This window comes from Priestia sp. YIM B13486 (genome assembly GCF_042787865.1).
Taxonomy (GTDB): Bacteria; Bacillota; Bacilli; order Bacillales; family Bacillaceae_H; genus Priestia; species Priestia megaterium.
Map to the genome: position 1 here is coordinate 221,364 of NZ_JBHZOZ010000003.1, position 54,077 is coordinate 275,440.

Below are 54,077 nucleotides of genomic sequence, written 5' to 3' on the forward strand. Positions count from 1 at the left end.
GATGTGATGGCAAAAAATGATTTGCTGGCCGTAATTTTCTTTGCTATTTTATTCGGTGTTGCCGCTTCAGGAGTCGGTAAAGCATCCGAACCTGCAATGAAATTTTTTGAATCTACAGCTAAAATTATGTTTAAATTAACGCAAATTGTTATGGTCACAGCGCCTCTTGGTGTACTAGCGCTAATGGCTGCATCTGTAGGGCAATACGGCATTGCACTTCTGCTTCCAATGCTAAAGCTAATTGGAACCGTCTTTTTAGGTCTTTTTATTATTTTATTTGTTTTATTTCCGCTTGTTGGGTTTTTGTTCAAATTCAACTACTTTGAAGTATTCAAAATGATTTGGGACTTGTTTCTTATTGCCTTTTCAACAACAAGTACGGAAACGGTGCTGCCACAGCTGATGGAGCGGATGGAAAAGTACGGATGTCCTAAACGAGTTGTGTCGTTCGTTATTCCGTCGGGCCTGTCATTAAACTGTGATGGCTCCACGCTTTATTTATCCGTTTCATGCGTCTTTTTAGCGCAGGCTTTTAACATCGATATGCCATTAACTCAGCAATTATTTATGATGCTTATACTGGTGATGACAAGTAAAGGAATTGCGGCTGTCCCGTCAGGTTCACTTGTTGTTCTTTTAGCAACAGCCAACGCAGTAGGTCTGCCGGCTGAAGGAGTGGCAATTATTGCAGGAGTAGACCGCATCATGGATATGGCCAGAACAGGAGTCAACGTTCCAGGCCACGCGATCGCCTGTATCGTCGTCTCAAAATGGGAAAAAGTATTCCGCACCCAAACGCCGATCCCGCCTGCATCTCACACGGAATCTCTATAAAACCAACCCCCGCTTTAGCTCATAAAGCGGGGGTTTTTTGTTAAATCTCTAAATATTTATTAACGATGTAGACTAAAGTAATTTGTCATATTCAGCCCTATTCAAAAAAAGAGGACGCGCCGCTTAAGTCTAAAAAAATGCCCTGTGACTGTTTTTTGGTCACAGGGCATTTTTTAGATGAATGTTCACAAATTGTTCACTTACGAAGAAGGAAGATAAAAAGCTATACTAAGCCAAGTAAAAAAGATGAAAAGGATGAGGAATGTGCCAACAACTAAAAAAGAGAGTATGTATTTTGGAATGATGATGTGCGGAGGGATGGTGCTTGTAATGACGGTGTATAACATGTTAATGAATGACGTCATCGGGCATATCACCCTTGCAGGAGGTATTTTGAACTTGGTTATCACGTTTGTAGTCGCAATGGCTGTCGAAACTTTTTTCGTTGGTCCCGTAGCAAAAAAAGTAGCATTTTCACTGCCGTTTGATAAGTCTAAACAGTTAAAAGTCGTGTTGATTTTGTCATCATGTATGGTTATTGGAATGGTGCTTTCCATGTCTGTATATGGATTAATTACGATGTCACTTACGAAAGGCCTGCAAGGAGAGCCGCTTCTTTCAAGCTATGCATTTATCGTGATGAAAAACTTTATCGTAGCCTACCCGCTTCAGCTTCTTATTATGGGACCTTTAGTTCGTTTATTGTTTATGAAATTTGTGAAAAAGAATCCGGCAGCGGCTTAAGTCAAAACCCTAAGAACGCCTATTTTCTTAGGGTTTTGTTATGCAAAGCTGTTTGGTAAGAAGAGAAGAAAATTCACGTAAAGCCGCCGATACAAAGGCATCTTTTCGCGTAATAAAAAAAGTGGGAACCTTTCTATATGGCTGCGGCAGCGGCGTTAACGTTAATGAATGGTCGTGATGAGATACAATGGATTTCATCATTACAGCTACGCCCATACCAGCTTTTACACACCCAATAATCGCTTCAATCGTACCAAATTCTAATATCCGTTTTGGAAACACGCCTTCTTTTGTCAACAGCATTTCTAACGTATGTCGATATGCGCATCCGCTGCTGAATGCTAATAAATTCATATCGTTTAGGCTGTAAAGAGAAGGAAGAGGGTGGCGGCTCACAAGTACAAGCTCTTCATCTTGAGTAAATAAAGAGTTTAGATCAGGATGTTCACAGCTGCCTGCAACAAATGCGCCTTCAAGTTTTCGGGTTAAAACCAGGTGAATAAGAACATCGGTTGTATGTGTTTCTAAAATGAAGTCTACATCCGGGTAGGCAGTGCAATAAGTAGAAAGCAAAGGCGGTAGCCGAAGAGCCGCGGTAGATTCAGTTGCACCTATTTTTAAAGGCCCTATCGGCGTGTGCGCACTGCTTTGAACAGTTATAGTGGCTTCATTGGTTAAACGAAGAATTTCTTCAGCATAACGATGCAACAGCTCTCCGCTAGAAGTTAACGTTACGCCTTTACCGCTGCGTTCAAATAGCTGTGTACCGAGTTCAGCTTCTAGCTGCTGAATGCGCATCGTCACATTCGACTGCACGTAGCTTAAACTTTTGGCAGCTTTTGAAATGTTTTTTTCTTCTGCTACCGTTGTAAAAACAAGCAAATCTTTTATATCCATAAAATCTCCTCCTTCAGCTATCATTTTTATTGATGACTTTTATCTTTATTCCTTATTTTACATGATACCATTCCTTCTCTACACTGAAAGTAGAGGTGGAGGAGAGAAAATGAGCAGACAAAAAGCTTCTTATAAGTGGATGATTTTATTTATTGCCACTCTTTCTCAGGCATGTGCCACGTTTGTCACCTACGGAGCGGGGCCATTGGCCGCGTTTTGGCAAAGACTATATGATTTATCGCAGTTTCAAACAGGACTACTCGTATCAGCTATTCAAATTGGTCCGATTTTTTCCATGCTGCTTTTTGGAAACTGGATGGATCGTTATGGAGAAAGGTGGCTTGTAGGAGGAGGATCTATTTTGCTGGGGGTAAGCATGCTTTTTGCCTATAGCGCTGATCATTATTTGTATCTAACAGGCGTACTTCTCGCAGCAGGCGTGTGGTATGGAACAGCACAGCCAGGAGGAAGCAAAGCAGTGGTGAAGTGGTTTCCTTCTCATCATAGAGGCCTTGCCATGGGGATTCGGCAAACGGGGATACCGATTGGAGGCGCTGTCGCTTCAGCAGCATTACCGCTGCTGTTTCATCAATACGGCTGGCATGGGGCTGTTCTCGTACAGGCAGCGGCAGCTATCGGAGGAGGCATTCTTTTTTTTGTATTCTACCGAGAGCAATCATCATCGTCAGAAAAAAAGGAAACATTTACGCTTCGTCATAAAATCAAGCGCATTTCTCAAGATAAAACGCTTTATCCGCTGTTTTTTGTAGGTGTTTCAATGATTTCTCTTCAAATGATTATCGTTGCGCACTTTATTAGCTATTTAACGAAAGCCATAAAGATGGATTTTGCTTCAGCTGGCATTCTGCTGAGCATCACACTGTTAGGCGGAATGGTGGGGAGAATTGTTTTAGCTTGGGTAAGTGATTATGTGTATAACGGAAATCGAAGAACTCCTTTGCAAGTGACGGTTTGGATGGCTGCAGGATTAATAATAGCTATTTCTTATATTGGATTTACTTTGCCTTTTTGGCTACTAACTGCAGTTTGTTTTAGCCTCGGTTTTTTTGCAATTGGCTGGTTTAGTTTGTTTATCGTGCTAATAGCAGAAAAAGCGGATGATCGTTTTATTGGTTTAACGGTAAGCATTGCGTTAACGCTCAATCAATTTGCCATCGTGCTCGCACCGATTTGGTTTGGGCTCCTTGTGGATTGGCTCCGGAGTTACACGTTGGCTTTTAGTACGGTTGCATGCTTCATTGCTTGTGGAGGAATATGGTTAAAAAAAGAGCGAGTTCATGCATTTTTAAATAAAAACGTCACTAAATAAAAAGTGATTTAGGGCTATTTATTTAAGAATAGAGAAGACCTCTTATCCTCTAAAACGTTTCAAAGCCATGCTCCCGGGTACACACAACATTAATGAGGAGGAGATAGTATGGAAGCAAAAGCAAAGAATGTTGTGGGGGTATACGAAACGGAACAAGAAGCAATTCAAGCTGTAGAGAGTTTGAAAAAAGAAGGGTATACATCAGAAGAAATATCTATCATCGGCAAACATAAAAAGACCAAAAAAGTTCAGAAAGAAACGAATACAAAAGCAGAAGGGGCAGCAACTGGAGCACTTACCGGAGGTACGCTAGGGAGCTTGACCGGAATATTAGCAGGTGCCGGGGCTCTTGCCATACCGGGAATAGGTCCAATTGTGGCGGCTGGCCCGATTGTAGCTACATTAACAGGTGCGGCAGCTGGTGCGAGCGTAGGAGGTCTGTCTGGTATTTTAGTAAGTATGGGAATTCCAAAACAGCAGGCCGAACAATATAATGATTCAGTCAAAGAAGGCAGCTTGCTTGTTTTAGTAGACAAAGAAGACTCAGATCATGATGGAAACCCGAAAGCTCCTTTAACCGGAATGATTTTATAGAACGTAAGATACGTAGGAGAAATCTGTCGCAGTGCGGCAGTTTTTTTTTATGCGCTGGTTTTATTTAAGTGAACTTTATTGACAATAATATTCCATAATAGTTAAAAATATCAAAATATGTCATGGTGTATAAAATAATAATATGCCTTAAATTATAATGTAATATTATTGTAACAATAATGTATTTATTGTTTTATTTTGGGATCGAAATCTTGATGAAAGCTTTAATAGAAGGATTTACGTGCAAGTTCCATCCAATAATTAACTGTTAATTATTATACGTAGTAGAATAATTTTCTAATTTATTTTCGGAAATTACTTTTTAGCAAATTATTCATGTTTGAAAGAGGGCTAAAAAGTATATTTCAAAAGTATGTTTACTTAAAAAGTTAAGCAGGTTGATTAGTAGCATCATTCATTTAGTTAAATTTCGAAAGGAGCTGCTAAAATGAGTATTCAAAAAAGTACAGATAGTTCTAGTTTAGCAGAAGTGATTGATCGAATTCTCGACAAAGGAATTGTCATCGATGCTTTTGCCCGAGTATCACTCGTAGGAATTGAAATCTTAACGATTGAAGCACGAGTCGTTATTGCAAGTGTCGATACATGGCTTCGCTACGCAGAAGCCGTCGGGTTATTAACCGACAAAGTAGAGGAAGAAGGGCTGCCTGGCCGAACAGAAGAGCGAGGTGCAGGGCTTAGCTTTTAAGTCTTTTAATCGTAAGAAAATTCATTAAATAAATAATAATTAAGAGAAAAGAGGATGAAACATGTCAACAACTGATAACAATGTGCAAAATGAAAAACAAGAAAATCAGCAGCAGGAAGAAAAAACGCAAAACTCTTTAAATCTTGCTATTTTAGGAGGCGTAGTAGGAGCGGGAATTGGACTTCTTTCAAGTCCTCAAACGAGTAAAAAAGTACTCAGCCGCTTAGGACAATCAGAAATTGTACGTGCGACAGGACAAGAGTTAAGAAGAAACGCACAGGATATTCTAACGCAGCAAGCGATGGGAGCATTAAGACAGACGGCTACAGGCTATCTTGAAAAAGACAATTTAAGCAAGCTGCTGGCACCTAAAAAGAAAAAAGAAGATGCATCAAATGAACAGGGAAATTCGCAGGAAGAAGTCAGCCAAAGCTCAGAAATGGAAACGTCTCAGTACGAAGAGCTAAAAGAAGAAAATAAAAATATGAACGACCAGCTGCAGCGCATTGAAGAGATGCTAAACAAACTCATGGACGCGAAGAAGTAAGATATCCGTCCTTAAGGGGAATTTCATGGATAAAAAAGATGTGGAGAAAGCAGCCTTAAAAGCAGGAAAAAAGATCATCGATCATACGCCTGAACCTGTTAAGGAAAAGGTAGAAGAAAAGGTTAAAAAAAAAGCGAAAGAAAAATTTGTCGAAAAAACTGAAGGGAAACTGCAGGAAAAAGCAAATGAAGCGTCAGAAAAACTGCAGGAAACAAAAGAAAAAAATGCCCAAAAGGTACACGGCAAAGGGGAAGACGCAAAAGAAAAGCTCCAAGACGTCTTACTATCAGTAAAAGATAAGCTTAGCGATGTGAAAGAAGCTGGAGAAAACTTTCAAGAAAAAGTTTCTTCTTCAGACGATAAAGAGAAGTCAAAAAATAAGCGGAAAATAAAAGGCGCAAATCAGATTAAAAAAGCAACGGATATTAAAAGCTCTACTAAGATTAAAAGTTCCAATGATATTAAATCATCTACAGATTTAAAAACAATGGGATCATAAGCGAAAGGAGAAATGAGATATGTCTATTCAAAAAAGTACTAATAGTTCAAGTTTAGCAGAAGTCATTGACCGTATTTTAGATAAAGGAATTGTTATTGATGCTTTTGCAAGAGTTTCTGTTGTAGGAATTGAGATTTTAACGATTGAAGCACGAGTGGTTATTGCCAGTGTTGATACATGGTTACGCTATGCAGAAGCAGTAGGGCTTCTTCGTGACGACGTAGAAGAAAACGGTCTTCCTGAACGTTCAAATTCAAGTGAAGGACAGCCGCGTTTTAGTATTTAATATGAAGTGATATGGAACCTTCCTTTTTTGAGGGTGGTTCCAGCTTTTAGATTTAACTATTGGAGGCTACTAAAAATGGAAATTAAAAAAATTATGCAAGCCGTGAACGACTTTTTCGGTGAACACGTAGCTCCTCCTCATAAAATTACCTCGGTGGAAGCTACTGAAGATGAAGGCTGGAGAGTTATTGTTGAAGTCATTGAAGAACGAGAATACATGAAAAAATACGCCAAAGATGAAATGCTCGGAACGTACGAGTGCTTTTTAAATAAAGAAAAAGAAGTCATTTCATTCAAACGACTCGACGTCAGATATAGAAGCGCCATTGGCATTGAAGCATAGACGATAAGATGGCAGGAGGAACGTAAAAATGACCGTCTTAACAGACAAAAGGAAAAAAGGCAGTGGAGCTTTTATACAAGATGACGAGACAAAAGAGGTTCTTTCAAGAGCGCTGAGCTATTTAAAATCCGGCTATTCCATTCATTTTACAGGTCCTGCCGGCGGAGGCAAAACCTCTTTAGCGCGAGCGCTTGCTAAAAAGAGAAAGCGTCCTGTAATGCTGATGCACGGGAATCACGAGCTCAACAATAAAGATTTAATTGGGGATTTTACGGGATACACGAGCAAAAAAGTAATCGACCAATATGTTCGTTCTGTCTATAAAAAAGATGAACAAGTGAGTGAAAACTGGCAGGATGGCCGATTGCTTGAAGCTGTAAAAAATGGCTATACGCTGATTTACGACGAATTTACTCGGTCTAAGCCTGCAACGAATAATATCTTTCTATCAATATTAGAAGAAGGCGTGCTTCCGCTGTATGGAGTGAAAATGACCGATCCTTTTGTGCGCGTGCATCCCGATTTTCGCGTCATCTTCACAAGCAATCCAGCTGAGTATGCCGGCGTATATGATACGCAAGATGCGCTTCTTGACAGGTTAATTACCATGTTTATTGATTATAAAGACATCGACAGAGAGACAGCGATTTTAACGGAGAAAACGGACGTAGAAGAAGACGAAGCGCGCACAATTGTAACGCTCGTAGCAAACGTGCGAAACCGCTCTGGAGACGAAAACAGCAGCGGACTTAGCCTTCGGGCTTCGCTTATGATCGCTACTCTCGCCACGCAGCAAGACATTGCTATCGATGGAAATGACGAAGATTTTCAAACGTTATGTATCGATATTTTGCATCATCCGCTTACCAAATGTTTGGATGAAGAAAATGCAAAAAGCAAAGCCGAAAAAATCATTTTAGAAGAATGTAAGAATATAGACACGGAAGAAAAGTAAAGGAGCTTGAAAACATGAGTGAAACAAACGAAACAGGTATTTATATTTTTAGCGCCATTCAAACGGATAAAGACGAAGAATTTGGCGCCGTGGAAGTAGAAGGAACAAAAGCTGAAACATTTTTGATTCGCTACAAAGACGCAGCTATGGTAGCAGCTGAAGTACCGATGAAAATTTATCATCCTAATCGCCAAAATTTATTAATGCATCAAAACGCAGTAGCAGCGATTATGGACAAGAACGATACGGTTATTCCAATCAGCTTTGGGAATGTATTCAAATCCAAAGAAGATATAAAAGTTCTTTTGGAAAACCTTTATCCGCAGTTTGAAAAGCTGTTTCCAGCGATCAAAGGAAAAATTGAAGTCGGTTTAAAAGTAATTGGGAAAAAAGAATGGCTTGAGAAAAAAGTAAATGAAAATCCTGAACTTGAAAAAGTATCAGCCTCCGTAAAAGGGAAATCAGAAGCAGCCGGTTATTATGAGCGTATTCAACTTGGGGGAATGGCTCAAAAGATGTTTACTTCCCTGCAAAAAGAAGTCAAGACAGATGTGTTTTCACCGCTTGAAGAAGCAGCGGAAGCAGCAAAAGCAAATGAGCCAACGGGCGAAACGATGCTTTTAAACGCATCTTTCTTAATTAACCGAGAAGATGAAGCGAAGTTTGATGAAAAAGTGAATGAAGCGCATGAAAACTGGAAAGACAAAGCCGATTTTCATTACAGCGGTCCATGGCCTGCTTATAATTTTGTGAACATTCGCCTAAAAGTAGAAGAGAAATAACGTGCTTCACAAATTAGTAACCGCCCCTATTAACCTTGTAGTGAAAATCGGCGAAAAAGTACAGGAAGAAGCTGATAAACAGCTATATGACCTTCCGACGATTCAGCAAAAACTCATTCAGCTTCAAATGATGTTTGAGCTTGGTGAAATTCCCGAAGAAGCGTTTCAAGAAAAAGAAGATGAATTGTTAATGAGGTACGAAATTGCGAAGCGCAGAGAAATTGAACAATGGGAAGAGCTAACAAAAAAAAGAAATGAGGAATCCTAGATGGGAGAATTACTGTATTTATACGGTCTAATTCCAACAAAAGAAGCAGCAGCCATAGAGCCGTTTCCATCTTATAAAGGGTTTGACGGAGAACATTCACTGTACCCAATTGCGTTTGATCAGGTGACGGCTGTAGTTTCTAAACTGGATGCTGACACCTATTCAGAAGAAGTGATTCAAGAAAAAATGGAGCAGGATATGAGCTGGCTGCAGGAAAAAGCATTTCATCATCACGAGACGGTAGCCGCTTTGTACGAAGAATTTACGATCATTCCATTAAAATTTTGTACCATTTATAAAGGTGAAGAAAGTCTGCAGGCAGCTATTGAGATTAACAAAGAAAAGATAGAGAATTCACTGACGCTGCTTCAAGGAAATGAAGAGTGGAACGTGAAGATTTACTGTGATGATACGGAGCTTAAAAAAGGAATCAGCGAAACGAATGAAAGCGTGAAAGCGAAAAAAGAAGAAATTAGTCACTTATCACCAGGAAGACAGTTTTTTGAAAAGAAAAAAATAGATCAGCTGATTGAAAGAGAATTAGAACTTCACAAAAATAAAGTGTGTGAAGAGATACATGACAAGCTTAAAGAGTTATCGCTTTATGACTCTGTTAAAAAGAATTGGAGCAAGGACGTAACGGGCGCAGCTGAACAGATGGCGTGGAACAGCGTGTTTCTTCTCCCGTCTCTGCAGATCACTAAGTTTGTAACCGAAATAGAAGAGCTTCAGCAAAAGCTTGAAAATAAAGGCTGGAAATTTGAAGTGACGGGACCATGGCCGCCCTATCATTTCTCGAGCTTTGCGTAAAGTGAGGAATTAACATTATGTCTCTTAAACAATCCATGGAGAATAAAGATATTGCTCTTATTGATATTTTAGATGTCATTTTAGATAAAGGAGTCGCCATTAAAGGAGACTTAATCATTTCCATAGCCGGCGTCGATTTAGTGTATTTGGATTTGCGGGTGCTTATTTCTTCGGTTGAAACCCTGGTTCAAGCAAAAGAAGGAAATCGCAAACCAATCACTTCTGAACAATTTGATAAACAAAAGGAGGAATTAATGGATGCAACCGGTCAGCCAAGCAAATGGACGAATCCACTTGGATCCTGATCAAGCTGAACAAGGCTTAGCGCAGCTTGTGATGACAGTTATTGAGCTATTGAGGCAAATCGTTGAACGTCATGCCATGAGGCGGGTGGAGGGTGGAACGTTGACGGACGAACAAATTGAAAACTTAGGAATTGCACTAATGAACTTAGAAGAAAAAATGGACGAGTTGAAAGAGGTGTTCGGTCTGGATGCAGAAGATTTAAATATTGATCTTGGACCGCTAGGCAGCCTGCTTTAAGCGGTCAGTAGGAGGAACAGTATGGCAGTCGAACATAATATGCAGTCAAGTACGATTGTAGATGTGCTCGAAAAGATTTTGGATAAAGGAGTCGTCATAGCGGGGGACATCACCGTAGGAATTGCAGATGTCGAGCTATTAACGATAAAGATCCGCTTGATTGTGGCTTCGGTTGATAAAGCAAAAGAAATCGGCATGGACTGGTGGGAAAATGATCCCTATCTCAGTTCAAAAGGAGCCAATAACAAAGCGCTCGAAGAAGAAAATAAAATGCTGCATGAGCGGTTAAAAACGCTTGAAGAAAAAATAGAAACGAAACGTTAAAAACTGTACGCTACTTAAAAAATGGAGGGATTTACAATGGCAACTGAAACAAAATTAGATAACACACAGGCAGAAAACAAGGAAAATAAAAATACGGAAAACGGTTCAAAAGAAAAGAACGGTTCAAAAGCAAGCAAAACAACAAGCAGCGGGCCAATCAAACGAGCGGTAGCAGGAGGCATCATCGGTGCAACGATTGGATATGTATCGACTCCTGAAAATCGAAAAAGTCTCCTTGACCGCATTGATACAGACGAATTAAAAAGCAAAGCATCTGATTTAGGAACAAAGGTAAAAGAAAAATCAAAAAGCAGTGTGGCCAGCCTGAAAACATCTGCGGGAAGCTTGTTTAAAAAAGATAAAGATAAAGATAAATCAAAAGATGATGAAGAAAACGTAAATTCTTCTAGTAGCGAAACAGAAGACGATAACGTTCAAGAGTACGACGAGTTAAAAGAAGAAAATCAAACTCTTCAAGATCGCTTATCACAGCTTGAAGAAAAAATGAACATGCTTGTTGAGCTTAGCCTCAATAAAAATCAAGACGAAGAAGCGGAAGATACAGATTCCGACGAAGAAGAGAACGATGAAAACGAAGAAAACGAGCAGGACGACGAAAACGAAGAAGAAACATCTAAGCCTCGTAAAAAGGATAAAAAAGAAGCTGAGCAAGAAGAGGAAGAAGAAAGTGAAAGTGACGAAGACAGCGAGGAAGAAGAGGAAGATTCTCGCTCAAACAAAAAAAATAAAAAAGTAAAATCAGAAGAAGAAGAAGAAGATGAAAGCGAAGAAGAAAAAAAGGAAGCGAAACCAAAAAAGTCAACAGCTAAAAAATCAAAAAATACAAAAGCAAAGAAAAACACGGACGAAGAAGATGATGAAGCAACATCTCTTTCTAGTGAAGACGATACAACAGCCTAAGACGTAAAGGAGGAAAGAAAGACATGAGTACAGGCCCTTCTTTTTCAACTAAAGACAGTACGCTTGAATACTTTGTGAAAGCTTCTAATAAACACGGCTTTTCACTTGATATTTCATTAAATGTAAACGGCGCTGTGATTTCCGGTACCATGATTTCAGCAAAAGAATACTTTGATTACTTAAGCGAAACGTTTGAAGAAGGCAGTGAAGTGGCTCAGGCGCTAAGCGAACAATTCTCTTTAGCAAGCGAAGCGAGCGAATCAAACGGAGAAGCAGAAGCCCATTTTATTCATTTAAAAAATACAAAGATTTACTGTGGAGACAGTAAATCTACTCCTTCTAAAGGAAAGATCTTTTGGAGAGGGAAAATAGCAGAAGTAGACGGGTTTTTCTTAGGAAAGATTTCTGATGCAAAATCAACGAGTAAAAAGAGTTCATAAAAAACGGCGGGGTGATTGCCCTGCCGTTTTTTAGTGATGTGATGACATGTGCAGCTTCTTTTTTCGATACATGAGGGGAGTCATCTTCATTTCTTTTCGAAACTGATTAATAAAATAGCTTGTACTATTAAACCCTACTTGATAAGCGACGTCCGTCACATTTGCTTCTGCTTGCTGCAGCATAACTAAGCTTTGCTGAATTCGATAGTTTAATACATAGGTCAAAGGCGATTTTTTTAACATTTTCTTAAAATATCGACAGCATTCAGAACGGCTCAATTGTCCGGATTTGGCAATATCATCAAGCGTAATCTTTTCAGCAAAGTGCAAATGAATCCAATTGAGCATTCGCTTCATCCGCTGATTTTTGATCATTTCTTTTTCATTGTATTTCAGCTGCAAACCGTTAAGAATTAAATTTTTCCAAAGTATGCTGAGTTCAGAGGCAATCTCTATTTCATAGTGTTGCGGCTGCTTATGAATCCATGTGTGTATCTTATGTATAGACTCTAACACGTTGTTTCCCCAGGCTTGCTTTGGACTGATGAATAAATGTGATAGATTCGTTGCATGAATGTAGGGATAAACGTAATTTGTAAAAAGCTCTTGCGGCACAAGAAAATGAGGAGAAATATTTAAACAAATGTACACGCAGCCGGATTTGTTTATATCTTCAGTCATATGAAGACATCCGCTGTTAATAAACAGTCCGTAGCCTTGTTTTACAATCACTGTTTTTTCATTTATTTGAAAAGACGCATCACCTTTTATAACCAATACAAATTGAAGTTCATCATGCCAGTGAAGAGGGATGTAGCCGTTTATGTGATCACTGATCGTCGTTTGATAACATGCTACTGGCAGCTCAACGGTGCGATGGGTCGTTAGCTCTTTTAAGTTTTCATCAATTTTAAAATGGGCTGCTGGCATACATGTTCACCTCAATATATTTATATTTTTTAATGCAATATGCGTATTTTCTGCCCCGTTTTTCACTTATTATAACACTATTCTTATAATAAAAGTGAGGGATGGAAGATGAACGATCTCAGCCGGAAAAAAGGGTTCTTCTTTGTAACAACTGGAGCTATATGTTGGGGGATGGGAGGGACGGTTGCTCAAAAGCTTTTTCAAGAATTTGAAATCAGTGTAGACTGGCTTGTTTCAGTACGGCTGCTCATTGCGGGTTTTTTGCTGCTAATGATTTCATGTATAAAAAATAATCATTCTCACGTATTTGGAGTATGGAAGAACCGAAAGGCAGCTCTTCAGCTCGTCGTTTTTGCCATATTTGGTATGCTCGCCGTTCAGTATACATATATGGCTTCTATTAAGCATGGAAATGCAGCAGTAGCTACGCTGCTGCAGTATTTATCACCGGTGATGATTATCATTTATTTGCTTTTGCGCAAGCAGTCTATATTTACGCGACAAGACGTCATCACTGTTTTGCTAGCACTGGGGGGCTGCTTTTTTTTATTAACAAACGGCTCTATTTCTCAGCTGTCTGTTCCTGTATCTGCCGTTGTTTGGGGAGTGCTGTCAGGTGTAGCAGCAGCATTTTATACGCTGTATGCCGTGCCGCTGATCAAAAAGTACAGTTCGCTTGTCATCGTTGGCTGGTCAATGGTAATTGGGGGAAGCGTAATGAGCTTTATTCATCCTCCTTGGGAAGCGTCAAGCTTATCACCAATAACCTGGGGATATATTTTATTTGTCATTATTTTTGGCACGATGCTTGCTTTTTGGTTTTATGTAGAAAGCCTGCAAAGTCTTTTACCTAAAGAAACGAGTTTGCTTGGAAGTTTAGAGCCTTTAGCTGCTGTTATTACAACCGTTGTTTGGCTGAAAGAGCCTTTTGGTTTTTATCAATGGATAGGCACAGCTTGTATTATTGGATTAGTTTTATTACTCACACGAACGAAACAAGCATCTTCTAAGACGACACTTTCAGCATAAATAGAGGCTTGCTAAAAGAAGAAGCAAACCAATGTCACTTTTCCGCCGAATCTGTAGAAACTCGTTTGACTTTTAAAATCTTTACATATTGAATAAACACTCTTTCTTTTGTAGAGACATTTAATTTAGCAAGTCTTGATGCGTCATCTCGGTTTTTAGCAGATTCTATCACAAAAGTTCCTTTGATTTTGGCTTCATCTTTTAGAACGGAATACTGTATTTCAAATCGTTTTGCTTTCGTTTTCTGCATAGTGATTGATAAGCTCCTTTGCCTGGTAAATTGATGTATTGCTATGAAATAAGGTTCGATAAAAAGGAATAAAAGAACGTAACATATACTACTAAATGAAATGCAGAGCGGCAGTGACTTTTATCACACCACAACCTAGTATTTCATCTTTTTACCAAAAAAGATAGGGTGTTTTACCGTCGCTGCTTATAAAAACTTTTATTCTTTCTGCTTGACCTAGAGTTAACTCTATGGTTTATCTTGTAGTAGTATCATTTCAAGGAGGGGCTTTATATGAAGTATCATACAATTGCTAATACTGACTTACACGTATCAAATTTGATTATGGGAAATATGCGTTTAACAGAGCTTTCTTTACAAGAAGCAGAGAAGCTAATCCGCACAGCGATGGAAGAAGAAATTAACTTTTTTGACCATGCTGATATTTACGGTCCTGATTATGTGGGACAATGCGAAGAGTATTTTGCAAACGCTATACAAATGAATTCAAGTCTTCGTGAGAAAATGGTGATTCAAAGTAAATGCGGCATTAACGCAGCGGAAAATTACTATGACTTTTCAAAGAAGCATATCATAGACTCTGTTAACGGCAGCTTAGAGCGCTTAAAAACAGATTACTTAGATCTTTTATTACTTCATCGCCCAGATCCGCTAATGGATCCTGAAGAAGTAGCAGAAGCGTTTAATGAGCTTCAAAGCAGCGGAAAGGTACGTCACTTCGGTGTGTCGAACCACAACCCAGCGCAAATTCAGCTGCTTGAAAAATATATCAACCAAAAGCTTGTCGTAAACCAAGTGCAGTTCAGCATTGCACATACGCCAATTATAGACTCTGGTATTTCTTTAAATATGGGCATCGACCAAGCTGTGAACCGCGACAGCAGCGTGCTTGAATATTGCCGTTTAAATGATATAACGCTTCAAGCGTGGTCGCCATTTCAAAACGGATTTTTCGAAGGACCTTTCTTAGGCGACAAAGAGAAATTTGGAAAGCTAAACGAAGTGATTGATCGCATCGCAAGTAAGTATAGCGTGACGAATACAGCGATTGCCGTTGCGTGGATCACAACTCATCCTGCAAATATTCAAGTGGTGCTTGGTACTACAAATATTCAGCGTATGAAAGATGCAAGTAAAGGTTCAGAAATCAAGTTAACGCGCGAAGAGTGGTACGATATTTATAAAGCCGCTGGCAACATGGTGCCTTAAGCGCTGCAGTTCTTAAAATAAAGCAGGTAACTCCGTTCGAATATGGAACGGAGTTACCTGCGTTTTACGATAAGTAACTACTGGTTAAGCTAGAAAAAGATTTAGCAGCAGCTCAATTATTTTTGTGACGCCAAGACCTAACAAAAAGGCAATAAAACCGCCAATTACAATGGTAAGCATCATGTGAGCAGTATTCATCGTATTCATCCTTTCAGGTTTAAATATATGTTGCTTGCTGCTTGTACAAAAAGTCTGCAGAATAAAGAGCTCAATGAAGAAGACTATAAAAGAATAAATCCTCGAGATAACTAGAGGTCAAGACAAACTCATCATGTTTTTCTGAGAAGTTTAAGGTGTAGGAGGAAGCAGTATGACGTATACCATTTCACAAGTGGCAAAAAAATTGAACGTGACAATTTATACCATTCGCTATTATGATAAAGAAGGGCTTTTTCCATTTTTAGATCGTACAGCGTCAGGGAATCGTATTTTTAAAGAACAAGATATTGAATGGATTGATTTAATCTGCTGTTTAAAAAGCACAGGTATGCAAATCAAGGACATTCGGACGCTTATTGAAAACTGTACGCTTGAAAATGCCGTGCTTGATAAAAGCCTGCAAATGCTGATGGATCATAAAAAAGCGGTACAAAAAGAAATCGAAGAAATCCATCACAAGCTTGAGACGATTGATTATAAAATTAAGCACCTGCCGGAAATGTACGAGCGAATTGTTAACAAGCCTTCAAACTAAATAAAAAAGGAAGCGTAAAAATGATCGAAAAAGTAGTACCTCTCACTGCGGAGAATATGCAGCAGTGCATTAACTTGTATATGAATGTATTTACAAAAACACCTTGGAATGAGCCGTGGACAGAGAAATCTGCTAGAGAAAGGCTGACTGATTTACTGAACACACCTAAATTTATGGGCTATTTATTTTATGACCAAGGAGAGTTGATTGGAATGATTGCAGGTCACGCGAAAAAATCATACAGTAGTATGACCTTTTACGTGGCCGAGCTTTGCGTCAGCGCAAGCGCGCAGGGAAAAGGGTACGGTTCAGCTATCTTAAGCCGGTTTGAGAACGAACTTCAAAAACACGAGATTAACAGCTTGTATCTCTTGACGGCGACTGGAGGAGCTGCACAGGCTTTTTATGAAAGAAACGGCTATAGTGTCAATGATCAGCGCGTTGTCTTGAAAAAAACGTTTGTTTAATGTTTAGCACCTACATAGAGCAGGAAGAGAGTTGCAGAGTGACTCTCTTTTTAATTAATCTTTTTATCTATTAATATGTAGAAGAAAAGGAAGTATGAACAAGAAAAATAAGGTGATGGGAAAAAGCAGACAAGAAACGGCAGATTAAAAAGATCTATTTTTTTTATAATAGTTAGCCTTATTATGACCTGGTTGATAAGCACATTTAAAAACAGTGCCCATTATGTGGACACTGCTTTTTCATAATAAAGTGGAAAGCTAGCTTTTGGTAAAAAAATTAGCGGAAATGAAGCTGTTCATCACTATTTCTAATGATTAGCAACCGCCAAATCCTCCCCAGCAAGCACAGCCGATGATGATTAATAAAATGAATAATACGATGATTAAAGCAAAGCCACTGCCAAATCCGCAGCCGCCACCGCCGTAACCGTAACCGCCATAACCACAGCCACCATAGAAGCCCATATATTTCACCTCCAAGTTCTGAGTACATTTTTAACATATGCCTGAAATGCAAAAATGCTCCAAAAATATCCAACGATTTCAATGAAAATAAAAAAAGATAAGAAAATAAGATGGACACGGTACTTTTTTTCACTTTCTACATAGGATGAATCATCCCAAGATCTCATATATGAGCCCCCATGTTATAACAAAGCAGGCTAATACCACTTCCTCCTTAGCCTGCGTACATAATGAAGGAGAAGCCGAAGAATTTTTTCTTCGGCTTCTTATTTTTTACTATGAAATAAACACGTTAGTACTTTCCCTATACCATTCTAAGTCAGGGTCCGCTTCTTTTTGTATGTATTAGGTACTAAAGAGAAATCAAGCTCATTTTCATATAAACCTAGTAATTTTCTTTTTTTCGTAATTCTTTTCCCTTATTTTCAGCATAACCAAGATATTTGCCCAAGACAGCGAATAGGTAAATGCATATTCATGGGTGAAAGCAAAAACAAAAAACGGAGGTTTCTCTTATGAATTCAGAAATGCATTTTTTTCCTACTATGTATTCTCAAGATCATCATCAATTTCAACACACAGATGAAAGGTTTATTGGCAGACCGTTTGGCTTTGGCAGACCGTTTGGTTTCGGACGCCCGTTTGGCTTTGGCTTTGGCAGACCATTCGGCTTTGGCTTTGGAGGTCCATTTTTAGGAGGGTTAGCAGGAGGGCTAGTAGCAGGTTCACTGTTATCACCATATGGCTTTGGCGGCTACGGTTACGGTGGTTATCCTTATGGTGGCTTTGGCGGTTACGGCTATGGCTTCGGCGGCTGCTGTTAAACGTAAATAAAAGAAAAATCTCAGAAGAAATATTTTTCACATCATTCTTTTCTATAAAGAAATCTGTTTTGGAACGTAAGGCTTTATATCCATCCACAGTTAATCAGAGCGTGCACCCCACTTAATATAAAAAACCATCTGGTGAATTTCCAGGTGGTTTTTGATTTTTACATAGGGAAGAAATAAAAAATAGCGGCAGAAAGAGATAAAGAAAAGATGTTAGAATCGTGCTTTTTGTTCTTTACATTACAGTAAGAAACGCTTACTATGTGAGAAAATGGAAATGTTAATGAAGCATTCTTTTTACATAACTTTCTGTGAGAAGTAAAAGAGGGAGAGACATAACATGATCGAAAGTCATACTATTTATTTACGCCCGTTAACTGTCAGCGATGCGCACGACAGCCTTCGATTGCAAAAGGACAATCGCGGCTTTTTTGAACAGTTTTCTATGATTCGAGAGCATTCTTTTTATACGTTAGAGAGCCAAGTAGAAAAAATTCAGCGTCACGAAGAGAATAGAAAAAACGATGAAGAATACTATTTTGGTCTTTTTCAAAAAGAGAATAATAAGCTGATTGGCACCATTAGTCTTTTTCAAGTGCTGCGCGGATCTTTACAAAGCGCGTTTATCGGCTATTTCCTAGATCAGCATCATAATGGAAAAGGGTACGCAACAGAAGCCGTAAAAGCACTTGTTGACTATGCGTTTGAAGAGCTGCATCTTCACCGCATTGAAGCCGGCGTTATGCCACGTAATTTGCCTTCTCAGCGCGTATTAGAAAAAGCAGGTTTTCATAGGGAAGGAATTGCTAGAAAAAATGTAAATATTAATGGCATATGGGAAGACCATCAAGTCTTGGCTATTCTTAACCCTAATGATGAAATAGAAGAAATAAACGAGTTCTTAAAATTTTGATATACGTTTTTACATTTAAAATTTATAATGAGAATAAGAGAATAGAACAGTCTATATTTAAATAGTAGGTGACTAAGGTAATGGAAGAGAGGAACATCAATGAAAAAGCCGTTTGGGATGTATTGCAGATGGCTAGCGAAGTAGTCGGAAGCAGGACGCTGTTTGTAGGGATTTTCGACGAACAATTTTCAGTTATGAAAGCCTTTAATAAAGAAGGGGGAAGCCTTGTAGAGGATGGACTGACGCTGCCGTTAGAGCTTGCGGTATGCAACTTAGTTACGTGTGATGAACCCCTTGTTATTCCCAATACAAAACGCGATGTTAGAACGTCTAATTTAGCCATCATTGATGGTGCCCGGGTAGGTTCTTATTTAGGAACACCGATTGTGCTAGAAGACGGGAGAATGTTTGGTACCTTATGTGCGGTCGATCCGGATCCTTATCAGTTTAGCGAAAGTGAAATTCAAGGGTTAAACCGGCTGGCTGGTATTTTGTCTCATATTATTTATAAAAATCAAGCGGCTGTTTTGCCGAAAATTGAAGAGAAAATTCTGCAGCTTGATAAACTGGCGCTCGTAGGGCAGCTAGCAGCAGGATTAGCGCATGAGATTCGAAACCCGATGCAGTCGGTGCGTGGCTTTATTCAATTTTTATTTAATGAAAATGAACAGGCAGAGCCTTTTCAAAAAATTGTTCTTGATGAACTGGACCGCATGAATGAACTTATTAACAACTTCTTGCTTGTCACGCAGCCAACAGCGCCTAAAAAAGAAATCGTATCGATTGTAGAAGTTATTCATGATACCGTTGCTTTCTTGAAAAGTGAAGCTGCGCTATATAATGTCGAAATGAACGTAAGAATAGAAGGAGCCATTCCGCTTGTATCAATCGACCCTGCTCAAATGAGACAAGTGTTTATGAACCTTTTGAAAAACGCCATTGAAGCAATGGAGAAAAAGAAACGCGGGGAAGTAAACCTTATTATCAAAGAATGGGAAGATTGGGCTCTTATTGACATTCAAGATACAGGTTCTGGGATTCCGCTATCCATTATTAATAAAGTAGGAAATCCATTTTTCTCAACAAAAGATGGAACAGGCATGGGGTTAGGGCTTTCTATTTGTAAAACGATCATCAACGAGCATAACGGTAAGCTTGCGATTGAAAGTGATGAGAACGGGACAGTGGTGACGGTTAAGCTGCCTTTGACGCTTTAAGATAAAACAAAAAAGAAAGGAGAGCAAGCACTCATCCTTTCTTTTTTGCTGACCTTTTTAATATGCTGAACTGTCTTCAATCCAGTATTCATAGTCTTCCGCATCTTTTTTATTTAACTTTTTGCCGTTGATGTAAATTTTGTCCCACTCGTAAATTTGTTTATCCAAATAAACGTTAAATACAATGCGTATGTGCTCTTTTTCTGTATAATCGTAGCCGGTAAATTGTACAACGTGATGACGGCCTTCTTGCTTGATGTAGGTCCATTTTGGATGATCGTTGTACGTTTCAAGCGTAATTGCTTCGTCGCCGTAGCGAACTACATCTTTAATATTCGTTTTTGTTGGTAAAAGTGATAATCCCGCTCCGACTCCAAAAGTAATCACAAGCGCTAAGATGCTTAAACCAATAGCAATTCCGATGTGAGTGCCGCCTTTTATTTGCAGATAAGCTTCTTTCCGCTGCTCCGGCTGAGCTCCGGCTCGAGCTAACACGTTTTTAACGTGCTTATAATACCAGCGGTTGGCACATAGCCCTGTAATAAGTGAAGCACCGCCAAACACAATTGCATCGGACCACTCTGGTATGTCTACAAAGCACAAAAGGGAAAACCAAATTACCTCAATAAACGTTAAAATAAAAAAGTGCTTATACATTTTTCGGTATGCAAACCAAGCGCTTGTCAGAAAAAAGGCTGCCCAGTTCCACGTGTTGTTTTTAGCTGGATTAGCTGTTTTTCCCCACTTCAAATCATAATAGGACGTATTTGTTCGAACTACTTTATGCTCTTCTTCAANCCTCAATAAACGTTAAAATAAAAAAGTGCTTATACATTTTTCGGTATGCAAACCAAGCGCTTGTCAGAAAAAAGGCTGCCCAGTTCCACGTGTTGTTTTTAGCTGGATTAGCTGTTTTTCCCCACTTCAAATCATAATAGGACGTATTTGTTCGAACTACTTTATGCTCTTCTTCAAAAGACATGAGTTCATCTACTGCTTGTTCTTCCATTTAAAACACCTTTCATTGGTTATAATCTATCATCTAAAATGACTCTATTATTATACATTATTTCTAGTATTTTTCTATTCTTCCTTAAATTATTTTTAAAGTAAGAATATTTGCCCTGTTGGTTTTTTAACGGGAACTTTCATAAAAAAGAAGAATATGGTAGATTTGAAGAAAAAGGAGCTCCTTGAACATGAATCATTTAAAGAAAGCCCTGTACCAATCGTGGTCAATTCATTCAAGCACAAAGTGGACGGCTGACAATCCTTCTAAGGGACAGTGCGGCGTGACAGCTCTTGTCGTTCAAGATATTAAAGGAGGATATATTTTAAAAACTCCGTGTAAAGAAGGATGGCATTTTTATAATCAGCTTGATGAACAGCGCTATGACTTTACACAAGAACAATTTCCTGAGTCTCTCCAATATGCAGACATTTTATCCAGTCGGGAAGAAGCGTTTATGGATACCAATAAGGAGCAATATGAGGCTTTAAAGAAAAACGTAATGACCTATTTTATACATGAAAATTTGCTTTAGAAAGGAACACATAAATGAAAAGTATTCAGTATTCCATTGTTGATGTATTTGCACAGAGAAAATATACGGGAAATCAGCTCGCTGTTTTTAAAGACGCAGGAGGACTTTCAGATAAAGAGATGCAGCAAATGGCTAAAGAAATTAATTTTTCTGAAACGACGTTTATCACGTCTTCTTCTGCAAAAGGAGAATATAACGTGCGGATTTTTACGCCTAATGAAGAAGTACCGTTTGCAGGACATCCGACGCTCGGAACCGCTCATGTTATCCGAGAAGAACTAGAAGAAAAAGATACAGAGGAACTTATTCTTCATTATAAAGCAGGTCCTACGCCCGTTACATATGATGAACAAAAAGATGTGCTGTGGATGACACAAGGTCAGCCGACGTTTGGGAAAGTGTTAGATAAAAAGCAAGTTGCGGATGTGTTAAACCTTGATGAAGCTTATATCGATATGCGTTTTCCCGTTCAAGAAGTATCCACCGGTCTGCCGGTCATCCTTGTCCCGTTAACATCATTAGAAGCAGCTAAAGAGATACATGTAGACAAAGAAAAATATTTCAAACTGATAGAAAATACAGAAGCGAAAGCGATTATGGTCTTTTCGCCGGAAACCTATCACCAAGATCATCAGCTAAACGTACGAGACTTTGCCGACTACTACGGCGTTCCAGAAGATGCAGCAACCGGCAGCGCCAACGGCTGTTTAGCAGCATATTTAGTTAAATACCGTTATTTTAATCAGCAAGCTATTGACATACGTGTAGAACAAGGATACGAAATAGGAAGACCTTCACAGCTTTATGTAAAAGCTAGTTATGATGGAGAAGCTTTTCACATTCAAGTAGGCGGAAAAGTAGAGATGATTGCGCGCGGTGAATGGATTTTGTAACAAGCCGTTCATCTGCTGTTCACAATAAGTTCTTATCCTAATAAAAACGCAATAGGACCACCGCGTTTGGTTACACTAGTAAACAGATAGATACTGAAAGAATAAGTGATGGCGGCCAAAAGGCCGCCATTTTAAATGGTTGATAAAAGGAGTGGCAGAAAAAATGATTCACATTTTACTGGCGGATGACGATGAGCATATGCGGCAATTAGTTCGTCACTATTTGCAGCTTGAAGGCTATATGGTGCATGAAGCAAAAGACGGCGAGGAAGCTTCGGGTCTGCTTGCTAAGCAGCACATTCATTTAGCGGTTGTCGATATTATGATGCCTCATAAAGACGGATATGAAGTTTGCGAAGAAATACGCAGCTATTATGATTTTCCCATTATTTTATTAACAGCAAAAGATCAGCTCGAAGACAAAGAAAAAGGCTTTTTAGCAGGAACGGATGACTATGTTACAAAGCCGTTTGAACCAAAAGAATTGATTTTCCGAATCAAAGCACTGCTTCGCCGATACGAAGTGGTAAATGAAAAGAGGATCGTGCTGAACAGCACCTCTATCGACCGAAAAAGCTATGAAGTGCACTGCAGCGGACGACTGTTAATTCTTCCAATGAAAGAATTTGAATTATTAGCTCAGCTCGCGAGCTATCCAGGAAGAATTTTCACAAGAGAAGAATTAATTCATCTGATATGGGGAGCGGATTTTAACGGAGATAACCGCACAATCGATGTACACGTGAAAAGGCTGCGCGAAAGGTTTGAACATACCGATGATTTTGTCATTACGACGATTCGAGGCGTCGGCTATAAGCTTGAGGTGAGGGCAAAATGAAGACGCTCTATTTGCGGATTGTTCTGACGACCATTGCTGTAATGGTATTTAGCAGTCTCCTAGCGTTTATTTTAGCAAACGTTTATTATCAGTACAGTTTAAAACCTTATAACGATCAAAAGCTTACGCGTATGGCAAAAGACATTGCGAGCTTTTACGAAAGCAATAGGGGCGTGGATCAACAAGCTTATTTACAGCATATTAGTAAATTGGGCTATCAAATATATGTGGTGGACAGGAGCGGACATGAGACGTTTTACGGACGGGAATTTAGAAATCAGCGCTTAGAAAAGAGTGCTGTCAAACAAGTACTGGACGGAAAAATGTATCACGGAATTGCAAACTTTCCTTCACAGGTGTTTGTGACGGGATTTTTTGATAATGTGTTAGCCAATAGCATCGGCGTGCCGTTAAAAGGAGAAAGTAACAAGCAGCAAGCGCTGTTTATTCGCCCTGATATTCAGCTGCAGTTCGGGGAAATGCGCATTTTTTTCTCGGTCATTTTACTGCTGATGATTGTATTAAGTATTTTATTTGTACTTATTAGTACGCGTTATTTAGTAAAGCCAATTGTCAAGCTAACGGAAGCGACAAAACAAGTGGCAAAAGGAAAATACAACGTCGAGCTGTACGTAAAGCGCCGAGATGAAATCGGCGCGCTTGCTTCACATTTTTCCGAGATGGCTAAAAGTTTAGAACAGCTTGAAGAGATGCGCCAAGAATTTGTATCCAACGTGTCACATGAAATTCAGTCTCCGCTGGCGTCCATTCAAGGATTTTCGAAAACGCTCCGTTCTGCTAATCTTTCAGATGAACAGAGAAATGAGTACCTGTCTATTATTGAAGAAGAAAGCCGGCGCATGTCGTCACTCAGCAAACAGCTGCTTACGCTTGCTTCACTTGATAAAGAAAGTGAGCATATCGAAAAAAGTACGTTTGATGTTGCAGCTCAAATCAAGCAAGTGCTGTTTATGACGGAGTGGAGCTGGCGTGAAAAAGAGCTGGCTATTGAAATGGATCTTCCTTCAACGCTGATTTCAGGCGATCAAAAACTGCTTCATCAAGTGTGGACAAATTTGATTACAAACAGCGTAAAGTTTACGGAAGAAGGAGGAACGCTCTCTCTTCGCGTTGGCATGGAAGACACGCATTGCCACGTGGAATTTCAAGATACGGGAATCGGTATGTCAAAAGAAAGCCTCCCGCATATTTTTAATCGTTTTTATAAAGAAGATAAAGCAAGAAGCCGGACGGAAGGAAGCAGCGGTCTTGGCTTAGCGATTGTAAAGCAAATTGTCGAAATGCACGGAGGTTCCATTCACGTTGAAAGCGAAAAAGGAAAAGGCAGCACCTTTCACGTTTATCTTCCGAAAATGTAATGAGCCGTTCATCTTCCATTCATTTTCTATTTTTATACTTTAAATAGAATTAAAAAAGGAGATGAAAGAAACATGTTTTTGGCTTTACGTGAATTGAAACATGCGAAGCTGCGCTACTTACTCATTGGCGTGATTATGGTGTTAATTGTATGGCTTGTGCTTTTTGTATCAGGCTTAGCAAAGGGGCTTTCCTCTGACAATGCTTCAGCTGTTCAAGAAATGAAAGGAAATTACGTTGTGCTTCAAAAAGAAGCGGATCAACGCCTGACGCGCTCTGTTTTATCCATAAACAAAACAGAAGATATTCAACAGCTAAGCGGCAAGAAAAATGCTGAGCCGCTTGGTGTGATGATGACAGCAATTATAAATGAAGGAAAAGCCAAAAAAATAGACGCCTCGTTTTTTGCCATAAGCACAAGCGGCTTTTTAGCTCCGAACGTAACAGAAGGGAAGATGATTACGGACGATGCGAAACATGAAGCCGTGGCGGACTCTTCGCTTAAAGAAGAAGGAGTAAAGCTAGGTGATATGATAAAAGATACGGCTTCAGGAAAAAGCTTTAGAATTGTTGGTTTTACAAAAAATCAGTCGTTTAGTCACGCGCCTGTTATTCATATTAATTTTACAGAGTGGAAGACAATTGAAAGCACAGGTGCCTTTAATGCAGTGGTGTTAAACATGAACGATAAAAAAGCACATGCTCTTCAAAAAAAGAAGTCGGACATTGATGTGATTAGTAAAGATGAAGCGTTAAAAGGAATTCCTGGCTATCAAGAAGAACAAGGCTCGCTTTTAATGATGGTCGCGTTTCTGTTTATCATTGGCGCTTTTGTATTAGCCGTTTTTTTCTACGTGATGACGCTTCAAAAAATGAATCAGTTTGGGGTGTTAAAAGCGATAGGAGCAAAAACAAGTTATTTAGCGCGAACGATTTTATCTCAAGTGGTTGTGTTAACTTTATGCAGTCTCGCTATTAGTATTGGACTGACGTACGGAGTAGCTGCCATTTTGCCTGATTCGATGCCATTTTACTTGGATTTATCGCTAATCGCCGGCTGTTCGGCGCTGTTTGTAGCTGTTTCTGTACTGAGTTCATTATTGTCGCTGTATCGCGTAGCAAAAGTAGATGCGGTTGAAGCGATTGGGAGGGCTGTTTAATGAGTGAAGAAAAATTAGTTTTAGAGAGTGTTAGCAAGTCATTTGGAGACGGAGAAAACGCTGTAGTCGTGTTAAATGACCTATCGCTGCGTGTAAAAGCAGGAGAGCTTGTGGCGATTGTCGGTCCTTCTGGTTCCGGGAAAAGTACCTTTTTATCCATTGCAGGCGCGCTGCTTTCGCCGTCTAGCGGACGTGTGATTATTGACGGAGACGAGATTAATAAAATGTCTCCATCACAAATGAACAGCATTCGCCTGAAGAAAATTGGCTTTATCTTTCAAGCAGCTAATTTAATTCCGTATTTAACGGTTCGCGATCAGCTGCTGCTTGTAACGGAACTAGAAGGAAATCGAGACAAAGACGCCAAAAACAGAGCGGATGATTTGCTTGAAAAGCTAGGGCTTGCTCATCGCAAGCATCACTATCCTGAAAGTCTATCGGGCGGAGAACGCCAGCGGGCAGCGATTGCAAGAGCGTGGATGAATAATCCTGAAATTATCTTTGCAGATGAACCGACGGCAAGCTTGGATTCAGAGCGAGGAAGAGCAGTCGTGCAAATGCTCGCAGATGAAGTAAAGCTAAGGGGCAAATCAGCTGTAATGGTTACGCATGACCAAAGAATGCTGGATTTATGTGACCGCGTTGTGTGGATGGAAGATGGAAAATTAGTAGAATCAAACAGCGTGCAAGTTTAAAAAAGTGCTGCTCTTGACAGGAGCAGCACTTTTTTTGCGTTCTTCATTGTGCATATATTTGTCGTCTCGATTTGGAGCATCCATACGTTTGCTTCTTTATTAGTAGATGGGTTAGTTATTTATATTCCACTTCTTTAAAAAGCGTGTAGCCAAAATAAAACAACGCTATTTAGGAAGGAAAAAAATAAGAAACAGGAAATGAAAAGGCAATGAAGAAATAGTAAAAAGGTGATGAAACGATGAGAAAAAGGAGTGAAAGCAATGATTAAAAAAGTCGGTCAAATTATGGTGTATGTAAACGATCAAGATCAAGCGGTAAAGTTTTGGACAGAAAAAATGGGATTTCAAGTTATGTCTGAACAAAATAATGAACAAGGCATGAAGTGGATTGAGCTAGCGCCGGTAGCGGGTGCTGAAACAACTATTATCCTTCATAACAAACAGCTAATAGCAAAAATGCAGCCAGAGTTAAATGTCGGGACTCCTTCGCTGCTGTTTTTTACAGAGAATGTGGATGAATTATACAGAGACTTAACAGCTAAAGGCGTAACGGTGGGAGAAATCGTATCTATGCCTTCAGGAAAAGTCTTTAACTTTTCAGACAGTGAAGATAATTATTTTGCAGTTATGGAAAACGGGAATAATAAATAGAGCAAAAATAAAAAACACCGGGAGCATAATATTGTCTCGGTGTTTTACGGGCAAAGCAGGATAAGTTACTTTTCATTTTCATCTGCTGATTGGCAGTAGCAATAATATTCTTTATAAATTTACTCCTTTTCTTCATTATTCAACGCTATGATTGTACAAATGTGTATTAAAATTCACTTTAAGTTTCTAGAATTTAATAAGCCATTTCATAAATCAAGGAGTATTGCCTCTCATGATAAAACTAATAGGAAAAAAAGTGTTGCTAAGAGAAGCGACGCAAGAAGATGCTAATACGCTCTATTACTGGAAATATGAAGAGAAAAAACAAGAAGCGAAAAAATGGAATGCTCCGTACATACCAGACCGAAAGCTTACGAAAGAAAAGTATATGAATTCATGGGAAGAAGCGTATGAGATTTATCCATCAGTTCCCCGAATGCTTGCGGTCATCATTGATGAAAAAGCTGCGGGAACAGTGAGCTGCTATTGGGTGGACAAGCATACAAACTGGCTGGAAACCGGAATTGTCATTTACGACCCAGACTATTGGAGCGGAGGATACGGAACGGAAGCTTACCGCATGTGGATTGATTTTTTATTTGAATCTACACATTTACATAGACTCGGTATGTCCACATGGTCAGGCAATATCAGAATGATCAAAACAGCGGCAAAAATAGGTATGAAAGAAGAAGCAAGAGTCAGAGAAGCACGTATCGTAAACGGTGAATATGTTGATAGCATCAAAATGGGAGTGCTGCGAAGGGAATGGAACAAAAAGGTGCAGCAGGAGCTCTAATACCCTGTGTACTATGTTTTTCTGTAAACGTTTGTTTTTTATCCATAATTGAACTAAGCAGTTTAGTTTGATATATCCTAATACGGGGAATAGAGGGGAGATGGGGACGTGTAAGATTTTTATATAATTTAAAACTTCTTCTTTCATGAACGGAAGAAGTTTTTCTTATGTGAAATCATGTCATATGTCAAATCTAGCATGTATAAGATAGAAAAGAGGCAATATAGCCGTACTCTCTCCTACTACAAAAAAGTTAGAAACAAACTGTGTGTATCTTTATGAAAGAATGCACTTATGGCAGAGAGAATGATGGTTGCGATGGAGGTAACTAGATGAACGTTGATGGAGAAAATAAAGTTCCTCATTTTTATTCACTGCGGTCTGTTTCGCAAAAATTATTTGAGGTTATTACCAAACAGCTGAATGTCCGCACAACGTACGTAACTAGAAAAGGAGAAACAGCGATGACGGTCCTCAGCTCATATAACGAGAAGGAAGAAATTATTCCTGAAGGATACAGCGTTGAATACGGAGGTACATACTGCCGCTTAATCATTATGAATGACGGAGACGTTATGCATACGGCAAATCTGATGAAGGATGCCGTTACCAGACAGCTAGAAGTAACGGATCAATTGCAGGTAAAAGGTTTTTTAGGTGTTACATTAAAAGATTTAAAAGGAAATGTATTTGGAACACTCTGTGTAATGGACAAGGAAGAAAAAGAATTTTCAGGAGAAGATATTGCTTTTTTACAATCAATGGCAGGTGTCTTATCTCATATGATAGATCTGGATGAAACACGATATCAGATGGGGTTTTTAAGTGTCCCAATCATTCCGATTACAGAAGGTGTTTCGATTCTTTCTCTTCAAGGTATTATTGATAAAGAGCGTGCGGATCAGATTATGACAGATGTGCTTCACGATGCAGCTCATAATGAAATAGATTACTTTATCATTGATTTATCGAAGCTGCTTCTGAGAGAAAAAGAGTTTCCGAATTTCTTCTTAAAAATGATTACAGCACTTCAGCTCATGGGTGCTCAAGCAGTTATAACAGGTGTAACGCCGACATTTGCGAAAGAGCAAATTAAAAATCATGATTTGAAAAACTTACAGTTAAAAGTCGTGAAAAATATTCAACAAGCTCTTCAATGTGTGGGGTATAACTTAATCAAAACATGAAGCAAGCCTTAGCTCTATGAGCCAAGGCTTATTTTTGTGTATGTATATAACAAGCTGGTATGATCAGAAGCTGTGAAAGCATCAAATGCAGCATAAAGTGAATATAGATAAAGAATATAACTTTATTGAAGCCTTGCGTGATGATCATTACGCATCTTTTGACGGTGTAAGAAATAGCCGCGGGAGAGGCCTGCGTATGGCTGATGATCTTTTTTGTGGTATGCAAAAACATCATGGGGGGAAATACATGCGAGTAAACTTCAAAAGGTCCGCACAAGCGGGTGTGAATATGAAAAAGAAACAGCCGAGAACACTTCACTCCACGTTAAACACAATAGGGATACTTATGTTTATTGGAATTTTGATCAGGTGGTGGACCGTGCCGTTTGCCGTTAGTAAGGATCTCCGAATTTACTATAATCAAGATTTTCAAATGACATTGAATGAGTGTAAAGAGTTTCTTGCGTTCGTTTTATGCGCAGCAAGCGTGTATTTTAGTTTAGTAAACGTCTACTTTTTAGGAAAAACAGGTAAAAAACTAGTCTATACCGTTCTTGTTTTACTGGCTGTTTTTAACCTCTATATGATGCTTGCACTTCTTGCTGTAGCTACGCATTAAAGGCGTGCGTGCAGCTTAAAAGAAAGAGGTCAAACTTCCTTTCTCTTTTAAAGTGCTTTGCGATTTTTTTATACGAAAAACAGATAGAACTTCAAACATCTTCATTAGTTGAGCTTTCATAGCACTTCCACCTTTTGATATTTTTCACCTGACACACATGTAAATAGTATGTATGTTTTTACTTTCATACAACTCTATGAAATCCATTAAAACAGTTTTATTTTTTAAATTCAACCGAAAAGTATTTTCATTATTTTTCCATAAACTAAACGAGATAAGCTGCTATAAGGTTTAAACCAAAAAAGAAAATTGAAATGATTTTTTACGAGTTTAATATCTTGACGAAAAAATATTTCAGGAATAAGATAGGTTACATAAAGTAACGAGTGAAAGAAAAGTTACTTTTAAAAGATTATATTTTTCCTAACAGGAGGAAGAGATATGGAAGCGATGACTTTTGTTTTATTCGGTTCAACAGGTGATTTAGCGAAACGCAAAATTTATCCTGCACTCTATAATTTATTTGTAGACGGGAAAATCCCTAAATCAATTTCTGTTGTGGGACTAGGCAGAAGGGAGATGTCCGATGCTGATTTTCAGAAAAAAGTAAAAGAATCTATTCATACTTTTTCACGTCGCATCGAAAAAGATTCATCTCTTATGGAGCATTTTCTTTCAGCTTTTCGCTACAGCCAATTGGATGCAACGAATGCTGAAGACTATAAAAGTGTGTTAAATCTAGTAGAAGCACGAGAAGCAGAACTAAATATTCCAAGCAACCGAATGTTTTATCTCTCCGTTGCACCAGAATTTTTCGGTACGATCGCCGAGCATATTAAAAACAGTGGCTTAGATGCTACAAAAAGTTGGAAACGGTTAATTATTGAAAAACCATTTGGTCATGATCTACAGTCAGCTCGTCAATTAAACGAAAACTTAAGCAAAGCGTTTAAAGAAGAAGAGATTTACCGCATTGACCACTATCTTGGCAAGTCGATGGTGCAAAATTTAGAAGCGCTGGAATTCGCTAATCCTATTCTTCAATCATTATGGAATAACGAACATATTGCGAATATACAAATTACAGCAAGTGAAACGGTCGGTGTAGAGGAAAGAGCAAGCTATTATGACCATTCAGGAGCCATTCGAGATATGGTTCAAAATCACATGCTGCAAATGCTGATGATGACGGCTATGCACTTACCTGCTCGCATTAGCGCTGATGATATTCGAAACGAAAAAATAAATGTGTTAAAAGCGCTTCGTCCGCTTGTAAAAGAAGATATGGATCTAGACGTTGTTCGCGGTCAATATGAGGCCGGAAAAATAAACGGGTCTTCAGTGGAGAGCTACGTAAATGAGCCGGGCGTATCACCATCTTCTCAGACGGACACGTTTTTAGCAGCCAGACTATATATCGATAATTCGCTTTGGAAAGGCGTTCCTTTCTACATTCGTACAGGGAAAAGAATGGCGGAAAAAGCGACGCGAATTGTTATTGAATTCAAAGACTCGTTAAAAGAGTTGTACTTAGACAAAGGAGAAACAACATCTCCAAACCTGTTGATCATTGAAATTAACCCGCATGAAAATATTACGCTGCAGTTGAACAGTAAAAACCCATTTAATCATGGTCATATTGAGCCTGTACAAATTAATTTTTCAGGCCAGCAAGAAGGAGCACCTGAAGCATATGAACGCCTTATTGCAGATGCATGCGCCGGAGATTCTACATTTTTTGCTCATTGGAAAGAAGTAGAGCTAGCTTGGGAATGGGTTCAGCCGCTTCTTGAAGCGTTTGAGGAAAATACAGTGCCGCTTTATAAATATGCAGCTGGTTCACACGGCCCTGATGCATCACATGCACTTTTAGAAAAAGACGGTTTTAAATGGTGGCTGGATGAAGAAACAGCGCGCCGATCACGCGAAGTACAGCCAGTTTAATACAAACAAAGCGAAAGAAGGATGACACATGAGTACCAACATAGACACACTTGCAGTTAATACGATTCGCACCCTGTCAATCGATGCGGTGAACGCAGCCAATTCAGGCCACCCCGGGCTTCCAATGGGAGCGGCTCCGATGACCTATGCGCTATGGGCGAATCACTTACAGCATAATCCGGCAAATTCAAGCTGGTTTAACCGAGATCGTTTTATCTTATCAGCCGGTCATGGCTCAAGCTTGCTGTATAGCATGCTTCATCTAAGCGGATACAATGTATCAATAGAAGATTTAAAAAGCTTTCGCAAGCTAAACAGTAAAACACCGGGACATCCTGAATTTGGCCATACGGACGGCGTGGAAGCCACAACAGGTCCTTTAGGTCAAGGAATTGCAAATGCAGTCGGAATGGCAATGGCAGAAGCTCATTTAGCGGCAAAATTTAACCAGTCAAAATTCCCAGTCATTGATCACTATACGTATACGTTAGTAGGCGATGGTGACTTGATGGAAGGCATTTCTTATGAAGCGATGTCCATGGCTGGCCATATGAAGCTTGGCAAACTTATCGCTTTATATGACTCCAACGATATTTCGTTAGACGGGGAATTAAATCTTTCGTTTAGTGAAAATATCCAAAAAAGAGCGGAATCTGCAAACTGGCAGTATTTGCGTGTAGAAGATGGAAATAACGTAGATGAAGTCACAAAAGCCATCGAAAAAGCGAAGCAGAACACCGAGCAGCCAACGCTTATTGAAGTGAGAACAATTATTGGCTACGGAAGTCCAAAAGTAGCGGGAACAAATAAAGCACACGGTAATCCGCTTGGAGAAGAAGAAGCAAAAGCAACAAAACAAGCCTACGGCTGGAAAGCTGAAGAAAACTTCTATGTTCCAGAAGAAGTAAAAGCCCATTTTGAAAAGCTAGAAGAAAAAGGGATGAAAGCAGAAGCAGAGTGGAACGAGCTGTTTGCTTCTTACCAAAAAGAATACCCTATGCTCGCTGATGAATTAGAGCGTGCTATCACAGGCGAAGCGTTAATTGAAGTGAATGATATTTTAACATTCTCATCAGAAAAAGCGATTTCGACTCGTGTTGCAAGCGGAGAAGCTATTAATTATTTCACTAAATCTTTGCCATCTATTTTTGGAGGCAGCGCTGATTTATCGCATTCCACGATGACGGACATTAAAGAAGAAGGCCCTTACGCACCAGGATATTTCGGAAATCGAAATATTTATTTCGGCGTACGTGAACATGCAATGGGAGCGGCCGGAAATGGAATGGCCCTTCACGGCGGTGTGAAGCCGTTTGTCAGCACATTCTTTGTTTTTAATGATTACTTGCGTCCAGCGATTCGTTTGGCTGCACTGCAAAAGCTGCCGGTCACGTATGTGTTTACTCATGATTCCATAGCAGTAGGAGAAGATGGACCGACTCATGAGCCCGTTGAACATTTAGCTTCTCTTCGTGCAATTCCAGGGCTTACCGTAATCCGTCCGTCTGATGCAAACGAAACAGCTAGCGCTTGGGCTTATGCGCTTCAGCAAGCGGAAGGTCCTGTAGCCTTAGTGCTTAGCCGTCAAAACTTGCCTGTGTTTGAAGAAACAAAACAAAATATCAACGACCTAGCTAAAGGAGCTTACGTATTAACCGAAACAAACGATAAGCCGGAGCTGATTTTTATCGCTACAGGTTCTGAAGTAGCACTAGCGGTCAGTGCTAAAACTCAGCTAGAGCGTGAAGGTATATCTGTACGTGTTGTAGCAATGCCTAGCTGGGAGCTGTTTAACAAGCAGTCAAAAGAGTATCAAGAGCGCATCTTGCCTGAATCTGTTTCAAAACGAATCTCTCTAGAAATGGGAATTTCACTTGGTTGGGAACGCTTTGTAGGACCAAAAGGAAAAGTGTTAGCTATTGACACATTCGGTGCTTCAGGAACCGGAGCTGATGTGATGAAGCTGTTTGGATTTACAGAAGAAAACGTAGTGGCACAAGCAAAAGAATTGCTAAAGGCTTAAATAAGAAGATAAATAGAAGGAGCTGTTCACATGAAAGTAGGATTAGTTGGTTTAGGGAAAATGGGGATTAACTTAGGACAAAACTTATTGGATCAACGTCATGACGTTGTAGCATTTGACGTAAATTCAAACGCAGTGGAACAAATGAAAGAGTACGGTGCTTCAGGAGTATCAAGCTTGCAGGAGCTTGTTCAGTCACTAGAAACACCAAGAGTTCTATGGCTGATGGTTCCTCATACGGTTGTTGATTCTGTTATTGGTGAAGTGAAGCCTCTTTTAGCTGAAGGAGATATCGTAATTGAAGCCGGAAACTCTCATTACAAAGAGTCTATTCGACGCTATAACGAGTTAAAAGAAAACAAAATCCGCTTTATGGACGTTGGAACATCTGGCGGAATGGAAGGCGCTCGTAACGGAGCTTGTTATATGATTGGCGGAGATCGTGAAGCGTGGGAAATTGTTGAACCTATCTTCCGCGATACAGCAGTAGAAAACGGATATCTATACGCTGGTGAAGCAGGCAGTGGCCACTTTTTAAAAATGGTTCATAACGGCATTGAATACGGCATGATGGCTGCAATCGGAGAAGGATTTGAAGTTCTTGAAAAAAGCCAATTTAACTATGATTACGAAAAAGTAGCGAGAGTATGGAACAATGGATCTGTTATTCGTTCATGGCTAATGGAATTAACAGAAAATGCATTCTCTAAAGATGCTAAGCTAGATGACATCAAAGGAGTTATGAACTCTTCTGGTGAAGGGAAATGGACGGTAGAAACCGCTCTAGACCTTCAAACAGCTACGCCGGTTATTGCAATGTCTTTACTGATGCGCTATCGCTCGCTTGAAGATGATACCTTTACAGGAAAGGTAGTTTCCGCACTTCGAAATGAGTTTGGCGGTCATGCTGTGGAAAAGAAATAACAAGTGAAATAGTGGGTATAGTAAAAAAAACTAATGGAGGAATGAAAAAATGAAATTTTTTATTGATACTGCAAACCTTGACGATATTAAAAAAGCATACAAAGTGGGCGTTTTATCTGGCGTCACAACAAACCCTTCTCTTGTTGCAAAAGAAGGCGTAAAGTTTGAAGATCGTATTGAAGAAATTTTAAAAACTGTTCCAGAAGTAGAATCCGTTTCAGCAGAAGTGACGCCGGATGCCGAAACAGCAGAAGACATGATTGCGCAAGCAGAAGAACTAATTAAAATTAATGGCGGGGATCAAAATATTACGATTAAGCTTCCAATGACAATCGCTGGATTAGAAGCGACTCGCTACCTTGCTAAAAAAGGTGTAAAAACAAACGTAACGCTTATTTTCACTGTGAACCAAGCGCTTTTAGCAGCTCGTGCAGGTGCAACATATGTATCTCCATTCCTTGGTCGCCTTGATGATATTTCAGAAGACGGCGTACAGCTTGTGGCTAAAATTGCCGAGTTGTTCCGCATTCAAAATATTGACTCTCAAATCATTGCGGCTTCTGTAAGACATCCGGATCACGTTACACGCGTAGCCCTTGCCGGAGCTCATATTGCAACGATTCCATATTCAGTAATCGAGCAGCTTGTTAAACATCCTTTAACCGAACAAGGAATCGAAAAATTTGCGGCTGATTGGAAAAATGCTGTTCAAAATTAAGTAAAAGATAAAGAACGTGCGCATTCTAGAAAAAGAATGCACCCGTTCTCTCATAATATCCTTAAAGAGGTAAACACCATGAATACAGTAGATGCTAAGATGATTAAAACCCAATACGGTTCAGAGGTTTATGTAGATGATGTAGAACATATTAACTTTAAAAGCCTTCATGCGCCGAAAGTTAACCAGCCGCTCTATCGCATTGAATTTGAAATTGGCTACTTTTTATTAAAAGAACACAGATATTACGAGTACGAAAAAAACTATTTTTGGCTTGCAGTAAGCGAAGATTTTAGTAAGCTAATTATTCAAGAACCTGATATGGAAAGCTTATTTGGAGCTAAAAGCGAAGAAGAAAGAAAGGCGACAAAAGAGCTTTTAAGTCAGTGGCTCATTCATACAGAGGCTTATAAAAAGCAATTAAATCAGCATATTAATGACTGCAAGAAAAGTAATAAGACAAATGAGAGCATAACGGTTGTTTTAGAAAAGCTGCTGAATATTTCAGCAGCAGACATTGAACAAGCCCCGATTGAGAAATTAGCTGCCTCACGATCAGTTTAACTTAAAAAAGTAGGTAGGCATTCATAGCTGTACTTGAAAAAGATGCTTCGTTTAAAACGCGAAGCATCTTTTTTTCAGTTTCAACTATTTAACTCTTTAAAATTCCTCTGTTAAAACGACTCTATTACTTATTTCGCTAAAGCCCGCGTTACTTGAATAACTTATACCAGTATAAAGTGGTTCCAATAGTAGGGTTATATGACTGCTTTAGTGTGTCAACTCCACCTAGTATGAATCCTTGTTTTACATAAAATCTGCATGCGCCAAGATTATCATCTTGTGCTTCCAAGGACATTCCTATAAGTTTTCTTTGTTTTGCCCACTCTTCTGCTTTATTTAAGAGAAACTTTCCAAATCCCCTGCCTCTATAGTCTTTTTTAGTAGCAATGTTTTCAATATAACAGAAGCGATTCCAATCCTTAATGATTCTAATCTGTCCTATGCAAGTATTATTCATATAAGCTAAAAACAAAGCTTTATCCTCTCGGTTTATATATTGGCTCCAATCAAGTTTGTCATCTGGAAAACGTGTTTCTCTAGCTTCATCAAAAAGAACTTCTTTATAAGACCACCTTCCTGATTGTAAACTGGGGACAACTCTGCCATATAGCTTAAAATAATCATTTGTCATATTGATATCCTCTATTAAGTCATTATTTAATGGAGAAATAATGAGTTTACTTTCACTGCCCAATAGTACACACTTCCTTTTATGATGTTTTGAAAATATTTTATTTAAGGATAAGTAAACCCTATCTTATTCAATATGACTGCCCGTTAGCTGAATAGGCCTTTCTTTATACAATACTATAAAAAGGAAATTTTCCCTTGCTATAATTAAAAGCAGCAATCCTTACAAAAAGCACCTTAGGAAAATAAAGGATAGTAATAAAAACGACATAATTGTCGTTTTTACATTGACGAATCAATTCCAGGAGGTTACATTATATTAAAACGACAACATTGTCGTTTTAATATAAGGAGGCTGAAATGATGCTTATTACGATGTTAACAACAGGAACGCGGGGAGACACCCAGCCTTTTATGGCTTTAGGATTAGAGCTAAAAAAGAAAGGATACCGTGTACGAATTGCGGCTTCAGAAGCTTATCAAAACTTCATAAAATCGTATGGATTCGAATATGCCATGCTTCGAGGAGATGTTTCTAAAATTATAGAGAGCGGAGCAGCAGACGACGCGATTAATGCAGACAATCCTCTCAAATTTTTTTCAAGCTTAAAAAATGAAAAGATGATGGGTATGATGATGAATATACAAGAAGATTTGCACAAAGCATGCAAAGGAGCCGATGCAATTGTATATCATCCAGGTGCGGCAATTGGTTACTTTGCTGCTAAAGAGATGAATATACCAAGCATTCTAGCCAGCCCTTTTCCAATGACACCAACAAAAGACTATCCAGCTTTAATTTTTTATGATCGACCACGATTTGGAAAAATATATAATAAGCTGACGCATCGTATTTTTGAATGGGGATTTTGGAAAGTAGTAAATGGTCCTTTAAAAAAATATTGGGTTCAGCAGCATGGAACAGGACCTAACGATTTTTCATGTCCATATCCAAAGCAGCGTACAGCAGCTAACCCAACCATTATTTCGTCAAGTCCCACTGTATTTTCCGTATCTAAAGATTGGCCTGAACACGTTCATTCCTACGGAAATTGGTTTATGGACAGTGACCATAGCTATCAGCCGGAAGAGAAGCTGGAAAGGTTTTTAAAGGCTGGAGAACCGCCAGTTTATATTGGATTTGGAAGTGTTGGTGATAAAAAAAATGCAGGCGAAACGACTGCTTTAGTGATTAAAGCCTTAAAACTTGCCGGGAAACGAGGTATCATCAATACAGGAGGAAGCGGAATGAATCACACGGAAGAGATAGCAGAAGACATTTTATTTGTAAAAGATATTCCTCATGAGTGGCTGTTTCCTAAAATGTCTGCCGTTGTTCATCATGGAGGAGCAGGAACAACAGCCGAAGGCCTCCGAGCTGGTGTTCCAAGTATTATTGTTCCTTATGGAAATGACCAATTCGCTTGGGGAAGAAAAATTCACGAGCTAGGAGCTGGAGCAAAAGCCATTCCGAGAAAAGAATTGACGGCTGAAAAATTATCCGCAGCCATTTCCTGTACGCAAGTTAATGAAATTCGATCCAGAGCACAAGAAATCGGAAAACAAATCCGAGCTGAAAAAGGAGCTGAAAAAGCAGCTCAGGTGATTATTGATGCACTCGAGACATTCGAAAATAAATAAAAAAGTAAGCGAGCGTGAAAAAATGCCAAAAGTAAGGGAAGGATACGCTGAAAAAAAGAAGCAAGAGATTTTAGAAGCAGCCAAAAGAGTATGCAAGAGCAAACCGGTGCATGATGTAGCCATGCGAGATATCGTTTTGGAAGCTGGAATGAGTCAGGGAGGCGTGTACAAATATTTTTCAAACCTTGATGAAGTATTTGTTGGACTTCTTAATCAAGAAAGCGTCAGCTATAAAGTAAAAGATAAAATTGAAGCCCTACTTCAGACAAAAAAAGATTCCTTTGAAATGCTGCATGATTTTATTATGTATATTGGAGAGCATATCCAAGAATCGATGACAGCAGGAGGAGAAATTTACTTTGAACTAGTAGCGTTGTATTCAAAAGACCCTCAGCGTTTTATGAAAATTGAAGATCAGCTAGTTGAAGTCTCTAACCTTAAATATATTCAAAAAAAGCTTCACGACTTTATTACGCAGCAAATAGAAGTAAAGAATTTCTCTCCGGCTGTACCAACAGATGATCTGCTAGCTTTTATGGCTACAGCGATCAACGGAATTACACAAAATCCAGCGCCGGTTTACAACGTCGATGAAAAGAAACAAGTTGCTGAGGCGGCAAACGTAGAACGGCATGTCAATACGCTTTCAATAGCCGTTCGAAAGCTATTAGGAGAATAAGTACAGCTGTAATATTAAAATGTATCTTATACTATTGCTAGCAGCGTTAAGTATATTTTTTTAAAAGGTTTTTTCACTTCTCCGTCTCCTTTGAATAGTTTTGCAAAAATTAAGCATAATACGACTGCAAACTATATTTAAGGAGATGGAAAAAATGAAAAAAGGGCTTATCATTGCTTCTTCAGTTCTTTTTCTTTCCGGCTTAGCTGCATGTGGAGGAAATAAAGACAATAACGCAATGGACAATACTCAAAATGACTTACGCAACACTTCTACAAACGATGGAGTTAATAACAATATCCCAATGGATAACACTGATCAGCCGACAAAGTCAGTTGAAGCAGCACAAAATGTAGAAGATATGAAGGAAGTTGACGATGCATATGTGCTTCGCGATAATAATAACGCGTATGTAACGGTAGACCTAGCTGGAAATGACGCAGCGGACAACAATGATAACGGCAAGGTGAACACCGTAACGTATAACGGCGATACTTATCATGAAGTTTCAACTGATTTTGAGCAAAAAATTGCAGACCGCGTAAGAGAAGCAGATAGTAAAATCGACAAAGTATACGTGGCGTTTGTAAACACGGGCTTAGATAATATGAACAACAACAATAACGTACCTGGCGTAGATAAAAATGACAAGATGTATCGAGATGATGAAAAAGACAACAACCGTGATCCAGAAGATATTGTAGAAGATCCAAAAGATATGATGGATCGTGACAACAAAGATCAATAACATCAAAAAGGCCTCTGAATCATCAGAGGCCTTTGGTTCATTAACTAAGTTCAAGTAAAGAAATAAAAATCGGAAGAACACAGCAAGAAACGGCTGAAATAAAATCAAGCTCGTTCTGTTTTTTTGCAGAAAGCGTGAACTCCATCAAAATAATTGTCAGGATACTCATGAAAAGCGTTGCATAAAAAAGAAAATCGCGCTGACTTTCCACTAAAAACAACACCGCATTTAAAATCAAAATAACGGCATAAAGAAACTTAAGCAGTAAGTGAAGCTGCATGCTAAATTTATTCTCTTGTTTGTAGCGCAAGATATAAACAAAAAAGAAAATAAATAAAGTTAATTGCCATGAGGCAGGGAGTAGCTGCTGCCATAGATTGTCCAAGAAACTCATTCCTCCTATAAAACGATGATGCATATATGTAACACACACGTTTTTATTTTAAAAGTGAAGAGTATCTTTAGGCAAGAGCAATTTTTCATTTTTTATAGACTTTTAATATAAAAAAAGAAAGGTCATCACGACCATTCTTTTTACTTCACTTCAATTAAAACCTTCGTACCGTCAGGAAACTCGTCTACTTGATGGGAGATCCAAGACCCGGCGCCTCGGTTGTCTGAAGGCTTTACATATTCAATATCAGCACCGCTTCCGCCTTCTTCACAAAAGGCCATCGGAAACTCATCTCGGTCATAGCCGCTTTTAGTCGGAATGCCTTTTAAAGACTCACGGCGGTTTTCCTCAGCCCCGTCTCGGTCAATTGTACAAACAGCCGATTTTCCTTTATCGATTGCATGTTGAATGTGCGCTGCAGTTTCAGGGTAACGATCAGCAGGGAAGGTAATTACTTCATCGTAGGAGGTATTCGTTGAAGAGTTCTGCTCTAACGGATTTCCTTCAATCATAACAATAACGGCTAATACTAAAATTAAAATACCAGAAACAATTTTTTTCAATCTGTAAAACTCCTTTATAAAACGTTTATCACTTTTATTTTAAAGTAATAAGAAAAAAATGTAAAAACATATAATGGAACTAGTCAAAATTCATAAGAAAAATATAAGCTCACGTACAGTCGCTGAACGTGAGCTTATGTCTAATGATGAGAGTGATGATGCGTTTCGTTTTCAGCTGGCTGCAGTGAACGTAATTCTTCTTTCGATAATTCGCCTACTGCGACTTGCTGAGTAGGAAGGATGTGTTCACCGCGCGCGTTAATATCCGTTTTAATATAGTAAATACCATCTTCCTTAAAGGTTGCTTTGGCTTTATACATACTGCCGTCATAATGCGCTTTTACTATTTCAACTTTACCGGGAGCATCTTTTTTCCACACTTTAAACTGAACGCTTTTGGCATCATCCACCGTTTTATTTTCTTGCTTTAAGTGCACTTCTAGTACCTGTGTGCTCCGTGGTTTTATAGTTTCAGGAAGCATCACATGCGCAGACAGAGGCTTTGGCTGCTTGTAGAGCTTGTCTGCGTTACTGTTTACAGAGCACGCGGAAAGTAAAATCGTACTAAGTATGACCAATCCGGGTATTTTCCATTTGTTCATTGTTACTGCACCTCACATCGTTTCATGCATCATGCGTTTAAAAACCGCTTCAATGCTGGAATTCGTTTGATGACAAAGAAATCTAAAAGCCACACGATAACTAAGGACAGTCCGACTAAAGGAAAGACGAGACCAAACACCACGATTATACACGTCACAATGCGCATTACATTTCCTTCAGGAACTTTAGGAGCGCCTATGTTTTTAGCTGGTTTTCGTTTCCACCACAGTAAGGCTCCGCTGATAGCAATACCAGCAATTCCGATACAAACAATGAGGCCCATAAGCTGATTTATAAACCCAAACTGTGTACCTTTATGAAGCGTAATACCAAGTGCAATCAATTTTCCCATAAATCCATAGTTGTCGTACCGATAATCGGCTAACACAGCGCCGGTGTATTGATCAAGGTGAATGGTTGCTTCATCCTGAGCTCTTGGTGAAAAAACAGAGAGCGTATACACGCCTTGAGGTTCTTGCGGAATAGAAATGGTATAGCCGTCGTGCATATGCTGTTCTTTTGCAATATCTACAATGTCATCAAGCGATACTTTTGTATATTGCGAAGCTGTGGAGTTTGGAACTTCTAACGTTTCAGCTCCCCAAGGCACGTCCGCTACATCTTTTGTTTGCACGGTTGAAGTAGGTGCACTGCCTACCCAAATAGACGGAGGGTACCCAACGCCTGCGTTTGTGGCGATTTGCTGAAACGCATTGCCCCACAGTCCTGACCACGGAAGGCCCGTTAGTACGAGAAAAAGCATACCAGCTGAAATCCAAAAGGCCGGTACCGCATGAAGGTCTCGTGCAAGCACGTTTTTACCTTTTGAAAAACGAGGAATCAGCACGCCTTTTATTTTGTCTTTTTTGCGCGGCCACCATAAAAAAGCACCGGTTACAATTAAGACAATCGCCCAGCAGGCCGCAAGTTCTACGATACGATCACCCGCTGTTCCTGCCATTAGCTCTCCGTGAAATTCTTCAATTTGATTCATTAAGCGACTCGAATCATCCAGTTTTCCTACAATGTGACCATTGTGAGGATTAACAAAAATCGTATATGTATGGTTTTTTAATGAGATTCCTACTTCTGAAGAACGAGTGGAGCGCTCACTGGGCTTATACGTCAACACGTCAGCGCCTGGATACTTTTCCTTTACAGCCTGCACTTGTGCTGAAGGGGATGTAGACTGTGATTGAGCTTGAACATGATACAAGTCGTGGTACAGTCTTTCTTCAATTTGAGGCTTGAACAAATACACGCCTCCAGTAACAGCTAATATAAGAAGAAACGGAGTAAACACTAAGCCCGCATAAAAGTGCCAGCGCCATATGGCTTTGTATAGGCCTTGAGAACGCGCCGTGCTTTTTTTAGTTGTACTTGTTGTTTCTTCGCGCTTTTCCTGCATCATTTTTTCCTCCTTTTTACTAACGAACGTGCTTTCATTATAGAAGGAAAGGGAGAATTAGCCATCACTCCTGAGAGTGATTGTTGGGACTTATAAGAGGAAGCTGCTAATAAAAAAACAGCTCGTGAAAGCTGTTAGTTCATTAAGCCGTTTTGAAACGCATAGCTTGTCAGCTGCACGCGGTTTTCTAAATGAAGCTTGCTTAAAATATTTTTCAAATGGCTTTTTACCGTGTGTTCAGAAATAAATAACTGCGCAGAGATATCGCGGTTCGACAGTCCTTTAGCCACTAATTGAAGTACTTCAAGCTCTCGTGCAGAAAGGGGAGTGTCGGTTTTTTTTATCGATGTTTCTTGCGGAAACTCTTTTAAAATTTGAAACGCAATTTCTTTTGACATAGGAACTTCATCTAAAGCGAACGCACGCAAATAGTTGTACCACACTTCAGACTGCAGGTTTTTTAACAAATAGCCCTGTGCGCCTTTTTTCAGCGCATCAAATAAATCCGTAATATCGTCTGAAACCGTGATGACCACAATTTTAACGTATGGAAACCGAAGCTTAATTTGTTTAGTTGCTTCTAACCCGTCCATAACAGGCATTCCAATATCCATTAGTACGATATCAGGCATTAATTTTTCGGTCAGTTCAATGGCTTCTTGCCCGTTGGTTCCTTCGCCAACAATAATAAAATCTTCATATTCTTCTAAAATATCGCGAATGCCTTCTCTCGCATGAGCATGATCATCTACAATCAAAATACGAAACGGCTGCATTTACATAACCCCCTTTTTAATGCTAACAATGGTTTGGTTCTGTTTTCGCTCAATGGAAAAGTCCCAGTTCATGTCCTTCGCACGATCTTTCATAATTTGCAAACCAAGACCGGACTTGAGAGAGTCGGACGTAAAACCTGTACCGAAATCTGTAATTTCACAAATCCATCCCCCGGCCGTTTCAGTGGCTGTAATCCAGATTTTATTCGTTTTTGCATGTTTGATTACATTCATAGCCGCTTCCTTTACACAAGCAAACAGCTCGTTTTTTTCTTTCCTCGACAGCGTTGTTTCTGACAGTCTCCAATCTAGGTTTACATCTAGTAAATGAGTATGTGTTAAATCATCGACGTATTGATGAATGCTTTCAGTCCAGCTTTCGGAAGAGTCAGACGGAGAGTGCTTTAAATTCGTAATCGCTTGACGCGTATCGTCATGGACATGCTGAAGAGTTTGTTTCATCCGGATAAAGTCAGGATCCTGTTCTAATTTATTTTTTCTTCCGAACTTGTTCATTTTAACAGATAGGAGAAACAGCGACTGTGCAATGCCGTCATGCAGTTCACGAGCTAATTTTTCACGTTCAATAAGTGCTGCTTTCTTTTCTTTTTCTTGTCTTAGTTCCTCTTGCATTTTTTCTAAAATAGAAAATAAATAGCGGACAAATACAAGCGTTACAAAAAAGACAAGGAGCGGAGAAAGCACATTTCCCATATCCATTGAGATGTAAGGGAGCAAAAAGGCATGACGAACGTACTCCCAAAGCGCGATGGTCAGAGTTGGAAGAAGCAAAATCAGCCATTTAATTTGTCTATATTTCACGGTATCCCTTCTTTCGTCCATAAAATGTGTCTATATTTTATCATCTGAGCGAAAAATTACTAGAGGAAAGAAGAGAAATCACTCTTAAGAGTGATTGGTACTACCCCTAGCTGAACGGATAAAAGTAATGGAAAAAAGTCTCATCTGCAATATCATACAAGAAAAATTTTTGAGTGAATGGTATGCTTAAAAAGCTTAGTATGTGACAAGGAGGGGTCATTGATGACAAAAGAAATTCGCACGGCGCACGTTGACGCCGATTTACATATTGAAGCTTATCGTTTTAAAGGGATTATGCAAAAGTTTCCTGCTCATTTTCACGAGTATTATGTGATTGGATTTATTGAAGAAGGTCAGCGTCATTTAATTTGCCAAGGCAAAGAATACATCATTAATCCAGGAGATTTGCTGCTGTTTAATCCGTATGATGTCCATAGCTGTGAACAAATAGACGGCAAAACGCTTGATTATCGCTGTATTAACGTGACGCCAGAAGTGATGAAAAAAGCTGTTTTTGACATTAACGGCAGTGAAAGTCTTCCGCGTTTTAACAGCAGCGTGGTGCAAAGAAGTGATGCTGTCTCTAGTTTAAAAGAGCTTCATTTACAAATTTCAAATGGTGAACGGGAGTTTAAGAAAGAAGAGTTATTTTTATATTTGCTGGAAGAACTCATGCAGGATCATTCAAATCTTTCTTTTCTTTCGTCAGACGTTGACACGTCCCATGAAATCACAACAATCTGCAGCTATTTGGAAGACAACTATACAAACAAGATCACGCTGGATGAGTTAAGTCAGCTAATTGGATGGAGCAAATACCGGCTGCTGCGCTCTTTTACAAAGCAAAAAGGAATCTCTCCATACAGCTACTTGGAAACAATTCGAATCAATCAGGCTAAAAAGCTGCTAGAGCAAGGAAAAAAACCGATTGACGTATCTTTTTTAACTGGCTTCAGTGATCAAAGTCATTTGACTAAATTTTTTAAAAGTCAGGTTGGGCTAACGCCAAAACAATACATGAAAATATTTGAAAGTGAAAAGAAAACAGGATGCTAGTAATAGCTTAGAAGGGAGAGAAGAGCTGTGGATCATTTAGCTGCTTACATGCTGATGGCGCTGGTTATGTCGATGATACCTGGTGCTGATACAATTCTTATCATGAAAAATACGCTTCATCACGGAGCAAAAGCAGGACGTTTTACTATACTTGGCATGGCTACAGGCCTCACGTTTTGGACGTTAATTGCTGTGCTTGGCTTGTCTGTTGCTATTGCGCAGTCGGTGTATCTGTTTAACACGATTAAATACATAGGGGCAGCGTACTTATTTTACTTAGGCATCAGAATATTTCTGACCAAAAATACGCTCTCATTAGAGGCCATTTCAGAAGAAACAAAAACTGTAAAGTCTTCATCTAGTCGCTGCTATAGAGAATCATATATGCAAGGGGCTCTTAGTAATTTTCTTAATCCTAAAACGGTATTAGTTTATATTACGTTTATGCCACAGTTTATTAACTTGGATGCACACACAAATCAACAGCTGCTGATACTCGGTTTTATTCTGACGCTTATAGCGGTAGGGTGGTTTTTAATCTTGGTGTATGTAATAGATTACGTGAAAAAATGGTTTAAAAAACCGGTGTTTCAAAAAGCCTTTCAACGATGCAGTGGCGTGCTGCTGATTGGTTTTGGAATAAGAACAATAGTGTAATCGTAGTTAGTAAGCAAAAAAGCCTTATTGAAAAATAAGGCTTTTTTTACGTTTAAAAACACGTAAACGAAACAATTTGTCGTGTATCCACACCGAAAATGGTCCAAAAACGTCCGTTCCATCTAAATCCTGCAACCGATCGGGGGCCTACAAAAATAGGAAAATACCAGAAGCTAGAGCCGTTTCTAAGCCATATGAACGTGTTGCGGAATAGACATAGAGAAATGGCTCCTGGGTCAACGGCAAATGGAGTTGCCGTTTGTTGAGCCGGAATAAATGCCGGCGGAGGGGAAGTTGGGGCTTGCTCCGGGCTAGGTGTAGGTAAACCGCCTGGTGGTCTAGGTGGACCGGGTGGGAGTTGAGGTCCAGGAAATCTTGTCGGGTACAAATAAAAATCCATGTAGTTAATGTCCATTTTTTAATCACCTCTATTTTTTATCACTATTTTATAAAGTATGAGAAAGCTGCCTAAAGGGATTGGGCAATTACAGCGTTTTTTACATAGGTCTTTTTTATGAAGAAAAGTTTGGTTCCTAAGTCGGAAATAAATTCCTTCATGAACTCGATAAAAGCTGAATAGGATAAAACAGAGTGTGTTTTTAGAGGAGGACTTTTCATGGATAACAATCCAAAAAAGATGTTTACACCGGTTAAGACCTATCAACCTTTCCACAGTATCTATGATCCTTGCCGGCCGATAGGAGTTAAATATTATTCTACGCCGCCTCAATTATACATGGGATTTCAGCCGCCGAATCTGCAGCAGTTTTCACCGAAAGAAGCGCTAAAAAAAGGAACGCTGTGGCCGGCTTTTTGGGACTACTATGAAAATCCATACAAAGATAAGAAGAGGGATGAAGAATGAAAAATCTACCTCCGGAGTACTATCAGGATTTAGAAGAAATACAGGCGATTGATTTTGCACTAGTAGAATTAACGCTGTATTTAGATACCCATCCAAATGACCAGCAGGCTATGCAGCAGTTTAACGAATACGCGCAGCAGGCTATGCAGTTAAAAAGAACCTTTGAAACAAAGTACGGGCCGCTTCAGCAATATGGAAACAGCTATACCGACGGAAAGTGGAGCTGGGGAACAAGCCCTTGGCCATGGCAAATATAAGCAGATAAAGGCGGGAGCTATATGTGGGTGTATGAAAAGAAATTGCAGTATCCAGTGAAAGTAAGCACGTGTAATCCAACGCTTGCCAAATATTTAATGGAACAATACGGGGGAGCGGACGGAGAGCTTGCAGCAGCACTTCGTTATTTGAATCAGCGCTATACAATTCCCGATAAAGTTGTTGGACTGCTAAACGATATTGGAACAGAAGAGTTTGCTCATCTTGAAATGATTGCTACGATGATTTATAAGCTAACAAAAGATGCAACGCCGGAGCAGCTGAAGGCAGCGGGATTAGCAGAACACTACGTGAACCATGATAGTGCACTTTATTACAATAATGCTGCTGGGGTTCCGTTTACAGCTACTTATATACAGGCAAAAGGAGATCCGATTGCAGATCTTTATGAAGACATAGCTGCAGAAGAAAAAGCAAGAGCTACATATCAATGGTTAATTGATATATCAGATGATCCTGATTTAAACGATAGCTTACGATTTTTACGAGAAAGAGAGATTGTTCACTCACAGCGGTTCCGCGAGGCCGTGGAGATTTTAAAAGATGACAGAGACAGAAAGAAAATCTTTTAACGAGCAAAAGGAACATCCCTCTTAGTACAGGAGGGATGTTTTTTATTATGGCAGCGTCGATTATACGCTAGAACTGCAGTGACAAGAAACAACCTTTAATTTCCCTTCAACATCTTTCCAAACTCGCGTATAGCTGTATTCGCCTCCGATCGATTCACCGGTTGCCAGTGCCCCATTCAACGCTATTTTTGTAATCGTAACGGCAAGTTCTTGAAACAGTTTAACTTCTTGTTCCAACACTTCCATGCCCGCTATATCAAGACTTTTTGAACGATGAACATTTATATCTTCTTCTTTTGACAACCATTGCCCAAGGTGATTCACAAAAATAAGCTCATCTGAAAGTAATTCTTCTAATAGCTCTATGTTATTAGAAAGCATGGCTGAGCGAAGCATTTCTTCGTATTCTATAACTCTTGCTTGATTCATTTTTAATCCTCCTTTACGCCTTGTGTAACTCTTTTCTATTTCCACGTTGCTTTTCCTTTAAACTTCTGTCCTTAATAAGTTTTACTAAATTATGTTAATAGAGGGGATAAGTGGACTAATTTTCTGTAAGCACTAAAGATTCTGAAAGACTCGGTTAATTACCTTTAAATGGTAGAAAGTTAGAGTGAAAGAACCTTTTCTTTCCACTTTTCTAGTTATCTTTTTACTATTAAGATGCAGTTTTTTATACTTGTAATTGTATCGGAATGAACGTTCATTCCGCTTTTAGAAAGAGGTGATAAAGTGGAATCTACTCCAACAAAACAAAAAGCGATTTTTTCTGCTTCGCTTCTGCTGTTTGCAGAAAGAGGGTTTGATGCAACCACGATGCCAATGATTGCAGAAAATGCCAAAGTAGGAGCAGGAACAATTTATCGCTACTTTAAAAATAAAGAAAGCCTTGTAAATGAATTATTTCAACAGCACGTAAACGAGTTTTTACAGTGCATTGAAAGCGGTCTGGCAAACGAAAGAGATGGATACCGAGATGGGTTTCATCATATCTTTGAAGGTATGGTGACATTTACTAAAAATCATCCTCGTGCTCTTGGATTTATTAAAACTCATAGCCAAGGAGCTTTTTTAACGGAAGAGAGCCGCTTCGCATATCAAAAGCTGGTGGAATTTGTTTGCACGTTCTTCAGAGAAGGACAAAAGCAAGGTGTGATTAGAAATCTTCCTGAAAATGCGCTAATTGCTATTTTATTTGGAAGTTTCATGGAAGTATATGAAATGATTGAAAATGACTACTTATCTTTAACTAATGAACTTCTTACTGGTGTAGAAGAGAGTCTTTGGGCAGCACTTAGCAGACAATCATGAAACTTAACAAGTGAAAGAGGGATAACATGACAATTAAAGAAATGCCTCAGCCAAAAACGTTTGGAGAGCTTAAAAATTTACCGTTATTAAACACAGATAAACCGGTTCAAGCTTTGATGAAAATTGCGGATGAATTAGGAGAAATCTTTAAATTCGAGGCGCCTGGCCGTGTAACGCGTTACTTATCAAGTCAGCGTCTAATTAAAGAAGCATGCGATGAATCACGTTTTGATAAAAACTTAAGTCAAGCGCTTAAATTTGTACGTGATTTTGCAGGAGACGGGTTATTTACAAGCTGGACGCACGAAAAAAATTGGAAAAAAGCGCATAATATCTTACTTCCAAGCTTCAGTCAGCAGGCAATGAAAGGCTATCATGCGATGATGGTCGATATCGCCGTGCAGCTTATTCAAAAGTGGGAGCGTCTAAATGCAGATGAGCATATTGAAGTACCGGAAGATATGACGCGTTTAACGCTTGATACAATCGGTCTTTGCGGCTTTAACTACCGCTTTAACAGCTTTTACCGAGATCAGCCGCATCCGTTTATTACGAGTATGGTCCGTGCACTGGATGAATCGATGAACAAGCTGCAGCGAGCAAATCCAGATGACCCAGCTTATGATGAAAACAAGCGCCAGTTTCAAGAAGATATCAAGGTAATGAACAACCTAGTAGATAAAATTATTGCAGATCGCAAAGCAAGCGGTGAACAAAGCGATGATTTGTTAACACATATGCTAAACGGAAAAGATCCAGAAACAGGTGAGCCGCTTGATGACGAGAACATTCGCTATCAAATTATTACATTCTTAATTGCGGGACACGAAACAACAAGCGGTCTTTTATCATTTGCGCTGTATTTCTTAGTGAAAAATCCACATGTATTACAAAAAGCAGCAGAAGAAGCAGCACGAGTTCTAGTAGATCCTGTTCCAAGCTACAAACAAGTCAAACAGCTTAAATATGTGGGCATGGTCTTAAACGAAGCGCTGCGCTTATGGCCAACGGCTCCTGCGTTTTCCCTATATGCAAAAGAAGATACGGTGCTTGGAGGAGAATATCCTTTAGAAAAAGGCGACGAACTAATGGTTCTGATTCCTCAGCTTCACCGTGATAAAACAATTTGGGGAGACGATGTGGAAGAGTTCCGTCCAGAGCGTTTTGAAAATCCAAGTGCGATTCCGCAGCATGCGTTTAAACCGTTTGGAAACGGTCAGCGTGCGTGTATCGGTCAGCAGTTCGCTCTTCATGAAGCAACGCTTGTACTTGGTATGATGCTAAAACACTTTGACTTTGAAGATCATACAAACTACGAGCTGGATATTAAAGAAACTTTAACGTTAAAACCTGAAGGCTTTGTGGTAAAAGCAAAATCGAAAAAAATTCCGCTTGGCGGTATTCCTTCACCTAGCACTGAACAGTCTGCTAAAAAAGTACGCAAAAAGGCAGAAAACGCTCATAATACGCCGCTGCTTGTGCTATACGGTTCAAATATGGGAACAGCTGAAGGAACGGCGCGTGATTTAGCAGATATTGCAATGAGCAAAGGATTCGCACCACGGGTCGCTACCCTTGATTCGCACGCCGGAAATCTTCCCCGCGAAGGAGCTGTATTAATTGTAACGGCGTCTTATAACGGACACCCGCCTGATAACGCAAAGCAATTTGTCGACTGGTTAGACCAAGCGTCTGCTGATGAAGTAAAAGGCGTTCGCTACTCCGTATTTGGATGCGGTGATAAAAACTGGGCGACAACGTATCAAAAAGTGCCTGCTTTTATCGATGAAACGCTTGCCGCTAAAGGGGCAGAAAACATCGCTGACCGCGGTGAAGCAGATGCAAGCGACGACTTTGAAGGCACATATGAAGAATGGCGTGAACATATGTGGAGTGATGTAGCAGCCTACTTTAACCTCGACATTGAAAACAGTGAAGATAATAAATCTACACTTTCACTTCAATTCGTCGACAGCGCCGCGGATATGCCGCTTGCGAAAATGCACGGTGCGTTTTCAGCGAACGTCGTAGCAAGCAAAGAACTTCAACAGCCAGGCAGTGCACGAAGCACGCGTCATCTTGAAATTGAACTTCCAAAAGAAGCTTCTTATCAAGAAGGAGATCATTTAGGCGTTATTCCTCGCAACTATGAAGGAATAGTAAACCGTGTAACAGCAAGGTTCGGTCTAGATGCATCACAGCAAATCCGTCTGGAAGCAGAAGAAGAAAAATTAGCTCATTTGCCACTCGCTAAAACAGTATCAGTAGAAGAGCTTCTGCAATACGTGGAGCTTCAAGATCCTGTTACGCGCACGCAGCTTCGCGCAATGGCTGCTATAACGGTCTGCCCGCCGCATAAAGTAGAGCTTGAAGCCTTGCTTGAAAAGCAAGCCTACAAAGAACAAGTGCTGGCAAAACGTTTAACAATGCTTGAACTGCTTGAAAAATACTCGGCGTGTGAAATGGAGTTCAGCGAATTTATCGCCCTTCTGCCAAGCATACGCCCGCGCTATTACTCAATTTCTTCATCACCTCGTGTCGATGAAAAACAAGCAAGCATCACGGTCAGCGTTGTCTCAGGAGAAGCGTGGAGCGGATATGGAGAATATAAAGGAATTGCGTCGAACTATCTTGCCGAGCTGCAAGAAGGAGATACGATTACGTGCTTTATTTCCACACCGCAGTCAGGATTTACGCTGCCAAAAGACCCTGAAACGCCGCTTATCATGGTCGGACCGGGAACAGGCGTCGCGCCGTTTAGAGGTTTCGTGCAGGCTCGCAAACAGCTAAAAGAACAAGGACAGTCGCTTGGAGAAGCGCATTTATACTTCGGCTGCCGTTCACCTCATGAAGACTATCTGTATCAAGAAGAGCTTGAAAACGCCCAAAATGAAGGCATCATTACGCTTCATACCGCTTTTTCTCGCGTGCCAAATCAGCCGAAAACATACGTTCAGCACGTGATGGAACAAGACGGCAAGAAATTGATTGAACTTCTTGATCAAGGAGCGCACTTCTATATTTGCGGAGACGGAGGCCAAATGGCACCTGACGTTGAAGCAACGCTTATGAAAAGCTATGCTGACGTTCACCAAGTGAGTGAAGCAGACGCTCGCTTATGGCTGCAGCAGCTAGAAGAAAAAGGCCGATACGCAAAAGACGTGTGGGCTGGGTAAATTAAAAAGAGGCTAGGATAAAAGTAGTTTAGTTGGTTGAAGGAAGATCCGAACGATGAATCGTTCGGATCTTTTTATTGGTAGAGTGAACGTAGATTTCATCTATTTAGTGACTTGTAGCGGTTGATCGGAGTGCAAGGCGAAGTCTTGCACTCCGATCAACCCCGGTGCCTAAAACGATTTATACGAGTTCATTTCTCCCATTTATTCGTCTTTTGTCCCCACTTCATTTTTATAGCGTCTTAACGTTTCTTCTGCGTGACAGCAGATTTTTTCAATTAGCTTCTGAGGTTCTTCAATAAAAGCATGAGCCCCTAAGGTATAGAAAAAAGAAGCCATGTAGTTTATTTCATTTCCATCAGTTATTGTATCGATATAGCCATTCCCATCACGCGCCACCCTCACATGATTTTCAAGCCACGAAACGCCTTTACACTGACGAACGCCTTCGTGTGTCAAGGTTACTTTTAACGAAATCGGCTGTGAGTTTACCGGTTCTGTTTCAAGCCATTCCTTTAACGTAAGAGACATATTTTCGTCTTTTTCTAAAACTTTTAACGAGTGAATACGATCCGCTCGAAATAATAACACTTTTTGTTTATTGAAGGAATAAGCAGGACAGTACCATAAACCGTTATGAGCATAAATTCCAAGGGGTTTGACTTCTTTTCTTGTTTGACCCGCCTTTGAATCATAAAGAAATTCAATATATTTTCCTGCAAGGCTTGCTTCTAAAAGCTCTTTTAAATAAGGAGTGTCAAGGTTTCTTTTAGGATTCCAAAACGCAATATGAGCACTCATTTTATCTACTTTTTTCTTTGTTTCCTCAGACAGGTACACATAAAATTTTTGAAGAGCCGCATGAATTCCTGCATCAAACGGAAGGTCATGATAATACTGCAGAGCTTGATAAGCAAAAAAGATAGAAATAGCTTCTTCTTCCGTAAACAAAATGGGAGGGAGAATACGATTTTTTAGCACTCTGTAACCGCCGCTCCGCCCTTTTTCACTGTAAAGAGGCAGCCCTAATTCACTTAAGTCCAGTAAATAGCGCTGGACGGTCCGCACGGAAAGACCAAATTCCTCCGCTAGTTCTTTTGCCGTAAACGTTCTTTTTGTATTAATAAACATGAGCATATCAACAAGCCGTCTAGACTTAGCCATTTATTTTCACCTTTTTCTTTTAATATGACAAAAAGTGTCGTATTAAGATGATATCATACAGAAACAGTAAAGTTGAAAGGAGAAAAGGGAATGAAGAAAAAAATCGTCGTATATATTGCGGCAAGCTTAGACGGATATATTGCAAGAGAAAACGGAGAGATTGACTGGCTGGAAAGCGTAGAAGGAGAGGGAGACAACGGCTACGAAGCGTTTTATCAAACGTGTGATGCGGTTGTTATGGGAAAAGCTACGTACGACCACGTGCTGAAGCTCACACCTGAGTTTCCGTATCTCGGTAAAAAATGCTACGTGTTTAGCCGCTCAGCTCAAGGAAAAGATCAATATGTCGAGTTTATAAACGAAAGCGTGGCGTTATTTCTCAACAACCTCAGTCAAGAAACTAAAAAAATATGGCTGGTGGGAGGCGCTGATATTCTCGCTGATTTCTTAACAGCAAAGAGGGTGGATGAATTTATTATATCGGTCATTCCCGTTTTGCTTGGGGCTGGTATTCCGCTGTTTAAACGAGGAATTCCCGAAATGAACTTGAAGCTTACCGATATAAAACAGTACGGGCAAATTGCTCAGCTTTATTATGAAAAAGAATAAGCTTTTCGTAATAAAAACTCTTTCTGCAGTGTCAGTGTGCTCATCGTGTATTTAACATCCAGCTATTGTTATTTTAGGGGCAGTGACATCAAGAGCGTCCTTTTTTCATAGTATATTTTTGGGGTGAAAAAATGCCAAGAGTAAATTATCGAGATTCAGACGTTGCTTTAATGGCAAGGATGATGAGAGCAGAAGCTGAAGGCGAAGGAAAACAAGGAATGCTGTATGTTGGAAATGTCATTGTAAATCGTCTTAAAGCAAACTGTTTAGATTTCAAGAATTTAAGATCCGTTCCGCAAGTT

General features: G+C 39.6%; 68 protein-coding genes (2 of these 68 cut by a window edge). 52 read left to right on the forward strand and 16 right to left on the reverse strand.

The features are described 5' to 3' along the window. Together gltP and ACFX4G_RS09315 are read left to right on the forward strand one after the other, a co-directional pair. Positions 1–834 carry the 3' portion of a glutamate-aspartate/proton symporter GltP gene (gene gltP / locus ACFX4G_RS09310; protein ID WP_377574236.1) on the forward strand. Its footprint begins 411 nt before the window's first position, so the window shows 834 of its 1,245 coding nt (coding positions 412–1,245); its start codon lies off the left edge, out of view; the stop codon is at positions 832–834. A 264-nt stretch (positions 835–1,098) separates the two neighbouring features. Continuing rightward, entirely contained in the window at positions 1,099–1,578 is a 480-nt protein-coding gene (locus tag ACFX4G_RS09315; RefSeq protein WP_377574239.1) for a DUF2798 domain-containing protein, read from the forward strand. A gap of 27 nt (positions 1,579–1,605) precedes the next feature. Here ACFX4G_RS09315 and ACFX4G_RS09320 read toward each other — a convergent pair whose 3' ends face one another. Then, positions 1,606–2,475, reverse strand: coding sequence for a LysR family transcriptional regulator (locus tag ACFX4G_RS09320; RefSeq protein ID WP_162214606.1), 870 nt, complete (start codon positions 2,473–2,475; stop codon positions 1,606–1,608). 109 nt (positions 2,476–2,584) lie between these two features. Here ACFX4G_RS09320 and ACFX4G_RS09325 point away from each other — a divergent pair, with 109 nt between their 5' ends. From ACFX4G_RS09325 to gvpU, 16 genes are all read left to right on the forward strand, one after another. Next, positions 2,585–3,805 (forward strand): MFS transporter, encoded by a 1,221-nt coding sequence (locus ACFX4G_RS09325; protein ID WP_340448037.1) that lies wholly within the window; start codon positions 2,585–2,587, stop codon positions 3,803–3,805. A 108-nt stretch (positions 3,806–3,913) separates the two neighbouring features. Continuing rightward, positions 3,914–4,399, forward strand: a complete 486-nt coding sequence (locus ACFX4G_RS09330; RefSeq protein ID WP_043981350.1) for a general stress protein — start codon at positions 3,914–3,916, stop codon at positions 4,397–4,399. Positions 4,400–4,847: 448 nt separating this feature from the next. After that, positions 4,848–5,108 carry a gas vesicle structural protein GvpA gene (gene gvpA, locus ACFX4G_RS09335; protein ID WP_013058000.1) on the forward strand — a complete coding sequence of 87 codons (261 nt, stop codon included), beginning with the start codon at positions 4,848–4,850 and terminating at the stop codon, positions 5,106–5,108. 61 nt (positions 5,109–5,169) lie between these two features. After that, positions 5,170–5,655: a GvpT/GvpP family gas vesicle accessory protein gene (gene gvpT / locus ACFX4G_RS09340; protein WP_377574244.1), complete on the forward strand. Its 486-nt coding sequence runs from the start codon at positions 5,170–5,172 to the stop codon at positions 5,653–5,655. Between the two features lie 25 nt (positions 5,656–5,680). Beyond that, the gene (gvpQ, locus tag ACFX4G_RS09345; protein ID WP_377574247.1) at positions 5,681–6,154 is read left to right on the forward strand and encodes a gas vesicle protein GvpQ; all 474 of its coding nucleotides are present in this window, start codon (positions 5,681–5,683) and stop codon (positions 6,152–6,154) included. Between the two features lie 19 nt (positions 6,155–6,173). Continuing rightward, a complete protein-coding gene (gvpA, locus tag ACFX4G_RS09350) occupies positions 6,174–6,440 on the forward strand; it encodes a gas vesicle structural protein GvpA (RefSeq protein ID WP_013057997.1) in 267 nt (88 codons plus the stop codon). A 75-nt stretch (positions 6,441–6,515) separates the two neighbouring features. Continuing rightward, positions 6,516–6,782, forward strand: coding sequence for a gas vesicle protein GvpO (gene gvpO, locus ACFX4G_RS09355; RefSeq protein WP_013057996.1), 267 nt, complete (start codon positions 6,516–6,518; stop codon positions 6,780–6,782). Positions 6,783–6,810: 28 nt separating this feature from the next. Next, complete coding sequence (gene gvpN, locus ACFX4G_RS09360) at positions 6,811–7,737, forward strand: gas vesicle protein GvpN (protein WP_025751003.1); 927 nt, start codon at positions 6,811–6,813, stop codon at positions 7,735–7,737. Between the two features lie 14 nt (positions 7,738–7,751). Further along, complete coding sequence (locus ACFX4G_RS09365; protein WP_377574250.1) at positions 7,752–8,519, forward strand: GvpL/GvpF family gas vesicle protein; 768 nt, start codon at positions 7,752–7,754, stop codon at positions 8,517–8,519. 1 nt (position 8,520) lies between these two features. Next, positions 8,521–8,787, forward strand: coding sequence for a gas vesicle protein GvpG (locus ACFX4G_RS09370; protein WP_013084016.1), 267 nt, complete (start codon positions 8,521–8,523; stop codon positions 8,785–8,787). Further along, the gene (locus tag ACFX4G_RS09375) at positions 8,788–9,597 is read left to right on the forward strand and encodes a GvpL/GvpF family gas vesicle protein (protein WP_237074367.1); all 810 of its coding nucleotides are present in this window, start codon (positions 8,788–8,790) and stop codon (positions 9,595–9,597) included. A gap of 17 nt (positions 9,598–9,614) precedes the next feature. Beyond that, positions 9,615–9,902, forward strand: coding sequence for a gas vesicle protein (locus ACFX4G_RS09380; protein WP_013057991.1), 288 nt, complete (start codon positions 9,615–9,617; stop codon positions 9,900–9,902). Next, entirely contained in the window at positions 9,856–10,140 is a 285-nt protein-coding gene (locus ACFX4G_RS09385; RefSeq protein WP_013057990.1) for a gas vesicle protein K, read from the forward strand. Before ACFX4G_RS09380 ends, ACFX4G_RS09385 begins: the two co-directional genes overlap by 47 nt. 21 nt (positions 10,141–10,161) lie before the next feature. Further along, positions 10,162–10,464: a gas vesicle protein gene (locus tag ACFX4G_RS09390; RefSeq protein WP_013057989.1), complete on the forward strand. Its 303-nt coding sequence runs from the start codon at positions 10,162–10,164 to the stop codon at positions 10,462–10,464. 36 nt (positions 10,465–10,500) lie between these two features. After that, positions 10,501–11,385, forward strand: coding sequence for a GvpT/GvpP family gas vesicle accessory protein (gvpT, locus tag ACFX4G_RS09395; RefSeq protein ID WP_377574255.1), 885 nt, complete (start codon positions 10,501–10,503; stop codon positions 11,383–11,385). A gap of 23 nt (positions 11,386–11,408) precedes the next feature. Then, positions 11,409–11,825 (forward strand): gas vesicle accessory protein GvpU, encoded by a 417-nt coding sequence (gene gvpU, locus ACFX4G_RS09400; RefSeq protein WP_014459206.1) that lies wholly within the window; start codon positions 11,409–11,411, stop codon positions 11,823–11,825. Between the two features lie 30 nt (positions 11,826–11,855). Here the strand turns inward: gvpU and ACFX4G_RS09405 are convergent, their stop codons facing one another. Beyond that, the gene (locus tag ACFX4G_RS09405) at positions 11,856–12,755 is read right to left on the reverse strand and encodes an AraC family transcriptional regulator (protein WP_377574258.1); all 900 of its coding nucleotides are present in this window, start codon (positions 12,753–12,755) and stop codon (positions 11,856–11,858) included. Between the two features lie 108 nt (positions 12,756–12,863). Between ACFX4G_RS09405 and ACFX4G_RS09410 the strand changes: the two genes are divergently transcribed. Beyond that, positions 12,864–13,784: a DMT family transporter gene (locus tag ACFX4G_RS09410; RefSeq protein ID WP_097822815.1), complete on the forward strand. Its 921-nt coding sequence runs from the start codon at positions 12,864–12,866 to the stop codon at positions 13,782–13,784. Positions 13,785–13,818: 34 nt separating this feature from the next. Here the strand turns inward: ACFX4G_RS09410 and ACFX4G_RS09415 are convergent, their stop codons facing one another. Then, on the reverse strand, positions 13,819–14,034 hold the full coding sequence (locus tag ACFX4G_RS09415; RefSeq protein WP_028409323.1) for a hypothetical protein: 216 nt from the start codon (positions 14,032–14,034) through the stop codon (positions 13,819–13,821). 273 nt (positions 14,035–14,307) lie between these two features. Between ACFX4G_RS09415 and ACFX4G_RS09420 the strand changes: the two genes are divergently transcribed. From ACFX4G_RS09420 to ACFX4G_RS09430, 3 genes are all read left to right on the forward strand, one after another. Further along, complete coding sequence (locus ACFX4G_RS09420; RefSeq protein WP_230183359.1) at positions 14,308–15,243, forward strand: aldo/keto reductase; 936 nt, start codon at positions 14,308–14,310, stop codon at positions 15,241–15,243. A gap of 370 nt (positions 15,244–15,613) precedes the next feature. Continuing rightward, on the forward strand, positions 15,614–15,997 hold the full coding sequence (locus tag ACFX4G_RS09425; protein WP_025751010.1) for a MerR family transcriptional regulator: 384 nt from the start codon (positions 15,614–15,616) through the stop codon (positions 15,995–15,997). A 20-nt stretch (positions 15,998–16,017) separates the two neighbouring features. Continuing rightward, positions 16,018–16,464, forward strand: coding sequence for a GNAT family N-acetyltransferase (locus tag ACFX4G_RS09430; RefSeq protein WP_043981356.1), 447 nt, complete (start codon positions 16,018–16,020; stop codon positions 16,462–16,464). A 315-nt stretch (positions 16,465–16,779) separates the two neighbouring features. Here ACFX4G_RS09430 and yjcZ read toward each other — a convergent pair whose 3' ends face one another. Further along, positions 16,780–16,929, reverse strand: a complete 150-nt coding sequence (gene yjcZ, locus ACFX4G_RS09435; RefSeq protein WP_014459214.1) for a sporulation protein YjcZ — start codon at positions 16,927–16,929, stop codon at positions 16,780–16,782. Positions 16,930–17,444: 515 nt separating this feature from the next. Between yjcZ and ACFX4G_RS09440 the strand changes: the two genes are divergently transcribed. The 3 genes from ACFX4G_RS09440 to ACFX4G_RS09450 all read left to right on the forward strand — a co-directional run bounded on the left by ACFX4G_RS09440 (position 17,445) and on the right by ACFX4G_RS09450 (position 19,889). Next, a complete protein-coding gene (locus tag ACFX4G_RS09440) occupies positions 17,445–17,753 on the forward strand; it encodes a hypothetical protein (protein ID WP_176521187.1) in 309 nt (102 codons plus the stop codon). A gap of 346 nt (positions 17,754–18,099) precedes the next feature. After that, positions 18,100–18,672: a GNAT family N-acetyltransferase gene (locus tag ACFX4G_RS09445; protein ID WP_043981357.1), complete on the forward strand. Its 573-nt coding sequence runs from the start codon at positions 18,100–18,102 to the stop codon at positions 18,670–18,672. A gap of 80 nt (positions 18,673–18,752) precedes the next feature. Beyond that, a complete protein-coding gene (locus ACFX4G_RS09450; RefSeq protein ID WP_043981358.1) occupies positions 18,753–19,889 on the forward strand; it encodes a GAF domain-containing sensor histidine kinase in 1,137 nt (378 codons plus the stop codon). 57 nt (positions 19,890–19,946) lie between these two features. On the opposite strand, the gene ACFX4G_RS09455 is transcribed toward ACFX4G_RS09450, so the two are convergent. Continuing rightward, positions 19,947–20,693 (reverse strand): DUF2628 domain-containing protein, encoded by a 747-nt coding sequence (locus ACFX4G_RS09455; RefSeq protein WP_377574263.1) that lies wholly within the window; start codon positions 20,691–20,693, stop codon positions 19,947–19,949. Beyond that, positions 20,683–20,898 (reverse strand): DUF2628 domain-containing protein, encoded by a 216-nt coding sequence (locus ACFX4G_RS09460; RefSeq protein ID WP_377574266.1) that lies wholly within the window; start codon positions 20,896–20,898, stop codon positions 20,683–20,685. The genes ACFX4G_RS09455 and ACFX4G_RS09460 overlap by 11 nt, the downstream gene beginning before the upstream one ends. A gap of 190 nt (positions 20,899–21,088) precedes the next feature. Here ACFX4G_RS09460 and ACFX4G_RS09465 point away from each other — a divergent pair, with 190 nt between their 5' ends. From ACFX4G_RS09465 to ACFX4G_RS09535, 15 genes are all read left to right on the forward strand, one after another. Next, a complete protein-coding gene (locus ACFX4G_RS09465; protein WP_043981360.1) occupies positions 21,089–21,433 on the forward strand; it encodes a YunG family protein in 345 nt (114 codons plus the stop codon). Positions 21,434–21,447: 14 nt separating this feature from the next. Continuing rightward, the gene (locus tag ACFX4G_RS09470) at positions 21,448–22,326 is read left to right on the forward strand and encodes a PhzF family phenazine biosynthesis protein (protein WP_377574269.1); all 879 of its coding nucleotides are present in this window, start codon (positions 21,448–21,450) and stop codon (positions 22,324–22,326) included. Between the two features lie 163 nt (positions 22,327–22,489). Beyond that, on the forward strand, positions 22,490–23,164 hold the full coding sequence (locus ACFX4G_RS09475) for a response regulator transcription factor (protein ID WP_377574272.1): 675 nt from the start codon (positions 22,490–22,492) through the stop codon (positions 23,162–23,164). Beyond that, entirely contained in the window at positions 23,161–24,543 is a 1,383-nt protein-coding gene (locus tag ACFX4G_RS09480; RefSeq protein WP_377574275.1) for a sensor histidine kinase, read from the forward strand. The genes ACFX4G_RS09475 and ACFX4G_RS09480 overlap by 4 nt, the downstream gene beginning before the upstream one ends. A 72-nt stretch (positions 24,544–24,615) precedes the next feature. After that, a complete protein-coding gene (locus ACFX4G_RS09485) occupies positions 24,616–25,701 on the forward strand; it encodes an FtsX-like permease family protein (RefSeq protein ID WP_162214597.1) in 1,086 nt (361 codons plus the stop codon). Then, on the forward strand, positions 25,701–26,396 hold the full coding sequence (locus tag ACFX4G_RS09490) for an ABC transporter ATP-binding protein (RefSeq protein WP_097822808.1): 696 nt from the start codon (positions 25,701–25,703) through the stop codon (positions 26,394–26,396). Before ACFX4G_RS09485 ends, ACFX4G_RS09490 begins: the two co-directional genes overlap by 1 nt. Positions 26,397–26,657: 261 nt before the next feature. Next, positions 26,658–27,047 (forward strand): VOC family protein, encoded by a 390-nt coding sequence (locus ACFX4G_RS09495; RefSeq protein WP_144632640.1) that lies wholly within the window; start codon positions 26,658–26,660, stop codon positions 27,045–27,047. A 232-nt stretch (positions 27,048–27,279) separates the two neighbouring features. Then, positions 27,280–27,846 (forward strand): GNAT family N-acetyltransferase, encoded by a 567-nt coding sequence (locus tag ACFX4G_RS09500; RefSeq protein ID WP_377574280.1) that lies wholly within the window; start codon positions 27,280–27,282, stop codon positions 27,844–27,846. Between the two features lie 332 nt (positions 27,847–28,178). Further along, positions 28,179–29,033, forward strand: a complete 855-nt coding sequence (locus ACFX4G_RS09505) for a GAF domain-containing protein (RefSeq protein ID WP_377574283.1) — start codon at positions 28,179–28,181, stop codon at positions 29,031–29,033. An 85-nt stretch (positions 29,034–29,118) separates the two neighbouring features. Further along, a complete protein-coding gene (locus ACFX4G_RS09510; protein ID WP_377574286.1) occupies positions 29,119–29,652 on the forward strand; it encodes a hypothetical protein in 534 nt (177 codons plus the stop codon). A 441-nt stretch (positions 29,653–30,093) separates the two neighbouring features. Next, on the forward strand, positions 30,094–31,596 hold the full coding sequence (zwf, locus tag ACFX4G_RS09515; RefSeq protein ID WP_377574289.1) for a glucose-6-phosphate dehydrogenase: 1,503 nt from the start codon (positions 30,094–30,096) through the stop codon (positions 31,594–31,596). Positions 31,597–31,624: 28 nt separating this feature from the next. Beyond that, positions 31,625–33,619 carry a transketolase gene (gene tkt, locus ACFX4G_RS09520; protein WP_377574292.1) on the forward strand — a complete coding sequence of 665 codons (1,995 nt, stop codon included), beginning with the start codon at positions 31,625–31,627 and terminating at the stop codon, positions 33,617–33,619. A 30-nt stretch (positions 33,620–33,649) separates the two neighbouring features. Further along, entirely contained in the window at positions 33,650–34,543 is an 894-nt protein-coding gene (gene gnd, locus ACFX4G_RS09525) for a phosphogluconate dehydrogenase (NAD(+)-dependent, decarboxylating) (RefSeq protein ID WP_377574295.1), read from the forward strand. A gap of 49 nt (positions 34,544–34,592) precedes the next feature. Then, positions 34,593–35,261 (forward strand): fructose-6-phosphate aldolase, encoded by a 669-nt coding sequence (gene fsa, locus ACFX4G_RS09530; protein WP_014459236.1) that lies wholly within the window; start codon positions 34,593–34,595, stop codon positions 35,259–35,261. A gap of 78 nt (positions 35,262–35,339) precedes the next feature. Next, complete coding sequence (locus ACFX4G_RS09535) at positions 35,340–35,825, forward strand: hypothetical protein (RefSeq protein ID WP_230183376.1); 486 nt, start codon at positions 35,340–35,342, stop codon at positions 35,823–35,825. A gap of 148 nt (positions 35,826–35,973) precedes the next feature. Here ACFX4G_RS09535 and ACFX4G_RS09540 read toward each other — a convergent pair whose 3' ends face one another. Continuing rightward, the gene (locus ACFX4G_RS09540; protein WP_377574299.1) at positions 35,974–36,519 is read right to left on the reverse strand and encodes a GNAT family N-acetyltransferase; all 546 of its coding nucleotides are present in this window, start codon (positions 36,517–36,519) and stop codon (positions 35,974–35,976) included. 299 nt (positions 36,520–36,818) lie between these two features. Between ACFX4G_RS09540 and ACFX4G_RS09545 the strand changes: the two genes are divergently transcribed. The 3 genes from ACFX4G_RS09545 to ACFX4G_RS09555 all read left to right on the forward strand — a co-directional run bounded on the left by ACFX4G_RS09545 (position 36,819) and on the right by ACFX4G_RS09555 (position 39,523). Continuing rightward, the gene (locus ACFX4G_RS09545; protein ID WP_097823067.1) at positions 36,819–38,096 is read left to right on the forward strand and encodes a glycosyltransferase; all 1,278 of its coding nucleotides are present in this window, start codon (positions 36,819–36,821) and stop codon (positions 38,094–38,096) included. Continuing rightward, positions 38,068–38,775 carry a TetR/AcrR family transcriptional regulator gene (locus ACFX4G_RS09550; protein ID WP_241771379.1) on the forward strand — a complete coding sequence of 236 codons (708 nt, stop codon included), beginning with the start codon at positions 38,068–38,070 and terminating at the stop codon, positions 38,773–38,775. The genes ACFX4G_RS09545 and ACFX4G_RS09550 overlap by 29 nt, the downstream gene beginning before the upstream one ends. Positions 38,776–38,929: 154 nt before the next feature. Then, positions 38,930–39,523, forward strand: coding sequence for a hypothetical protein (locus ACFX4G_RS09555; RefSeq protein ID WP_377574303.1), 594 nt, complete (start codon positions 38,930–38,932; stop codon positions 39,521–39,523). Positions 39,524–39,563: 40 nt separating this feature from the next. Here the strand turns inward: ACFX4G_RS09555 and ACFX4G_RS09560 are convergent, their stop codons facing one another. The 6 genes from ACFX4G_RS09560 to ACFX4G_RS09585 form a co-directional block, all read right to left on the reverse strand. Further along, on the reverse strand, positions 39,564–39,908 hold the full coding sequence (locus ACFX4G_RS09560; RefSeq protein WP_025751033.1) for a DUF1516 family protein: 345 nt from the start codon (positions 39,906–39,908) through the stop codon (positions 39,564–39,566). Between the two features lie 149 nt (positions 39,909–40,057). Continuing rightward, positions 40,058–40,480, reverse strand: coding sequence for a NucA/NucB deoxyribonuclease domain-containing protein (locus ACFX4G_RS09565; protein ID WP_013057949.1), 423 nt, complete (start codon positions 40,478–40,480; stop codon positions 40,058–40,060). A 140-nt stretch (positions 40,481–40,620) separates the two neighbouring features. After that, on the reverse strand, positions 40,621–41,082 hold the full coding sequence (locus tag ACFX4G_RS09570; protein WP_377574306.1) for a FixH family protein: 462 nt from the start codon (positions 41,080–41,082) through the stop codon (positions 40,621–40,623). Positions 41,083–41,111: 29 nt separating this feature from the next. Further along, positions 41,112–42,494, reverse strand: a complete 1,383-nt coding sequence (locus ACFX4G_RS09575; RefSeq protein ID WP_377574309.1) for a PepSY-associated TM helix domain-containing protein — start codon at positions 42,492–42,494, stop codon at positions 41,112–41,114. Between the two features lie 131 nt (positions 42,495–42,625). Continuing rightward, a complete protein-coding gene (locus tag ACFX4G_RS09580) occupies positions 42,626–43,267 on the reverse strand; it encodes a response regulator (RefSeq protein WP_071272883.1) in 642 nt (213 codons plus the stop codon). Further along, positions 43,268–44,089 (reverse strand): sensor histidine kinase, encoded by an 822-nt coding sequence (locus tag ACFX4G_RS09585; RefSeq protein ID WP_074895082.1) that lies wholly within the window; start codon positions 44,087–44,089, stop codon positions 43,268–43,270. A 222-nt stretch (positions 44,090–44,311) separates the two neighbouring features. Here ACFX4G_RS09585 and ACFX4G_RS09590 point away from each other — a divergent pair, with 222 nt between their 5' ends. After that, a complete protein-coding gene (locus tag ACFX4G_RS09590) occupies positions 44,312–45,145 on the forward strand; it encodes an AraC family ligand binding domain-containing protein (protein ID WP_097822796.1) in 834 nt (277 codons plus the stop codon). 27 nt (positions 45,146–45,172) lie between these two features. After that, positions 45,173–45,802 carry a LysE family translocator gene (locus ACFX4G_RS09595; RefSeq protein WP_043981382.1) on the forward strand — a complete coding sequence of 210 codons (630 nt, stop codon included), beginning with the start codon at positions 45,173–45,175 and terminating at the stop codon, positions 45,800–45,802. Between the two features lie 52 nt (positions 45,803–45,854). Here the strand turns inward: ACFX4G_RS09595 and ACFX4G_RS09600 are convergent, their stop codons facing one another. Further along, positions 45,855–46,217: a transporter gene (locus ACFX4G_RS09600; RefSeq protein WP_377574314.1), complete on the reverse strand. Its 363-nt coding sequence runs from the start codon at positions 46,215–46,217 to the stop codon at positions 45,855–45,857. Between the two features lie 201 nt (positions 46,218–46,418). Here ACFX4G_RS09600 and ACFX4G_RS09605 point away from each other — a divergent pair, with 201 nt between their 5' ends. The 3 genes from ACFX4G_RS09605 to cotJC are packed head-to-tail and all read left to right on the forward strand — an operon-like array spanning position 46,419 to position 47,515. After that, entirely contained in the window at positions 46,419–46,667 is a 249-nt protein-coding gene (locus ACFX4G_RS09605) for a spore coat associated protein CotJA (RefSeq protein WP_013057939.1), read from the forward strand. Beyond that, positions 46,664–46,924, forward strand: coding sequence for a spore coat protein CotJB (locus ACFX4G_RS09610; protein ID WP_028409289.1), 261 nt, complete (start codon positions 46,664–46,666; stop codon positions 46,922–46,924). The genes ACFX4G_RS09605 and ACFX4G_RS09610 overlap by 4 nt, the downstream gene beginning before the upstream one ends. 21 nt (positions 46,925–46,945) lie before the next feature. Continuing rightward, on the forward strand, positions 46,946–47,515 hold the full coding sequence (gene cotJC, locus ACFX4G_RS09615) for a spore coat protein CotJC (protein ID WP_013083974.1): 570 nt from the start codon (positions 46,946–46,948) through the stop codon (positions 47,513–47,515). A 60-nt stretch (positions 47,516–47,575) separates the two neighbouring features. On the opposite strand, the gene ACFX4G_RS09620 is transcribed toward cotJC, so the two are convergent. Next, positions 47,576–47,944: a nuclear transport factor 2 family protein gene (locus tag ACFX4G_RS09620; protein ID WP_043981384.1), complete on the reverse strand. Its 369-nt coding sequence runs from the start codon at positions 47,942–47,944 to the stop codon at positions 47,576–47,578. A gap of 303 nt (positions 47,945–48,247) precedes the next feature. On the opposite strand from ACFX4G_RS09620, the gene ACFX4G_RS09625 reads away from it, so the two are divergent. Next, positions 48,248–48,826, forward strand: coding sequence for a TetR/AcrR family transcriptional regulator (locus ACFX4G_RS09625; RefSeq protein WP_097822792.1), 579 nt, complete (start codon positions 48,248–48,250; stop codon positions 48,824–48,826). 26 nt (positions 48,827–48,852) lie between these two features. Further along, positions 48,853–52,002 carry a bifunctional cytochrome P450/NADPH--P450 reductase gene (locus tag ACFX4G_RS09630; protein WP_377574318.1) on the forward strand — a complete coding sequence of 1,050 codons (3,150 nt, stop codon included), beginning with the start codon at positions 48,853–48,855 and terminating at the stop codon, positions 52,000–52,002. Positions 52,003–52,206: 204 nt separating this feature from the next. Here ACFX4G_RS09630 and ACFX4G_RS09635 read toward each other — a convergent pair whose 3' ends face one another. Further along, a complete protein-coding gene (locus ACFX4G_RS09635; protein ID WP_377574321.1) occupies positions 52,207–53,166 on the reverse strand; it encodes a helix-turn-helix transcriptional regulator in 960 nt (319 codons plus the stop codon). Positions 53,167–53,256: 90 nt separating this feature from the next. Between ACFX4G_RS09635 and ACFX4G_RS09640 the strand changes: the two genes are divergently transcribed. Together ACFX4G_RS09640 and ACFX4G_RS09645 are read left to right on the forward strand one after the other, a co-directional pair. Next, on the forward strand, positions 53,257–53,775 hold the full coding sequence (locus tag ACFX4G_RS09640; protein WP_025751048.1) for a dihydrofolate reductase family protein: 519 nt from the start codon (positions 53,257–53,259) through the stop codon (positions 53,773–53,775). A gap of 131 nt (positions 53,776–53,906) precedes the next feature. Beyond that, positions 53,907–54,077, forward strand: partial view of a cell wall hydrolase gene (locus ACFX4G_RS09645; RefSeq protein ID WP_013083968.1) — the 5' end (the start) only. 270 nt of this gene lie beyond the right edge of the window; 171 of the gene's 441 nt are visible here — the first part of the coding sequence; its start codon is at positions 53,907–53,909; its stop codon lies off the right edge, out of view.

Coding starts and splice junctions, on each gene's coding strand:
- ACFX4G_RS09320 (WP_162214606.1), bottom strand. CDS start 2,475: ATGGATATAAAAGATTTGCTTGTTTTTACAACGGTAGCAGAAGAAAAA.
- ACFX4G_RS09325 (WP_340448037.1), top strand. CDS start 2,585: ATGAGCAGACAAAAAGCTTCTTATAAGTGGATGATTTTATTTATTGCC.
- ACFX4G_RS09330 (WP_043981350.1), top strand. CDS start 3,914: ATGGAAGCAAAAGCAAAGAATGTTGTGGGGGTATACGAAACGGAACAA.
- gvpA (WP_013058000.1), top strand. CDS start 4,848: ATGAGTATTCAAAAAAGTACAGATAGTTCTAGTTTAGCAGAAGTGATT.
- gvpT (WP_377574244.1), top strand. CDS start 5,170: ATGTCAACAACTGATAACAATGTGCAAAATGAAAAACAAGAAAATCAG.
- gvpQ (WP_377574247.1), top strand. CDS start 5,681: ATGGATAAAAAAGATGTGGAGAAAGCAGCCTTAAAAGCAGGAAAAAAG.
- gvpA (WP_013057997.1), top strand. CDS start 6,174: ATGTCTATTCAAAAAAGTACTAATAGTTCAAGTTTAGCAGAAGTCATT.
- gvpO (WP_013057996.1), top strand. CDS start 6,516: ATGGAAATTAAAAAAATTATGCAAGCCGTGAACGACTTTTTCGGTGAA.
- gvpN (WP_025751003.1), top strand. CDS start 6,811: ATGACCGTCTTAACAGACAAAAGGAAAAAAGGCAGTGGAGCTTTTATA.
- ACFX4G_RS09365 (WP_377574250.1), top strand. CDS start 7,752: ATGAGTGAAACAAACGAAACAGGTATTTATATTTTTAGCGCCATTCAA.
- ACFX4G_RS09375 (WP_237074367.1), top strand. CDS start 8,788: ATGGGAGAATTACTGTATTTATACGGTCTAATTCCAACAAAAGAAGCA.
- ACFX4G_RS09380 (WP_013057991.1), top strand. CDS start 9,615: ATGTCTCTTAAACAATCCATGGAGAATAAAGATATTGCTCTTATTGAT.
- ACFX4G_RS09385 (WP_013057990.1), top strand. CDS start 9,856: ATGCAACCGGTCAGCCAAGCAAATGGACGAATCCACTTGGATCCTGAT.
- ACFX4G_RS09390 (WP_013057989.1), top strand. CDS start 10,162: ATGGCAGTCGAACATAATATGCAGTCAAGTACGATTGTAGATGTGCTC.
- gvpT (WP_377574255.1), top strand. CDS start 10,501: ATGGCAACTGAAACAAAATTAGATAACACACAGGCAGAAAACAAGGAA.
- gvpU (WP_014459206.1), top strand. CDS start 11,409: ATGAGTACAGGCCCTTCTTTTTCAACTAAAGACAGTACGCTTGAATAC.
- ACFX4G_RS09405 (WP_377574258.1), bottom strand. CDS start 12,755: ATGCCAGCAGCCCATTTTAAAATTGATGAAAACTTAAAAGAGCTAACG.
- ACFX4G_RS09410 (WP_097822815.1), top strand. CDS start 12,864: ATGAACGATCTCAGCCGGAAAAAAGGGTTCTTCTTTGTAACAACTGGA.
- ACFX4G_RS09415 (WP_028409323.1), bottom strand. CDS start 14,034: ATGCAGAAAACGAAAGCAAAACGATTTGAAATACAGTATTCCGTTCTA.
- ACFX4G_RS09420 (WP_230183359.1), top strand. CDS start 14,308: ATGAAGTATCATACAATTGCTAATACTGACTTACACGTATCAAATTTG.
- ACFX4G_RS09425 (WP_025751010.1), top strand. CDS start 15,614: ATGACGTATACCATTTCACAAGTGGCAAAAAAATTGAACGTGACAATT.
- ACFX4G_RS09430 (WP_043981356.1), top strand. CDS start 16,018: ATGATCGAAAAAGTAGTACCTCTCACTGCGGAGAATATGCAGCAGTGC.
- yjcZ (WP_014459214.1), bottom strand. CDS start 16,929: ATGGGCTTCTATGGTGGCTGTGGTTATGGCGGTTACGGTTACGGCGGT.
- ACFX4G_RS09440 (WP_176521187.1), top strand. CDS start 17,445: ATGAATTCAGAAATGCATTTTTTTCCTACTATGTATTCTCAAGATCAT.
- ACFX4G_RS09445 (WP_043981357.1), top strand. CDS start 18,100: ATGATCGAAAGTCATACTATTTATTTACGCCCGTTAACTGTCAGCGAT.
- ACFX4G_RS09450 (WP_043981358.1), top strand. CDS start 18,753: ATGGAAGAGAGGAACATCAATGAAAAAGCCGTTTGGGATGTATTGCAG.
- ACFX4G_RS09465 (WP_043981360.1), top strand. CDS start 21,089: ATGAATCATTTAAAGAAAGCCCTGTACCAATCGTGGTCAATTCATTCA.
- ACFX4G_RS09470 (WP_377574269.1), top strand. CDS start 21,448: ATGAAAAGTATTCAGTATTCCATTGTTGATGTATTTGCACAGAGAAAA.
- ACFX4G_RS09475 (WP_377574272.1), top strand. CDS start 22,490: ATGATTCACATTTTACTGGCGGATGACGATGAGCATATGCGGCAATTA.
- ACFX4G_RS09480 (WP_377574275.1), top strand. CDS start 23,161: ATGAAGACGCTCTATTTGCGGATTGTTCTGACGACCATTGCTGTAATG.
- ACFX4G_RS09485 (WP_162214597.1), top strand. CDS start 24,616: ATGTTTTTGGCTTTACGTGAATTGAAACATGCGAAGCTGCGCTACTTA.
- ACFX4G_RS09490 (WP_097822808.1), top strand. CDS start 25,701: ATGAGTGAAGAAAAATTAGTTTTAGAGAGTGTTAGCAAGTCATTTGGA.
- ACFX4G_RS09495 (WP_144632640.1), top strand. CDS start 26,658: ATGATTAAAAAAGTCGGTCAAATTATGGTGTATGTAAACGATCAAGAT.
- ACFX4G_RS09500 (WP_377574280.1), top strand. CDS start 27,280: ATGATAAAACTAATAGGAAAAAAAGTGTTGCTAAGAGAAGCGACGCAA.
- ACFX4G_RS09505 (WP_377574283.1), top strand. CDS start 28,179: ATGAACGTTGATGGAGAAAATAAAGTTCCTCATTTTTATTCACTGCGG.
- ACFX4G_RS09510 (WP_377574286.1), top strand. CDS start 29,119: ATGCAGCATAAAGTGAATATAGATAAAGAATATAACTTTATTGAAGCC.
- zwf (WP_377574289.1), top strand. CDS start 30,094: ATGGAAGCGATGACTTTTGTTTTATTCGGTTCAACAGGTGATTTAGCG.
- tkt (WP_377574292.1), top strand. CDS start 31,625: ATGAGTACCAACATAGACACACTTGCAGTTAATACGATTCGCACCCTG.
- gnd (WP_377574295.1), top strand. CDS start 33,650: ATGAAAGTAGGATTAGTTGGTTTAGGGAAAATGGGGATTAACTTAGGA.
- fsa (WP_014459236.1), top strand. CDS start 34,593: ATGAAATTTTTTATTGATACTGCAAACCTTGACGATATTAAAAAAGCA.
- ACFX4G_RS09535 (WP_230183376.1), top strand. CDS start 35,340: ATGAATACAGTAGATGCTAAGATGATTAAAACCCAATACGGTTCAGAG.
- ACFX4G_RS09545 (WP_097823067.1), top strand. CDS start 36,819: ATGCTTATTACGATGTTAACAACAGGAACGCGGGGAGACACCCAGCCT.
- ACFX4G_RS09550 (WP_241771379.1), top strand. CDS start 38,068: ATGCACTCGAGACATTCGAAAATAAATAAAAAAGTAAGCGAGCGTGAA.
- ACFX4G_RS09555 (WP_377574303.1), top strand. CDS start 38,930: ATGAAAAAAGGGCTTATCATTGCTTCTTCAGTTCTTTTTCTTTCCGGC.
- ACFX4G_RS09570 (WP_377574306.1), bottom strand. CDS start 41,082: ATGAACAAATGGAAAATACCCGGATTGGTCATACTTAGTACGATTTTA.
- ACFX4G_RS09575 (WP_377574309.1), bottom strand. CDS start 42,494: ATGATGCAGGAAAAGCGCGAAGAAACAACAAGTACAACTAAAAAAAGC.
- ACFX4G_RS09580 (WP_071272883.1), bottom strand. CDS start 43,267: ATGCAGCCGTTTCGTATTTTGATTGTAGATGATCATGCTCATGCGAGA.
- ACFX4G_RS09590 (WP_097822796.1), top strand. CDS start 44,312: ATGACAAAAGAAATTCGCACGGCGCACGTTGACGCCGATTTACATATT.
- ACFX4G_RS09600 (WP_377574314.1), bottom strand. CDS start 46,217: ATGGACATTAACTACATGGATTTTTATTTGTACCCGACAAGATTTCCT.
- ACFX4G_RS09605 (WP_013057939.1), top strand. CDS start 46,419: ATGGATAACAATCCAAAAAAGATGTTTACACCGGTTAAGACCTATCAA.
- ACFX4G_RS09610 (WP_028409289.1), top strand. CDS start 46,664: ATGAAAAATCTACCTCCGGAGTACTATCAGGATTTAGAAGAAATACAG.
- cotJC (WP_013083974.1), top strand. CDS start 46,946: ATGTGGGTGTATGAAAAGAAATTGCAGTATCCAGTGAAAGTAAGCACG.
- ACFX4G_RS09620 (WP_043981384.1), bottom strand. CDS start 47,944: ATGAATCAAGCAAGAGTTATAGAATACGAAGAAATGCTTCGCTCAGCC.
- ACFX4G_RS09630 (WP_377574318.1), top strand. CDS start 48,853: ATGACAATTAAAGAAATGCCTCAGCCAAAAACGTTTGGAGAGCTTAAA.
- ACFX4G_RS09635 (WP_377574321.1), bottom strand. CDS start 53,166: ATGGCTAAGTCTAGACGGCTTGTTGATATGCTCATGTTTATTAATACA.
- ACFX4G_RS09640 (WP_025751048.1), top strand. CDS start 53,257: ATGAAGAAAAAAATCGTCGTATATATTGCGGCAAGCTTAGACGGATAT.